Origin of the sequence: Bradyrhizobium sp. SZCCHNR1002, assembly GCF_032381435.1 — a bacterium.
In the GTDB taxonomy this organism is placed as follows: Bacteria; Pseudomonadota; Alphaproteobacteria; order Rhizobiales; family Xanthobacteraceae; genus Bradyrhizobium; species Bradyrhizobium aeschynomenes.
In genome coordinates this window covers 228,644-285,985 of sequence record NZ_JAUHIS010000007.1, presented here as the reverse complement: position 1 = coordinate 285,985, position 57,342 = coordinate 228,644, and the positions used below count along the sequence as shown (strand labels likewise).

At 64.4% G+C, this 57,342-nt stretch carries 54 protein-coding genes and 1 tRNA gene (2 of these 55 only partly in view); 21 read left to right on the top strand and 34 right to left on the bottom strand.

Annotation, left to right across the window (positions count from 1 at the left end; all coding sequences use genetic code 11):
• From QX108_RS28740 to QX108_RS28715, 6 genes are all read left to right on the top strand, one after another.
• Positions 1–1,285: the 3' portion of an AMP-binding protein gene (locus tag QX108_RS28740; RefSeq protein ID WP_315783934.1), read on the top strand. Its footprint begins 233 nt before the window's first position; the window shows 1,285 of its 1,518 coding nt (coding positions 234–1,518); its start codon lies off the left edge, out of view; it ends in the stop codon at positions 1,283–1,285.
• A 72-nt stretch (positions 1,286–1,357) separates the two neighbouring features.
• Positions 1,358–2,803 carry an FAD-binding oxidoreductase gene (locus QX108_RS28735; RefSeq protein ID WP_315783932.1) on the top strand — a complete coding sequence of 482 codons (1,446 nt, stop codon included), beginning with the start codon at positions 1,358–1,360 and terminating at the stop codon, positions 2,801–2,803.
• Positions 2,800–3,240, top strand: a complete 441-nt coding sequence (locus QX108_RS28730) for a DUF4383 domain-containing protein (RefSeq protein ID WP_315783930.1) — start codon at positions 2,800–2,802, stop codon at positions 3,238–3,240. The genes QX108_RS28735 and QX108_RS28730 overlap by 4 nt, the downstream gene beginning before the upstream one ends.
• Complete coding sequence (locus tag QX108_RS28725) at positions 3,237–4,340, top strand: hypothetical protein (protein ID WP_315783929.1); 1,104 nt, start codon at positions 3,237–3,239, stop codon at positions 4,338–4,340. The genes QX108_RS28730 and QX108_RS28725 overlap by 4 nt, the downstream gene beginning before the upstream one ends.
• Positions 4,324–4,629, top strand: a complete 306-nt coding sequence (locus tag QX108_RS28720) for a hypothetical protein (RefSeq protein ID WP_315722095.1) — start codon at positions 4,324–4,326, stop codon at positions 4,627–4,629. Before QX108_RS28725 ends, QX108_RS28720 begins: the two co-directional genes overlap by 17 nt.
• A gap of 169 nt (positions 4,630–4,798) precedes the next feature.
• Complete coding sequence (locus QX108_RS28715) at positions 4,799–5,770, top strand: S1C family serine protease (RefSeq protein WP_315783927.1); 972 nt, start codon at positions 4,799–4,801, stop codon at positions 5,768–5,770.
• A gap of 19 nt (positions 5,771–5,789) precedes the next feature.
• Here QX108_RS28715 and QX108_RS28710 read toward each other — a convergent pair whose 3' ends face one another.
• Positions 5,790–7,727: an Mbeg1-like protein gene (locus tag QX108_RS28710; protein ID WP_315783925.1), complete on the bottom strand. Its 1,938-nt coding sequence runs from the start codon at positions 7,725–7,727 to the stop codon at positions 5,790–5,792.
• A gap of 352 nt (positions 7,728–8,079) precedes the next feature.
• Between QX108_RS28710 and QX108_RS28705 the strand changes: the two genes are divergently transcribed.
• From QX108_RS28705 to QX108_RS28690, 4 genes are all read left to right on the top strand, one after another.
• Positions 8,080–9,144: a phospholipase gene (locus tag QX108_RS28705; protein ID WP_315783923.1), complete on the top strand. Its 1,065-nt coding sequence runs from the start codon at positions 8,080–8,082 to the stop codon at positions 9,142–9,144.
• Positions 9,145–9,285: 141 nt separating this feature from the next.
• Positions 9,286–10,638, top strand: a complete 1,353-nt coding sequence (locus tag QX108_RS28700) for a hypothetical protein (RefSeq protein ID WP_315783921.1) — start codon at positions 9,286–9,288, stop codon at positions 10,636–10,638.
• A gap of 3 nt (positions 10,639–10,641) precedes the next feature.
• Positions 10,642–11,460, top strand: a complete 819-nt coding sequence (locus QX108_RS28695; protein ID WP_315722100.1) for a hypothetical protein — start codon at positions 10,642–10,644, stop codon at positions 11,458–11,460.
• A 90-nt stretch (positions 11,461–11,550) separates the two neighbouring features.
• Positions 11,551–11,757, top strand: a complete 207-nt coding sequence (locus tag QX108_RS28690; protein WP_172111383.1) for a hypothetical protein — start codon at positions 11,551–11,553, stop codon at positions 11,755–11,757.
• Positions 11,758–11,831: 74 nt separating this feature from the next.
• On the opposite strand, the gene QX108_RS28685 is transcribed toward QX108_RS28690, so the two are convergent.
• From QX108_RS28685 to QX108_RS28675, 3 genes are all read right to left on the bottom strand, one after another.
• Positions 11,832–12,494, bottom strand: a complete 663-nt coding sequence (locus QX108_RS28685; protein WP_315783919.1) for a DsbA family protein — start codon at positions 12,492–12,494, stop codon at positions 11,832–11,834.
• A gap of 5 nt (positions 12,495–12,499) precedes the next feature.
• The gene (locus QX108_RS28680; RefSeq protein ID WP_315722101.1) at positions 12,500–13,285 is read right to left on the bottom strand and encodes a sulfite exporter TauE/SafE family protein; all 786 of its coding nucleotides are present in this window, start codon (positions 13,283–13,285) and stop codon (positions 12,500–12,502) included.
• 149 nt (positions 13,286–13,434) lie between these two features.
• Positions 13,435–13,938: a hypothetical protein gene (locus QX108_RS28675; protein ID WP_315722102.1), complete on the bottom strand. Its 504-nt coding sequence runs from the start codon at positions 13,936–13,938 to the stop codon at positions 13,435–13,437.
• Between the two features lie 190 nt (positions 13,939–14,128).
• Here QX108_RS28675 and QX108_RS28670 point away from each other — a divergent pair, with 190 nt between their 5' ends.
• Entirely contained in the window at positions 14,129–14,434 is a 306-nt protein-coding gene (locus QX108_RS28670) for a hypothetical protein (RefSeq protein WP_315783917.1), read from the top strand.
• Between the two features lie 83 nt (positions 14,435–14,517).
• A complete protein-coding gene (locus QX108_RS28665; RefSeq protein WP_315722104.1) occupies positions 14,518–15,603 on the top strand; it encodes an AbrB family transcriptional regulator in 1,086 nt (361 codons plus the stop codon).
• 97 nt (positions 15,604–15,700) lie between these two features.
• Here QX108_RS28665 and QX108_RS28660 read toward each other — a convergent pair whose 3' ends face one another.
• A complete protein-coding gene (locus QX108_RS28660) occupies positions 15,701–16,240 on the bottom strand; it encodes a disulfide bond formation protein B (protein ID WP_315783915.1) in 540 nt (179 codons plus the stop codon).
• Positions 16,241–16,413: 173 nt separating this feature from the next.
• Between QX108_RS28660 and QX108_RS28655 the strand changes: the two genes are divergently transcribed.
• A tRNA-Leu gene (locus tag QX108_RS28655) sits at positions 16,414–16,498 on the top strand.
• Positions 16,499–16,716: 218 nt separating this feature from the next.
• On the opposite strand, the gene QX108_RS28650 is transcribed toward QX108_RS28655, so the two are convergent.
• From QX108_RS28650 to gspD, 16 genes are all read right to left on the bottom strand, one after another.
• On the bottom strand, positions 16,717–17,148 hold the full coding sequence (locus QX108_RS28650; RefSeq protein ID WP_315722106.1) for a hypothetical protein: 432 nt from the start codon (positions 17,146–17,148) through the stop codon (positions 16,717–16,719).
• A 14-nt stretch (positions 17,149–17,162) separates the two neighbouring features.
• Complete coding sequence (locus QX108_RS28645; protein WP_315783913.1) at positions 17,163–18,416, bottom strand: hypothetical protein; 1,254 nt, start codon at positions 18,414–18,416, stop codon at positions 17,163–17,165.
• Between the two features lie 1,444 nt (positions 18,417–19,860).
• Entirely contained in the window at positions 19,861–20,208 is a 348-nt protein-coding gene (locus tag QX108_RS28640; protein ID WP_315783911.1) for a hypothetical protein, read from the bottom strand.
• Positions 20,209–20,315: 107 nt separating this feature from the next.
• Positions 20,316–25,151, bottom strand: coding sequence for an RHS repeat-associated core domain-containing protein (locus tag QX108_RS28635; protein ID WP_315783909.1), 4,836 nt, complete (start codon positions 25,149–25,151; stop codon positions 20,316–20,318).
• 495 nt (positions 25,152–25,646) lie between these two features.
• Positions 25,647–26,426 (bottom strand): type II secretion system protein GspK, encoded by a 780-nt coding sequence (locus tag QX108_RS28630; protein ID WP_315783904.1) that lies wholly within the window; start codon positions 26,424–26,426, stop codon positions 25,647–25,649.
• A gap of 279 nt (positions 26,427–26,705) precedes the next feature.
• Positions 26,706–27,200, bottom strand: coding sequence for a hypothetical protein (locus QX108_RS28625; protein WP_315799623.1), 495 nt, complete (start codon positions 27,198–27,200; stop codon positions 26,706–26,708).
• A gap of 20 nt (positions 27,201–27,220) precedes the next feature.
• Positions 27,221–27,790, bottom strand: coding sequence for a type II secretion system protein GspM (gene gspM, locus QX108_RS28620; RefSeq protein ID WP_315783900.1), 570 nt, complete (start codon positions 27,788–27,790; stop codon positions 27,221–27,223).
• Entirely contained in the window at positions 27,787–28,902 is a 1,116-nt protein-coding gene (locus tag QX108_RS28615; protein WP_315783898.1) for a PilN domain-containing protein, read from the bottom strand. The genes gspM and QX108_RS28615 overlap by 4 nt, the downstream gene beginning before the upstream one ends.
• Positions 28,903–28,945: 43 nt before the next feature.
• Complete coding sequence (locus QX108_RS28610; protein ID WP_409998562.1) at positions 28,946–30,736, bottom strand: GspE/PulE family protein; 1,791 nt, start codon at positions 30,734–30,736, stop codon at positions 28,946–28,948.
• Positions 30,733–31,560, bottom strand: coding sequence for a type II secretion system protein GspK (locus QX108_RS28605; protein WP_315799622.1), 828 nt, complete (start codon positions 31,558–31,560; stop codon positions 30,733–30,735). Before QX108_RS28605 ends, QX108_RS28610 begins: the two co-directional genes overlap by 4 nt.
• 8 nt (positions 31,561–31,568) lie before the next feature.
• Positions 31,569–32,243, bottom strand: coding sequence for a prepilin-type N-terminal cleavage/methylation domain-containing protein (locus QX108_RS28600; RefSeq protein ID WP_315783894.1), 675 nt, complete (start codon positions 32,241–32,243; stop codon positions 31,569–31,571).
• A gap of 9 nt (positions 32,244–32,252) precedes the next feature.
• On the bottom strand, positions 32,253–32,681 hold the full coding sequence (locus QX108_RS28595) for a type II secretion system protein (RefSeq protein ID WP_315783892.1): 429 nt from the start codon (positions 32,679–32,681) through the stop codon (positions 32,253–32,255).
• The gene (gspG, locus tag QX108_RS28590) at positions 32,678–33,181 is read right to left on the bottom strand and encodes a type II secretion system major pseudopilin GspG (protein WP_315783890.1); all 504 of its coding nucleotides are present in this window, start codon (positions 33,179–33,181) and stop codon (positions 32,678–32,680) included. Before gspG ends, QX108_RS28595 begins: the two co-directional genes overlap by 4 nt.
• A gap of 15 nt (positions 33,182–33,196) precedes the next feature.
• Positions 33,197–33,667: a GspH/FimT family pseudopilin gene (locus tag QX108_RS28585; protein WP_315783888.1), complete on the bottom strand. Its 471-nt coding sequence runs from the start codon at positions 33,665–33,667 to the stop codon at positions 33,197–33,199.
• Positions 33,664–34,884, bottom strand: a complete 1,221-nt coding sequence (locus tag QX108_RS28580) for a type II secretion system F family protein (protein ID WP_315799621.1) — start codon at positions 34,882–34,884, stop codon at positions 33,664–33,666. The genes QX108_RS28585 and QX108_RS28580 overlap by 4 nt, the downstream gene beginning before the upstream one ends.
• Positions 34,884–37,139: a type II secretion system secretin GspD gene (gspD, locus tag QX108_RS28575; RefSeq protein ID WP_315799620.1), complete on the bottom strand. Its 2,256-nt coding sequence runs from the start codon at positions 37,137–37,139 to the stop codon at positions 34,884–34,886. Before gspD ends, QX108_RS28580 begins: the two co-directional genes overlap by 1 nt.
• A gap of 329 nt (positions 37,140–37,468) precedes the next feature.
• Between gspD and QX108_RS28570 the strand changes: the two genes are divergently transcribed.
• From QX108_RS28570 to QX108_RS28550, 5 genes are all read left to right on the top strand, one after another.
• Complete coding sequence (locus tag QX108_RS28570; protein ID WP_315783882.1) at positions 37,469–38,035, top strand: hypothetical protein; 567 nt, start codon at positions 37,469–37,471, stop codon at positions 38,033–38,035.
• A gap of 122 nt (positions 38,036–38,157) precedes the next feature.
• Entirely contained in the window at positions 38,158–38,844 is a 687-nt protein-coding gene (locus tag QX108_RS28565; protein WP_315783880.1) for a TonB-dependent receptor domain-containing protein, read from the top strand.
• A gap of 131 nt (positions 38,845–38,975) precedes the next feature.
• Positions 38,976–39,293 carry a hypothetical protein gene (locus QX108_RS28560; protein WP_315799619.1) on the top strand — a complete coding sequence of 106 codons (318 nt, stop codon included), beginning with the start codon at positions 38,976–38,978 and terminating at the stop codon, positions 39,291–39,293.
• 89 nt (positions 39,294–39,382) lie between these two features.
• The gene (locus tag QX108_RS28555) at positions 39,383–39,541 is read left to right on the top strand and encodes a hypothetical protein (RefSeq protein ID WP_315783876.1); all 159 of its coding nucleotides are present in this window, start codon (positions 39,383–39,385) and stop codon (positions 39,539–39,541) included.
• A 65-nt stretch (positions 39,542–39,606) separates the two neighbouring features.
• Complete coding sequence (locus tag QX108_RS28550; protein ID WP_315783874.1) at positions 39,607–40,317, top strand: sulfite exporter TauE/SafE family protein; 711 nt, start codon at positions 39,607–39,609, stop codon at positions 40,315–40,317.
• A gap of 110 nt (positions 40,318–40,427) precedes the next feature.
• Here the strand turns inward: QX108_RS28550 and QX108_RS28545 are convergent, their stop codons facing one another.
• The gene (locus QX108_RS28545; RefSeq protein ID WP_409998564.1) at positions 40,428–43,598 is read right to left on the bottom strand and encodes a DEAD/DEAH box helicase; all 3,171 of its coding nucleotides are present in this window, start codon (positions 43,596–43,598) and stop codon (positions 40,428–40,430) included.
• Between the two features lie 946 nt (positions 43,599–44,544).
• Here QX108_RS28545 and QX108_RS28540 point away from each other — a divergent pair.
• Both QX108_RS28540 and QX108_RS28535 read left to right on the top strand, forming a co-directional pair.
• A complete protein-coding gene (locus QX108_RS28540; protein WP_315783870.1) occupies positions 44,545–44,772 on the top strand; it encodes a hypothetical protein in 228 nt (75 codons plus the stop codon).
• A 140-nt stretch (positions 44,773–44,912) separates the two neighbouring features.
• Complete coding sequence (locus QX108_RS28535; RefSeq protein WP_315783869.1) at positions 44,913–45,149, top strand: hypothetical protein; 237 nt, start codon at positions 44,913–44,915, stop codon at positions 45,147–45,149.
• A gap of 26 nt (positions 45,150–45,175) precedes the next feature.
• Here the strand turns inward: QX108_RS28535 and QX108_RS28530 are convergent, their stop codons facing one another.
• Positions 45,176–45,823: a hypothetical protein gene (locus tag QX108_RS28530; RefSeq protein WP_315783867.1), complete on the bottom strand. Its 648-nt coding sequence runs from the start codon at positions 45,821–45,823 to the stop codon at positions 45,176–45,178.
• A gap of 433 nt (positions 45,824–46,256) precedes the next feature.
• Between QX108_RS28530 and QX108_RS28525 the strand changes: the two genes are divergently transcribed.
• Positions 46,257–46,499, top strand: a complete 243-nt coding sequence (locus QX108_RS28525) for a hypothetical protein (protein ID WP_315722126.1) — start codon at positions 46,257–46,259, stop codon at positions 46,497–46,499.
• Positions 46,500–46,804: 305 nt separating this feature from the next.
• Here QX108_RS28525 and QX108_RS28520 read toward each other — a convergent pair whose 3' ends face one another.
• The 11 genes from QX108_RS28520 to pimC all read right to left on the bottom strand — a co-directional run.
• Positions 46,805–47,047, bottom strand: a complete 243-nt coding sequence (locus tag QX108_RS28520; RefSeq protein WP_315783865.1) for a hypothetical protein — start codon at positions 47,045–47,047, stop codon at positions 46,805–46,807.
• Between the two features lie 127 nt (positions 47,048–47,174).
• Complete coding sequence (locus QX108_RS28515; protein WP_315783863.1) at positions 47,175–48,407, bottom strand: MFS transporter; 1,233 nt, start codon at positions 48,405–48,407, stop codon at positions 47,175–47,177.
• Between the two features lie 111 nt (positions 48,408–48,518).
• Entirely contained in the window at positions 48,519–49,208 is a 690-nt protein-coding gene (locus tag QX108_RS28510; protein ID WP_315783861.1) for a substrate-binding domain-containing protein, read from the bottom strand.
• 121 nt (positions 49,209–49,329) lie between these two features.
• Entirely contained in the window at positions 49,330–49,962 is a 633-nt protein-coding gene (locus tag QX108_RS28505) for a glutathione S-transferase family protein (protein ID WP_315783859.1), read from the bottom strand.
• A gap of 60 nt (positions 49,963–50,022) precedes the next feature.
• Positions 50,023–50,616: a GNAT family N-acetyltransferase gene (locus QX108_RS28500; RefSeq protein WP_315783857.1), complete on the bottom strand. Its 594-nt coding sequence runs from the start codon at positions 50,614–50,616 to the stop codon at positions 50,023–50,025.
• 99 nt (positions 50,617–50,715) lie between these two features.
• Positions 50,716–51,198, bottom strand: a complete 483-nt coding sequence (locus QX108_RS28495) for a hypothetical protein (RefSeq protein ID WP_315783855.1) — start codon at positions 51,196–51,198, stop codon at positions 50,716–50,718.
• Between the two features lie 67 nt (positions 51,199–51,265).
• Positions 51,266–52,768 carry a glycerol kinase GlpK gene (glpK, locus tag QX108_RS28490; protein WP_315783853.1) on the bottom strand — a complete coding sequence of 501 codons (1,503 nt, stop codon included), beginning with the start codon at positions 52,766–52,768 and terminating at the stop codon, positions 51,266–51,268.
• Between the two features lie 107 nt (positions 52,769–52,875).
• Positions 52,876–54,180, bottom strand: a complete 1,305-nt coding sequence (locus QX108_RS28485) for an IS4 family transposase (RefSeq protein WP_315783851.1) — start codon at positions 54,178–54,180, stop codon at positions 52,876–52,878.
• Positions 54,181–54,543: 363 nt separating this feature from the next.
• Positions 54,544–55,317 carry an SDR family oxidoreductase gene (locus QX108_RS28480; RefSeq protein WP_315783849.1) on the bottom strand — a complete coding sequence of 258 codons (774 nt, stop codon included), beginning with the start codon at positions 55,315–55,317 and terminating at the stop codon, positions 54,544–54,546.
• Positions 55,318–55,522: 205 nt separating this feature from the next.
• Positions 55,523–56,665, bottom strand: coding sequence for a pimeloyl-CoA dehydrogenase small subunit (pimD, locus tag QX108_RS28475; protein WP_315783847.1), 1,143 nt, complete (start codon positions 56,663–56,665; stop codon positions 55,523–55,525).
• Between the two features lie 186 nt (positions 56,666–56,851).
• A protein-coding gene (pimC, locus tag QX108_RS28470) for a pimeloyl-CoA dehydrogenase large subunit (RefSeq protein WP_315783845.1) crosses the window boundary here: on the bottom strand, positions 56,852–57,342 show its end. The gene runs 700 nt beyond the window's last position; 491 of the gene's 1,191 nt are visible here — the last part of the coding sequence; its start codon lies beyond the right edge, outside the window; it ends in the stop codon at positions 56,852–56,854.

Here is a 57,342-nt window from a genome sequence, read left to right as displayed (position 1 = left end):
CGCGACGCCGACATCGCTGTCCTGGCGCCTGCCGCGGGGCGAGGCCGCCGCGGTGCTGGAGATCCTTCAGCCGTCACTCGTGGTCGGCGGCGAAGCCGATTGGAACGCGCCGAATGCGTTGCCGGCCGGCTTCACGCCGGAGGGATTTTCGGACGCACCGCTCACAGCTCCGGTTTCTCGCTATTGGAAGGCGATGACCTCGGGCGGCTCGACCGGCCGGCCCAAGGTGATCCTCGATCATCAGCCCGCGGTGACCGACACGGCGGCCGAGCCGCCGCTGGGAATTCCGAAGGGAGCCTCGCTGCTCAATCCCGGACCGCTGTATCACAACGCGCCGTTCATCGTGTCGCACTACGCCCTGTTCGCCGGCGGCACGCTGACGGGCATGGTGAAGTTCGACGCCGAGGAGACGCTGCGGCTGATCCAGGCGCAGCGCATCCAGTGGGTCAACTTCGTGCCGACCATGATGCACCGGATCTGGGCGCTGCCGGATGCGGTGCGCAACAGCTACGACGTGTCGAGCCTGAAGATGGTGTTCCACATGGCCGCGCCGATGCCGGCATGGCTCAAGGAGAAGTGGATCGAATGGCTCGGCCCCGAGCGCGTCTATGAGCTCTATGGCGGCACCGAGCGGCAGGGCCGGACCATCATCTCCGGCACCGAATGGCTGCAGCACCGGGGTTCGGTCGGCAGGATCGATGAATCCTGCAAGCTGCGCATCTTGGGCCCCGACGGCAACGATGTCGCGCCGGGGGAAAGCGGCGAGATCTACTTCCTGCCTGCCGATGGTCCGGGCAGCACCTATCATTATCTCGGCGCCGAGCCGAAGCGGCGCGCCGACGGCTGGGAGTCGCTCGGCGACATCGGCCGGCTCGATGCCGACGGCTATCTCTATCTCGGCGATCGCCTTGCCGACATGATCCTGCGCGGCGGCGCCAACATCTATCCGGCCGAGGTCGAGGCGGCGCTGATGGCGCATCCCGACATCCGCTCCTGCGTCGTGGTCGGCCTGCCCGATCCCGAGCTCGGCCAGCGCGTGCATGCGATCGTGGAGATCGACCGGGCCAAGGACGCCCAGGCGATCGTCGACGGCATGGGCGCGTTCCTGACCGAGCGGCTCAGCCGCTACAAGCATCCGGAGAGCTATGAGCTGGTCGACATGATGCTGCGCGACGATTCCGGCAAGGTCCGCCGGACCCTGCTGCGCGACGAGCGCGCCGCCTGGATCAAGGAGGGACGGGATTTTCGTCTGCTGCCGACCAGGGGGCGGCCGGCCGCGGAGTGAGGCCCGCGAGAATTTTTCGAACGTTTACGATGCTGGCATAGACTCCGCTTGGGGGTAAGGAGTGTCCGCGCCATGATCTCGAGACGACGGTTTCTACGCACCGCGGCCACGGCGGCGGCCCTGCCCGTGGTGCGGATTCCGGAGGCACGGGCCGAGCTGCGCACCATCCTCAACGACGCCAGCCGGCTCAATCCGACGCCCGTCGCCAAGCATGTTGTGATCAAGAAGCCGGCCACCGACGAGTTGATCGCGCGCCTCCGCGCCGAGCTGAAGGAGGCGGCGGCCGCGAGACGCCCGGTGACGGCGGCCGTCGCCCGGCATTCGATGGGCGGCCAGAGCCTGGCGCGCGACGGCACCGCCGTCACGCTCGACGGCGGCGCGATCGAGCTCGACACCGCGGCACGAACCTATCGCACTGCCGCCGGCAACCGCTGGTGGGACGTGATCGCCACGCTCGACGCCAAGGGCTTCTCACCAGCGGTGATGCAGTCGAACAGCGATTTCGGCGTCGGCAGCACGTTCTGCGTCAATGCCCATGGCTGGCCGGTGCCGTACGGCCCGTTCGGCTCGACAGTGAAGTCGATCCGCATGCTGCTCGCCGACGGCACGCTGGTGCAATGCTCGCGCACCGAGAATGCCGAGTTGTTCGGCCTGGCGATGGGCGGCTATGGCCTGTTCGGGATCATCGTCGATCTCGAAGTCGAGATGGTGCCCAACCTCCTGCTCGAACCGCGCTTCGAGCGCATGACGCCGGACAGGTTCGCCGAGCGTTTCATGCGCAGCGTCGACGGCGACGCCAATGTGAAGATGGCCTATGGCCGGATGTCGGTGTCGCGCAAGGCGTTCTTCGACGACGCGCTGCTCGTCACCTTCCGGCCGGCTCCCGATGCGCCGACGACGCTGCCTGCGGTGACGAACTCGGGCAAGCTCACGGGCGTCGCCAATACGATCTATCGCGCGCAGACCGGATGGGAGGTCGCCAAGGGCCTGCGCTGGTTCATGGAGACGCAGCTCGGCCCGGCCATCTCCGACGGTCGATACACCCGCAATTCGCTGATGGCCGAGCCGGTCGCCAACCTGGCGCAGAAGGACATGCACCGGACCGACATCCTGCATGAATATTTCGTGGCGCCCGAGCGCTTCGGCGAGTTCCTCACCGCATGCCGCGAGATCATTCCGAAGGCACGCGCCGAGTTCCTCAACGTCACCTTGCGCTACGTTGCCGAGGACAAGACGCCCGTGCTCAGCATCGCGCCGGTGCGACGGATCGCGGCGGTGATGTCGTTCTCGCAGTCGACCTCGCCCGAGGGCGAGATCGACATGATGCGCACGACGGAAGCCCTGATCGACCGCATCACCGCGATTGGCGGCGCGTTCTATCTGCCCTATCGTCTGCACGCCCGCCGCGACCAGGTCGAGAAGGCCTATCCCGCCGTGGCGCGTTTCGTCGCGGCGAAGCGCCAGTATGACCCGAACCTGTTGTTCCGCAACGCGATGTGGGACGCTTATTTCGCATGACCCCATCAGCCGACGGCTTCTCATTGGACCGCTATCGCATCGCCGCGCTCGCCCTCGCCGCGGCGCTGTTGTTCGCGGCCGCCACGGACTACATCCCCGCCTTCATCGATGCGCAGGGACGCGTGTTCGGTCTGTTCCAGCTCGACATCTACAAGGACGCCCTGCACGTCGCCTCCGGCCTCTGGGCGCTGGCCTCGACGCTGTCGCGCCGCAGCGCCGTGTTCTTCCTGCGCGTGTTCGGCACGCTGTATTTCCTCGACGGCGTCATGGGCGTGTTCACCGGCGCGGGCTATCTCGATCTCTCGATCGTCATCGACGGCATCCGCAACACCTCACTCCTGGTGAAGGTGCTCTCCAGCCTGCCGCATCTGGCGCTCGGCGCGCTCGGCATCGCGGTCGGCTGGTCACCCTGGGGGGCGAGACCCGTCACAGCATGAGCCTGCGCCGCAAAATCCTCTATCTGACCGGCGCGCTGGCGGCCGCTGCGGCGATCGGCATCGCCGCGACGGTGATCAGCGTCGAGACGGTCTGCACCGCCGACGTCCCGACACCGGTAGTGACGTCGCAGTTCGGCATCACCGATCCCGGCTATGTGAGGTCGCAAGGCGACAGCTTCCTCACCTTTCCCGAATGGTACATCGTGCACGCCTACAGCGATCTCGCCGGCGTGACGGGGCAGACCTCCGAGTCGGACTTCCGCTATCTGTCGAGCATCGCCGGGTTCTGGCGCAGCCTGTGCCGGGCCACGCGGCAGGCCGCAGGCTCGGGGCCGGCGACCTCGGACCAGAAGCTGACGAACTACATCATCGGCTTCAGCTTCACCGCCGAAATGGCGCTGCAGGGCGCCTATGAGAAGAGCATCGGCGCGCTCACCGAGGAGACGACCGACGGCGTCAAGACCGCCGAGGACGCCTTCAATCTCGCTCTGCTGAAGGACTACGCGGGATTTCTCTATCAGACCCCCTGGTATCGCTACCCCTTCGCCGCCAAGCTCGACCAGTTCTGGCGCGACACACCGTTCGTGCCGTCGGCGCGCTCGGTGGAACGGCGGTTCTCGCTCAGCCTGCAATATGCCGGCCGCGCGGCCTATGCGGCGGTCATCGGCTATGCGGCCGGCTATGATCCCGCGGTCCTGACGATCCGGAGCGTGGTGACGGGCCTGCCCGCCGCCGAGCTCGCGGCGATGCCGGGCGTGAAGGTGATCCGGGAGGTGAGCGACGTGAAGGGCACCAAGGGCGTGCTGGTCGAGACCGCGCGCTACGCCAAGTTCGATGCGTTCGCGAGAGAGCTCGGGCGCCACCGCGGCGCCGCGCTCGCCGAAGTGGCCGGCAACCACCAGATCCTGGTCACGATCGTGGTCCCGCCGGGCGACGGACGGCTGGCAGCCTTCGACGGATTGCCTATATTCAGCATCCCGATCCAGTCCCGTCCCGGAGCCCGCCGCATTGGCGTCGATGTGCCGGTGCGGTCGCTGGTTCAGGACATCGCCCGTTTCGAAGCTGCCGGATACGATTTCGAGCATGCCTACGACTACTGACCGGCTCCCATTGTCGACCGCCCTGCCCCTGCGGGGCCTGCTGGCGGTCGCCTTCGCATGGTTCGCAGGCATGGCGGCCATGGCGCTGGTCATCAGGCCCGACGCGGTGGTCGTGTTCGGACCCGCGGACCGCATGATCCCGGCGGTCGTTGCATCCGATGGAGCCTTGCTCGACGCCGGGCGTTTCCACGTCGCGGCGAGAACGGGAACAGCGACGGTGGGCAGCCTCTACGCGGCCGGCGCGTGGCTGGTCTGGCCGATCATGGGCAGGGGTTGCGGCCGCAGCTAGCGCCGAATGCGCCGGTCCTCTCCGCGCGATTGCCGAGGCCTCGGAACTGGCGCCGACGCTCAAAGATGTTAAGCTCGCGTTGACGCTGTGGCGAAGACGCGAAAATCACGCGACACGAAGCAAGAGCCTGGTCGATGCCCCCCGGTTTTCGACAGGGCAGGAGAAAGCAATGCCTTCTTTGACCGAATGGAAAGTGCCGTTCGCCTTCCAGCCTCGCGCCGAAGACTATCAATACGATCTCGATCAAGCGTTGGCCTCGATCGTGGGCCTGCACGCGATCATTCCGCCGGATGCCTTCAGCGCGGAAACGCTGGGCACCGAGCGGGCCGGCAATGCAGTGGTCATCGACGACGGGCTGGTGCTGACCATCGGCTATCTGATCACCGAGGCGGAGTCGGTCTGGCTGCACCTCAATGACGGGCGCGTGGTCGAGGGCCATGTGCTCGGCTTCGATTTTGCCACCGGCTTCGGTCTCGTGCAGGCGCTCGGCCCGCTCGACCTGCCGGCACTCCCGCTCGGGTCTTCGGCGGCCACCAAGATCGGCGACCAGGTCGTGCTCGGCGGCGCCGGCGGCCGGACGCGATCGGTTGCGAGCCAGATCGTCGCGAAGCAGGAGTTCGCCGGCTATTGGGAATACCTGCTCGACGAGGCCATCTTCACCCATCCCGCACACCCCAATTGGGGCGGCACCGGACTGCTGTCCGCCAAGGGCGAGCTGATCGGCATCGGCTCGCTGCAGCTCGAGCGTGAGCGCGACAACAAGGCCGAGCACGTCAACATGATCGTGCCGATCGATCTGTTGAAGCCGATCATCGACGATCTCAGGCGCTTCGGCCGCGTCAACAAGCCGGCCCGGCCCTGGCTCGGCATGTACGCGACCGAGGTCGACGACCGCGTCGTGGTGATCGGCGTCTCCAACAACGGGCCCGCCGCGCGCGCCGAGCTGAAGGCGGGCGATATCATCCTCGGCATCGACGGCGACAAGGTCACGACCCAGAGCGGGTTCTATCGCAAGCTCTGGGCGCTCGGCGAAGCCGGCGTCGACGTGCCGCTGACGGTCCACCACGAGGGCGTCACCTTCGACGTCACGGTGGCGTCGACCGATCGCGCCAAGCTCTTGAAGGCGCCGCGGCTGCATTGAGCAGGACGCTGAGCTCGGCTCAGGCGATGACGTGCCAGGCTGCCGCGACCTGGTCGTGCAGCTGCGCATCGCTCGGCAGCTGCGAAGCCGCCGTCGGATCGAACCCAGGATGCGTCTGGGAGTAGGTCGCCATCGCCTGCACCAGCTGCGAGACGTGCGTATCCAGCTCCAGGCCCCCCGCCTTGATCTCCTGCAGCTGATAGGAGCCGCCGAGGAACCAATCGGCCACGGTGACCTGTTGATGGCTGCCGAGAATGTCGATCTCCAGGTCGTTGCCCGATTTGACGAACCAGAAACTGTCGGCGGTGTAGGCGGTCCCGAAATCGAGCGTGCCGGTCGGCTTGGACAGCGAGGCGATGCCGTTGATGATGACGTCGTTGCCGTCGCCCGGCGCGTACAGATAGGTCGCGCCGACACCGCCGACCAGGATGTTGTCGCCGGCCCCGCCCTTCAGCACGTCGCTGCCCAGGCCCCCGATCAAGAGGTCGTCATTGGCGGTACCGAGCAGCATGTCGTTGCCGCCGCCTGCGATCAGGAGTGCGCCGTCGGTGGCTGCGATCATCGCGCCCGACACGGGATCGATCGTCACGATCGTCGAGGCATCGCTCAGCGCGGCGCTGAGCCAATCAAGATTGTCGGTCTTGCCGCCCCAGAGCACGCTGATCGCCATGTCGATCAGGCCGGCATCCTCGCCGTCGAAGCCGGCGACGGCGTCGATCAAGGCCGTCTTGCCGAGGATGTCGACCGTCGACCCCGTGTCGGTGCGCGACCACAGATCGGACGACAGGTCCGCGACCAGCAGGTTGTTCGCAATATCCTGATACAGGATGCCGTGCTCGTGGCCGATCACGCCCGGCGTTGGCGAGGTCACCTCGTCGTGGTTCTGCGCCAGGAGCGCCGAATACTCCACCACGATCTCGGCCAGCGCCTTCTCGACGCCGCCGTTCTTCAGATAGGACGCCGCCGTCGCCGCGCTGAAGCTGTTGCCGAGCACGTCGCCGCCGTTGAACAGCGCCTGCACGGCGCTGTTGCCATAGCCGCTCGCGTCGGTGACGGTCGAATAGGCGATCATGTCCTTCATCTTGTCGGATGGCGCGCCTTCACCGCCTACGCCCGCCGCCGGGATGCCGAGGGCCGAGGCGATCGCGTCATCCTCGAGCGGCGCCAGCAGCACGGCGGCCGCCTTCTTCCAGTCCTGCGCATCGTTGTCGCTGGCCCATTGCATCATGGTCAGCAGCGCGATCGAATGCAGGCTGACCGGATCGAGCCCGAGATCGGTCCCCGCGCCGAGCACCGTCTTCTGCTCGGACGAGATGCCGATCGCCGCATGCGCGATCGCCAGCGCTCCGGCGATCGGCCCGAGTTGCAGCAGCGCGAGCGGTGCTTCCAGCACGGGGGCCGCGGCGCGCACATATTGCAGCACCTCGCCGGACACGGAGACCATGTGGATGTCGTTGAAGCGATCGACGGGATGAGAGGTCAGTGCACCCCAGAAGCCGTGCAGCTGGTCGTAGCGGACTTCGGCCGCGAACTCGAACGGCATCGCGTCATACGCATAGGCCACCTTGTCGTTCAGCGCCGCAATGTAGCCGGCAAGTCCGCCACCCAGCGAATGGCCGGTGAGCGACACGTTCGACGTCGTCGCCCACGTCTTGTAGTAGGCCTCGGCATCGGGAAACTGAGTCGGCCAGCCGACAAGCCCCGCGCCGCCGAGCCAGCCGGGAACGTCCGCGATCGTGTCGGTGCCGCGATAGGAGATGATTCGCGTCGACGGATCGCCGGCGAGCTGATAGGTCGCGGCCTCGAAATTGTCCGCTGCCGCAGCCACGCTGCCTGCCACCAGCTCATAGCTGCCGATGCGATTGAAGTTGACCGCGAGCGTCGGATTGACACCCCTGTTGTAGACGTCCATGGCGAGCACGGCGTTGATCAACGCGGCCGACGGCGACTTGCTCATGATGCGGATCCCCCCTTGCAGCCGGTCGGCAATTTCGTCCGCGCACCGTGCTCCATTCGGAACCCAGGCTCGACTGCCGGCTTTCATGAAGTGCGACATCACGCCCGTTCTTTGTCAATCGCGATTCGTCCACACGTGCATTCGCCCATGTTGCGCCTCTCGCGCGATCCGTCCCGTCAATCGGCGCTGTCTTGCCGTGTTGTGTGCAATATGGTGCAGCAGAACGCTGCTCTGCGCAGATTGAACACACGTTCGGAAAATGATCATTGCCCGCAGAGCCGATTTTGCGTTGCATGAGAGCGCTGGCAGGCCAGCGGGTGACATATCAGGCCCGCCCGACCAAGGAGACCGCATGACCGAAGCCGTGGTGGACGACATCCTCATCATGTTGCCGCCGCTGCTGCAGACGCTCGAAGCTCTGTCCTACGTCGCGCGCTATCTGAACCCGACGGATTTCGATCGCGTGATGGCCGACATCGGCGATCCCGAGCAGGCGCTGCAGACGGCGCGGGCCCATCTCACGTCGTGGCCGGCCGACTTCTCCCATATCCGTATCGCCTTCGACACCGCGGCCGACGCGGCGCTGATGTCATTTGCGGGACTGCGGGCGGTCCAGCGCGGCGAAGGCGATCTGGTCGACGTATTCAGGGCGTTGCGGCAGCTGCCCCGCGCGCTGGAAGCGCTGTTTCCACTCGCCGCGACCCTGCCGCCGCTCAGCGAATTCTTTCTCGATCCCGCGGTCGGGAACGACCAGGCGCTGCGTCAACTGCTCGCGGCGACCGCCGGCAAGGACGCCGTGTTTCACGACCACAACGAGATCGGTAACCGCGGCGGCTTCTCGCTCTACGTTCCCGAGTACTACACGGCCGACCGGGCCTGGCCGCTGGTCATGGCGCTGCATGGCGGCAGCGGCAACGGACGCGACTTCCTGTGGAGCTGGCTGCGCGCGGCACGCAGCATGGGCGCCATCCTGGTTGCGCCGACCGCAGTGGGACCGACCTGGGCCTTGATGGGGGAGGACGCCGATACGCCGAACCTCGTTCGCATCCTCGATCTCGTGCGCAGCCGTGTCGCCGTCGATCCCGCGCGCATGCTGCTGACGGGCATGAGCGACGGCGGCACCTTCTGCTACGTCAGCGGGCTGGAGCGCCATTCGCCGTTCACCCATCTCGCGCCGGTAGCTGCGACGTTCCATCCGCTGATGGCGCAGATTGCCGACCGGGATCGTTTGCGCGGATTGCCGATTCAGATCGTCCACGGCCGGCTGGACTGGATGTTCCCGGTCGAGATCGCGCGGCACACGCAGGATGCGCTGGCCAAGTCTGGCGCCCACATCGCCTATCGCGAGATCGACGATCTCAGCCATTGCTATCCGCGCGAGGTGAATGTCGATCTGTTGCGCTGGCTGATGAGCTGAAGCGGACCTGCTCAGCCTGCACATGACGGATGGGTAAGGTCGGCGACATAATCTCGACCGATTTTCTCCGCATTGATTGCAGTCTGGCCAAACAGCGGGGGCGCTGCTCAGGGCGGATGTGACGCCGCCGAAGGATCGCTCATGCCCTCGCCCGCCGCGCCTCCCTCCTCGGCCCGCCCCAGCGCCGTCCTGCTCGCGGATGGCGTCAGCCGCCTCGAGGTCACGCTCAAGCTGACCACGGCGATCCTGGCGCTCGCCGCCGGCGTCTACACCTATCTCGGCGTCCGCGAGCTGCTCAACGGCAGTGCCACCACGGTGTTCTTCGCAGCGGTGATCTATTCCGTCGCGGTCTCGGTCGGCATCTATGCCTTCTGGGTCTTCATGATGCAGTTCATGCCCCACGTGACCAGCGTGATGGGACGGCTGCTGATGGGCGGCTGCATGCTGCTGGGCTCGCTGATGATCGTCGCGATGTCGTCCTGGCTGAATGCCTCGGCGCTCGCCGGTGCCGCCGCGATCCAACAGCACCTGGCGATCACCGTACAGAACTACACCCGCGACCTCGACCGGGCCAACAGCCAGGCAATCGCGGCGCAGAGCCTGCTGCCCGACATCCAGCTCGCCTCCTCGCGCTTCGCCAAGCTGGCGGAGGCCGAACGCGCCGGCTCTCTTACCGGGACTTCCGGCTCGGGAACCGTCGTCCAACTGCTCAGTCAGATGTCGACGCAGCTCGATGGTCTCGGACAGCAGGTGCAGGAGTCCGGCAAGCGTGTCTCCGGGCTCTATGAGCAGGGCAGCAAGAGCCTCGCCAAGATGCGCGAGCTGATCTCCGACCGCGGTCCGATCACCACGCGGAGCGATGCCTTCGCCACCGAGTCGCTCAATTTGATGGGCATCATTGCCAATCTGCAGCAGACCTCGGTGGCTCCTGCTGTAAAGCGTGCCGCGACCTCGCTGTCCGCCGGCTTCATCGCGCCCGCCGCCGGCGGACGCAGCGGCGACCTGGCCGAGCGCCAGACCGCCGTGGTCGGCAAGGTCGAAGGCGCGATCGCGACGCAGGCGGGCTCGCTTGCCGACGCCGCCGACAAGATCCTGGCGCTGCCGCGCATCGAGCCGACGCGATTCCAGACGCTGTCGCCGGCAGAAGCGGTGCTGCGCTATGCCGGCGATTTCATCCCGAGCTGGGCGGGCGCGATCTCGATCGACCTAATGCCGGCCGTGCTGGTGCTGATTCTCTGCGTCGTGCATGCCGCGATCCGCCGCGAGGGCCTGCCCGCCGCGAGCGCGTCCAGCCTCACCGCCAGTGATCTCGTCACGGCCCTGCAGATCGCCCGCGAGGTCGAAGATGCGCGGCGCTCAGCCGAAGCGCGGCCTGCTGCTACGCCGCGCGAAGTCCCTGCCGAGCCACCCATTGAGCCGCAACCGGCGCACGCATCAGGAGCTGTTGCAGACGAGAACGTCACCTCGCTGTCGTCGGCTCGAATCGGGAAGTAGCTCGTGGCTTCGGCTGTCAATCGACGTCTCCAAGCCTGGCTCGCCGACAATCCCGACGAGAGCCTGCTGCGCTGGACGTTCCGCGTCGTCCTTGCCGTGACCGTCGCGGTCCTTGCGGCCGACCTCGTCGAACTGAATGAGCCGCGTGTCACGTCCGACACCGCCTCGCCCCCGTTCGACGTGCATCGGGAGCATGCCGACGGGCCGGCCGAGGCTCCTGCCGTGCTGGCACCGCTGCTGAAGCGGCTGATGCCGCTGCCCAAGAGCGATCCCGCGCTCGAGCGGCCGCTCAGCCTCGAACTGCGCGGCGGCGGCCGGCTCTATGCGACAGGCACGATCACGCCGGGCAGCGCGCGGACTTTCGCGGAAGAGGTCGATCGGCACGGCGAATACATCAAGACCGTCGTACTGAACTCCCCCGGCGGCTCGGTCGCCGACGCGCTCGCGATGGGCCGGCTGATCCGGGCGCGGAAATTCGCCACCGAGGTCGAGGCCGGCAAGCATTGCGCCTCGTCGTGCCCGCTGGTGTTCGCCGGCGGCACCGAGCGACGCGCCGGCGAGCGCGCGATGATCGGCGTGCATCAGATCGCCGCGGTAAGGTCCGCCAATGCTGCCCGCTCGGACGACGACATGAGTCTCGCACAGAACGTCTCCGCGCGCTGCCAGCGGCACCTTGCGGACATGGGTGTCGATCTCAAGGTCTGGATGCATGCAATGGAGACGCCGCATGACCAGCTGTTCACCTTCAAGCCCGACGAGCTCAAAGCGCTCAATCTGGTCACGTCGGCGCCGGAATCGCGTCCTGAAAAACCACGCACTTAGTTTGTCTGGTCCCGCTTGAACCTTCCGCTGCGACGGCGGAACCAAGCTACGGCGGCGGCGTTGTCGGCCGTCACACTGGAGAACATGATCATGCGGACATTCGTGGGAATGATCCTTGGTGCGCTCATTCTGGGATTTGGCGTCTACATCCACGATTCGATGCAGACCTCCGAGGTCGCCAATGGCCCGACAGCGCAGACGCGCCGGACCATCGTCAACTGGGACGTCGCCGCGGACAGCTGGAATTCGCTCAAGACCCGCGCGCACGACGATTGGGTTCGCATCTCGTCCAAGTAAGTCGTCCACGTAGGCGCAGCATTGCTGAAGTGAAGGCGCCTCGGCCGATGCCGGGGCGCCTTTTCCATGTGCGCCTATTTGGTGGCCATCGCCTTGCGCGCGTCGGCGATCACCTGCTCGAACTGCGGCATCGTGAGCACGCCGGGGACCCTGAACTTGCCGACGATGAAGGACGGGGTGCCGCGGAAGCGCAGCCCGCGCGCCTGGCTGTCGTTGCGCGCCAGCATCGCGCCGATCGCCTTGGCATTGGTCGCGAGATCCCGCCTGGCACGATCGACGTCGATGCCGGCTTCCGACAGCAGCTCCTCGATGCGCGGCTCGGTGAGCTTCGAGCTGACACCGATCAACGCATCATGCGCCCGCGCGTATTTGTCCTGGTACTTGCAGGCCAGCGCCATGCGCGCGGCCACCACCGACACGGGGCCGAGGATCGGCCACTCCTTCAGCACCCAGCGCACCTTGCCGTCGTCGTGGACGATCTGCTGCAGCTCGGGATCGAGCTTGCGGCAATACGGACAATTGTAGTCGAACCATTCGACGATCGCGATGTCGCCCTGCGGGTTGCCGAGCACCGGCGCATCCGGATCACGCAGCACCGCGGCCTCGTCGGGCTCATCGGCCTCTTCGGCATGGCCGGCGCGCGGCCACAGGGAAACGGCGGCGCCGGCGGCAAGAAGGCCAAGAAGCCCGCGCCGGCCGGCATCGACCGTGGTCGTGTCCGATGTGCTGCGTGTCATGACGATCAGCTCCAGATGTGCAGCAGGCTGCGCGCCAGCATGTACAGCGCGACCGCCGCAATCACCGCCGAAAACACCATGTTCAATGCGCCGCGCCGCTCTGAGAGATGGCGCGCCAGGCGCGTGCCGGCAAGTCCCCCGGCGATCCCGCCTGCGATGAACAATCCCGCAAGATCCCACGCCACGAGCCCGGACCAGGCGTAGCTCGCAGCCGTGGTCAGTCCGAACGTGGTCACGGCGACGAGCGACGAGCTCACCGCATTCATGATCGGCATGCCCGTCGCGGCCATCAGCGCCGGCACGATCAGAAAGCCGCCGCCGATGCCAAAGAAGCCGGACAGCGTGCCGGTCGCGAGACCGAAGCCGACGATCGCCGGCAGGTTGGCCATGCTCATCTTGACGTCGGGAATGCCGACGCGCGCCCTCGTCTTCAGCATCAGCATCGCGATGACCATCATGACCAGCGCGAACAGCGCCAGCAGCTTCTGGCCGTCGACCATCTTGCCGAGCAGCGAGCCCACGAAGGCGCCGACGATGCCGGCGGCCGCGAACAGCGCCGCGACGGGCCAGATCACGGTGCCGCCGCGCGCGTGATTGACGAGATTGAGGGCGGCATTGGTGGCCACCGCAATCGCGCTCGATCCGATCGCAATGTGCGGCTCCGGCACGCCGACGACATAGACCATCAGCGGCACCGCCAGCACCGATCCGCCGCCGCCGACGAGGCCGAGCGAGAAGCCGACCATCGCGCCGCTGAGCACGCCGAGGATGCTTTGAGTGGCAGACATCATGGCGGGGACAAGGTCATTTCCCGAACATGAACGCAAGCCCCAAGATCACCGGAGCCGCAATGTCGCCGCGGCCGGCGCCAGTTGCGAGGAGAGCGGCAGCCGGACGCATCGCGCGCCCGGCCGCCGACGGACATCATCGCCAGCCCCGCTCAGGCCGCGCCCTTCAGCTTCTTGGTGCATTCGCTGAAGTAGCCGCCGCCCTTCTGGATCCACTTCATGCCGCCATTGGCGTTGGTCGCCTTGTTGGCATTGTACTGATCGACACAGGTGTGCATGCGGGCCTTGCCGGCGGTCTCCTTGGCGTATTTCGGATCCACGGCATTGGGGAACACGGCGGGACCGCTGGGCGCGGGAGCCGCCTCCTTCGCTGCGGACTTCGTCTCCTTCGCCGGCTTGGCCTCGGCGGCAGGCGCGGCTGGAGCCGCCGCGGCCGGGGCGGCGTCGCTGCCACACTGCGCCTTGCGGAAGTCGTTCCACTTCTGGCCGCCCAGCGTGCCGGCCTCCTTCGCCTGCTTGTATTTGGCGCTGCATTCCTGCGCGGTCAGCGCGTGGGCCGGCGCGGCGGCGAAGGCCGTGAGGCCGACCACGGCCAGCGCGGCCAGTGACGAACCAACCAGTGACGAACCAACCAATGATTTTGCCTGAAAACTCATCCCAGATCTCCCCGTGGAGCATGTTGAATGGGACGGTAATTCTAGCGAGGCGCCTGCGGCCGACAAAGCAGGCCGGAGCGTGGCTGCGCGAAAATATAATTTGCCTCGCGCGACGATCCGGCTCATTCCATTCACTCCGGGTTCAGCATGGCCGGACGTCGCGCCATGCCTTTCGTTCGAGGATTTCTGCATGACTTTCACTGCCCGGGCGGCTGCCGCGGCCGTCGCGACTGCCATCCTGCTGGCCGCGGGCCCGGCCTCGTCGCAACCCGGATTGACACTGCCGTCCCGCCCCGATGCCGCCACCGACAAGTTCGCCACCATGGACAAGACGGCGCGGCGGGCGATTTCCGTCGCCTGCTCCAAGGAGGCCGACGACCAGGGACTGAAGGGCAAGGCGCGCGGCAAATATCGCTCCGCCTGCAAGCGCGACAAGGCGGCGGCAGCTGCGGCCGCCGCGCCCGCGCCGACGCCGGCGCCGGAGAAGCCGAAATGATCGGCAGCGGCGGGCACCCGCACGCATGGCGCCTGCGCAATGCCGGGAATTGTTCGGAACGGCGGCTTTTGGCATAAGGCGCCGTGCGCCAGATCATCTCCTCCCTCCCCTTTGCTGCTCCGAACCGCGCCAAGACCCTGAGCGCGATCGAGACGCTCGCCCTCGGCACCGCCGGCGGTCTGATCTTCCTCGTCGCCCACCTGCCCGGCGGGCTGATCTCCGGGGCGATGATCGCCACCGCGATCGCCGCCATCGCCGGCCGGCCGCTGTCGATGCCGCCGATCCTCACCCAGACCGTGCTGCTGCTGCTCGGCATCTCGATCGGCGCGATCGTCTCGCGCGAGCTGATCACCCATGTCAGCGCCTATCCGGTGACGATCGCACTGCTGGCGCTGGCGACCTTCTGCTCGACCTTCGGCTCCAGCTTCTATCTGCAGCGCGTCCATGGCTGGGACCGCACCTCGGCGCTGCTCGCCGGCAGCCCCGGCGCGCTGTCGCAGATCACGATGCTCGCGGTCGAGCGCGGCGCCGACCTGCCGGCGATCGCGGTGGTGCAGACGCTGCGCGTGATCATCCTGACCGCGGCCCTGCCGCTGGTGCTGGCGCTGGCCGGGGTGGCGCCGGCCGAGCAGATCTCGCTCGGCCAGGCCGAGGCCTCGCCGCTCGGCCTGCTCGCCCTGCTGGTGGCCTCGCTGGTCGCGGCCATGCTGATGCAGCTGATCAAGTTTCCGGCGAGCTGGCTGTTCGGCGCGATGGTTGCCAGCGGCATTCTGCACGGCACCGACCTGGTCGAAGGCGGCCTGCCGGAATGGATGCGCGGCGTGGCGCTGATCGGCATCGGCGCCCTGATCGGCAGCCGCTTCGCGCGGATGCGGGTGAAGACCCTGGTCGGCCATCTCAGGGCTGCGCTCGGCTCGTTCGCGATCGCCGTCGCGATCTCCGCCGCCTTCGTCGCCGTCATCGTGCTGACGACGCATGTGCGCTTCTCCGACACCATCGTCGCCTTCGCGCCCGGCGCGATGGACGCGATGATGGCGCTGGCCCTGACGCTGCACATCGACCCGATCTTCGTCGGCGCCCATCACCTCTCGCGCTTCGTCTTCGTCACCATCGCCACCCCCGGCATCGTCCACCTGTTCGGCCGGCCGCAGGAGGATGTCGACGACTAAAGCGCGATGAGATCAGGATGAATCGTCATCGCGCTTTAGGTTGTTGTTTGCGCATGATCTTTTCGGAAAACCGCTGCGCACTTTTCCGGATCATGCTTTAGGTGGCGCTCGTCTTGCGCGTGACGCCCCAGGCCGCGACCGCGGCAATCAAGAGCGAGATCAGCACGCTGTAGCCGGCGAGCGACAGGCCGAGGAAGCGAAACTGCACCTCGTCGCAGCGCACGACGTGAACGCTGTCCAGCCGCTCCAGCAGGTTGCCGGCGCTGCCGAGATTGCCGATCGGCCCGGTGCATTCGGTCGGCCCCGGCCAGAAGCCCCATTCGACGCCGGAGTGGTAGACGCCGAGCCCGGCATTGCCGAGCGCCGCCAACGCGACCAGACCGAGGCCGGCGAGCACCAGCGCGCGCGGCGCGCCGGCCCTCACCGCGAGCGCCAGCATCAGCCCGAGCGGCACGATCGCGTAATAGGCCCAGCGCTGCTTCAGGCAGAGCTCGCAGGGCTGCAAGCCCCAGACCAGCTGCATGTACCAGGCACCCGCCAGCGCCGCCGCCGCGATGCCGGCCGCGAGCAGCGCCGCCGTCACCGTCGGGCTCATGGCCCCCGCCGCAGGGCGCGCCATCACAGAGGTATTGCTCATCGGTCCTCCCGAACGGGCTGCATCCGGTCCAACGCCGGGCCGCTCCGGCTCCTACTCCCGCCAGCGAAAGCTGTCGAGATGAGCCGCCATCACGTCCGTGCGGGTTGACCCTGCCCCGCCGCCCGCTATAGTCCGGCCGCTTCGCTTGGTTCCTGCACAGGGCCGCGGCGAATGCCCCTGTGGCGGAACTGGTAGACGCGCTCGACTCAAAATCGAGTTCCGCAAGGAGTGCTGGTTCGATTCCGGCCAGGGGCACCAAGGAATATCTTCCTAGAGACCGCTTTCGGTCATCGCAATCACCCCGCATGCCGGGCCACGATGGTGGCCGGCATACTGCCTATCGCGACGCAGCTTGTGCCCGTGCGGATCGGCGGACTGCTGCTGGGCGGTGGCGGCCGTCGATGGGCGGGGCAAAAGGGCCTCGTCGCCATGGCATGCGCTCGCCGAGAAGATGAGGCTGCGACCTTTCGGCTTAATCACGCGCTCGCACTTTTCGCTTCGAACATGGAATAGATGAATTGGCCGACATAGATGCCGAATGCGCTTTCCGTGACGCCAATCAATGTCTTGAAGGTGTCGAAGTCGGCGATTCCGACATTGTAGGCCCTCAGCGCGATCAGGCACAAAACAGCCGCCACAAACAATGCGGGGATGGCGCATGACACCAAGGCATAGACTGGATTGATTTTATTCTGGCCGTAACTCCTGTCGTCCTTGTGCTTGATTATGAAGGCGATGATCGCGCTAGTGTAGCCGGCAAACAGCGGGCCTATGATGCCGGCCGTCGTAGTCAATTCCTCAAACGAAAATCCGCCCGCAAATGTGAAGGCGACGAGCGCGATAAACACGGCGATATGGCTCGCGATCATGAACAGACCTACAGTGATTCTGTTTCGGTTCTCCGTCATGCCATTGCTCCGAGCTAGGGTGCTTGCCTGATCAGTGTTGCGAGCTGGCGGGCGAAGTCCTCCAAGGGGCGCGAATACTTCGGCTCCATGTCGCGGTCGTATCCTTGATCGGTCGAAGGCGGGTTGATGCCGGAACCGAGACTTCCATCGACTTGGATGCGGAGCCGGCGTCCCGCGGCAGCATTGGAAAGCGTGATCGTTATCTGAAGGCGCTCCCATTCACTGCTGCCGAGGATCACGACGCCGCGCATGCCGCGCGAGACCATTTCCAAATAGTCGCTGTCCTGTTCCACGAGCGTCACGCTGCCGCCGCGGCCGCTCAGATATGACCCGAGGGTGCGTTGAATGCTGCCGATGATGGCGCGATCCAACTCTATCTCGGTCGGCTTGACGAGTGCAGGGACGTTGCCAATTCTTTCTTCGTCTTCTTTCGACAGGGTGATCGGCGTGCTGCGCGACTTGCAAATGGACGTTTCCGGGCGGACGGAGCCTTCGGAATAGACGTGCCACCAGCAATCGCCGGAAAAACCGAGAACAATGTGGCGTCTTGGAACGCCGGAAAACATGCTGATCTTTCCGACAAGGGCTGTCCGGTAATCCATGCCCAATTGATCGTTGAGGGCCTCAGATATGGGTTCCCACTCGTCGTTTGTCTCATGAATCAAGAAGCCTACCTTGAGCTGAGGTTTGTTATTCACATCTTTTGACGCCATGTGGTCGAGGAGAGTGTTTAGTATGCCTTTGAAATCCCGATCGTAGGAATCAACTTGGAAATAACTGGCCAATTGATTTTCCTGAAGCCAGCCGAGAAGCGGGCCGGCCTCGGCCGGCAATATCAACGGGTTGAAGTCGTAGCGAAGGACGATGGTCGCGGCCGGCCGAGTTGAACTCCAGCAACGGAGATCGATTCGATAGGAGCCCTCGTGCGCGAAGTAGGTGTTGTTGAAATGCCCGCCGCCGGAACTGGAGCCCCTCTGTGATATTGCTTTGTTTCGGACGTCCTCGGTCTGAAAGTTGATGTTAGGTGCACAGTCGGAATCATCGATCTGGTGGCCTTCGAGAGTGATCCGACCCTTCTGTGGCAGTGTGACGGTAACCTGGATATTTGCACCCGCCGGAATAGCGACGTTCGTCGACGTCGATGGAGAAAGAGAAATCATCTGGGCGCCGGCATTCGACGGCGCTGAAAATGCCAGACCCCAGAAAATGGCAATCCAGAGAGGGACGAAGTGCGTCCGGCCGACAGGTAGCGATCCGATTTTTGGCATCTGCGCCCCCGGGAATTCCGACCACACGGTTAGGTTTTTTTGTTCTACTCTTCTCGCAAAGAGTGCGATATTTAGAGCTTCTCCGCAAGATGCCCTGGTGTTCAACGCGCTCTTTTTGACGGATCCGCCGAACGCGGTCGGCTAATCGCCAGCGCCCATGCGCCGTCAACGGTGCTCGCCGACCCGGCAGGTCGTGCTGAAAACCGCGATTGCCGCCGGCAGTGCCCGTTCACACTCCGAACGCCGACATCGTAAAGCAACGGCGAGGTAAACTTTTCGAGCGTCGTCAGCCTAGTCTAGCGTCTTCCGGATCGCCCCGGGGAATGCAGCTCAGGTCATCCGGCTTGGGCGATCTACTACATTGAGCTATGAGCCCCCTGTGGTTCGATACACGCGATTGATCGAGAGTATTCTTGAGATAACCCGTCGAGGATCACCTATAGAAAAAGAACTGAACCAGCCCTGACTTGGGACCAAAGATCGTGTGAGTAAGCCTGTGAGTACGCGTTCAATGGGCTGCTAAAGGGCCATATTTTGTAGCGTTATTGGTAGTTGCTCGATTCCGGCCAGGGCACCAACTCGGCTGTTCAGGCCCGTTCCAAATCGTCCGCAACCGTCCGCCCCCTGCTCGGGACCCCTTGAAAAATGGGCCTTTCCGCGCACATTCGTGTTCATCACGGTTTGTTCTCGTTCGATCCCAGCCACCCGACTTGTTGGTATTTTGTTGGTATCGTGTTGGTATCGGGAGAACAAACGTTCACGGCGACCCTCGCTATTCCGAACGAAGGATTGGAGCAGATGACCCGCAAGAATGGTAGCGCGTGCACAAAACCCACCCGGACTCTAAACGCTGCTGGATGAAACTTCGGTGGCAGGTCAAAGGCAGCAGGGTCTGGAATTAGGCGACGTGAAGCTGCTGACAGCGTCAACTTTTTGGGTTGGTGTGGTCGGAATCCCTCTCCAGCTGTTGTCCGCCTCACTATCGGCGCTTGCGATAGTCGCCACCCTACATGCGGCTGGCTACTCCGTCACACGGAGGAGCGCACTCCCGTTCGGACCATGTCTGGCTTTTGGGCTGCTCGTCAGCCTTGCTGCGCAGGAAAGTGGATGGCTTGTTTGAGTCGTATACATCCGGGCACCCGCAGGAGGATTCTGCCAGCCCTGGGCGCTTGAACCATCAAGCTTAGAACGCCGTCAGTTTCAGGGACAGAGCTGAAGGTCGATCGTGCCCGCCCTGCACAATCTGCACACCCGACGGATCAATCATCTTCACCTGCCAGCCCTGATAACGTCTCGTTTTCGGTGACCCATATGCCACCGCCGGTGCCGATGGAAGGCAGCAGGCTAATATACGGCGTCCGGCCTTCGTATCAGAACATCGACCTGAACTCGCTCACACGGCGATCGAGGGATGTCGCCAGCATGCCGGCATCCCGGCCTGCTCTCAATCGCGTGCCTCGGCGACGGCTTGGGCCATGCTGTGGACTGATTTGGCCTTGCGAACCCGTTCCTCCAAGCGAGCTGCGTCCTCCTGATCCATCGACGACTCCTTGATCAACTTGATTACAAGGGCCTTGGCTTCCTCAAGGGTTAGGACCCGCGAATTGGACAATTGTAGCTGCACAACCAAAGGAATCGATAGGGTCAGCCACCCCAGCACCAGAAGCAGGACATAAGAGAATATCGGAGCGCCGAGAGTACGTGGGCCGGCGAATCCGACAGGCACCACCTCTTCGATCTCCGACAACTCCAATGATGAACTCAGAAGCCGAGCGCCCCGCAGCCTGCGCACCACCAACTCCCCCAGCGAGATGACACATTGTCTCGGCCTGGTCTCAATGATCCGCTCAAGCCTTGGGCCTCGCAGCCCTTCCCGTAAAATGAGCAACCCCGCCGGAGTCATTGGCACCCACATTGTCCTCCACCTAGACCCGAGATTCCGCCACCGACGCCTACGCCCTGAGCCCAGCCAGGGGCCCCGACGATCGTGCGCAACACTGGATTACGCGCATGCAGGAAGTTGTGCCACTCCTTGCTAGGCATCGGATTCAGGTTCCAGGGCTGATTCTTGATCCAATTCGGCACCATTCTGCCAACTGTACTTCTCTGCTCGATGAGCCAATGGTGCACTTCTTGACCTCTCTCGAGATCCCAGACATGCTTCCCGAGCCAACTCCTTGTCACCTTCCAGGCGTTAGATCCTGTTTTCCACATAAACGCTCCATCAGCCACACCACCAGTCAAGGCTCCTGCAATCGTCGCAATCCCTACGTCCGTCCAGTTGACGCACTCAATCCGGCCACCGTTCTCAACAAGTTGGAAAATCAAATCGAGCCCGCCAAAGAACGCCGCGCCAGCGAGGCCAAACTCGCCGGAGGGATCAACGTTGTGGACAGGATTTCCACCCGCGTAGAGGTAAAGGCTGGGGCCATCCACGAGCGCGAGCGGATCGGCCTGGGTGTATCTGCCGATCGACGCATCGTAGTGACGGTGCCAGTTGTAGTGCAATCCTGACTCAACGAGGAAATATTGGCCAGGAAAGCGCAGGTTGATGCTCGCGGTTCCCGTGATTGATCGTACTTCACCATAGGGCCAGTACCACGCATCCCAAGCCACATTCTGGTTCACGTCTGTCATCTTGCTCGGGCGGTCAAGGTGGTCGGGGTGGACGTAGAACTGCCTGGGCTCCGCGGTGTCGAGATCTGAAAACAGCGCCAGCGGCATGTCGTCCAGCCAAACATATTCCCGCTGTGTCGTTCCCACCACGTTTGCTTCCGCCAGCAGGCGACCGGACCTGTCGTAGATGTAGTGTGTCGTCGCGGATGGCATCATGTTTTGCGTGTCGCGCACCGCCATCCGGTCCAGTCCATCATATGCATAACTGGCAGTCGGCGTCGAGCCGATCGATAGCCAGTCGAGCCGGTTGCGATTATTGTAGTGGTAGTTGTATGTCGTTGTGCCCCTGATATCGGTCACGATGTTGCCGGCGCCGTCGTTCGTGACGCTGCGCAGCGTGCTCGGCCCCTCCGTGGTGCCGACATAAAGATTGCTGTTATAGGGATATCCCAGAACTCTGGTCGTCGTTGTGCTGTCAACCGTGAAAACGTCGCCAGTTCGATTGCCGACTGCATCCTGCCAATAGGTTTGCGTTCCCCAGTCGCCGTAGACGTTTTGCAGGCGATGACTCGGCGTGAAGACATAATTGTCCGTCCGAGGGGTGATATTGTTGTCCCACACGTTCGTAATATCGAAATCGTTGTACCAGTACGTGTATGCGCGATTGATGATCGAGTTCGCGCCCTGTTCGACGACCAGCGTACTAAGATTATAGTCCTGCGTGAATGTCTTCCAAAGGACCAGCCCGTTACCATACGAAAGCGATTGAAGCGGCCCAAACGATTGATAGGTAACCCACTTTGCCAAAAGAGATTCGACGCTCGTCGCGTCCGCCTGCTGCGTAACAGTCGTGATACGCCCGGCCGCGCCACGATAGTAGTTGACGATGCGGCCCGAAGGATAGGTAACCTTGGTGACATGACCGTCGAGATCGTAGTCGTAGCCGACGACATAGACGAGCCCTGCGGTCGTCTTCTTCTCTTGGATGACCTGGCCAAGCGCGTTGTAGTTCCATTCGATGGAACCGGAGGCGTCGTCTATCCGTGTCAACCGGCCGATGCCCCGATTGCCGCCCCCAGTGGAGTCCCAGGTGTATGTGATGTTCTCACCCGGCGAGGCCGGAAATTGCTTCGTCAAAAGCCGCCCAGCGAGGTCATAGGTCATATTGGTAACAATCCCGCGCCCATCCGTCATCTGGGTCGGCTTGCCTAATTCGTTGTAGACGTAGATCGTCGTGCCCGTATCAGGGCTGGTGCGCTGGACCACATCGCCAAAGCCATTTCTAACAAGGCCTGTGTTAAGCGAACGCGGGTCGCTATAGTTGGTGATATCGTCCCGCCCGTTGAATTGCACCGTTTCGGCGTTGGATTCCTCATCAGTCGTCTTGATCACTCGGTTCAACGCGTCGAAGCTCCAGCCGAAGATATTCGACCGAGGATCGGTGACTGAAATCCGATTGTCGGTTCTATCGTACGCATGCGTCCATGTCTGGTTCGATGCTCCGACGAACTTGAGCAGCCGGCCAAACTGATCGAATACAGCTGTCTGCGAAAATTGCACGGTACCGCTCGGATCCCTGATCTGACGACCGGTGACGTTGCCCATGCTGTCCCGAGAGTAGACGATCGTCGCCCCTGTGTCGTCCTGCACTTGCGTAAGACGGCGGGCGCCATCATAGGAAAGCTTGAAGTACGCGCCGCTCGGACGCGTAATTTGGGTAATCTGCCCCACGCTATCATAGACAATGCTGGTGGTCGCTGAAAAGCCCGACGGATCGATCGTTATGCTCGTAGGCCTGCCGTAGCCATCATAGCGCAACGCATAGATCACACCGTTTGGGTCCGCAATGGTGGTGGGTTGGCCTCGATCATTCCAAGCCGAGACTGTGGTTACGAGTCCTAACTCGTCGGTAATCGATTGGATGAAGCCGATCGCGTTATAGGTGAAGCTCACCGTCTGATTCGCCAACGGGCCCGACACGCCTGAAAGCAGCCCATTGGCGCCGTAGGTATATGTGAGCGTTCGTGTCTGCCCCGTTGTTGAATATGGAACGGACGTTGTTGTCGTGTCGGTCTGCGTTAAGGACGTGAGTTGTCCGGAGTCGCTCCAGATGAACGAGCTGGTAAGTCCGGGCTCGACGATTTGGGTTGGTACGCGCCATTTGGCATTCCAGGCATAGGTCGTCGTGCTCGCACTTGACGAGCCCGAACCGCGAGTTACCGAAATCGGAAGGCCCGTCGATGGATCATTGACATAGGCAGTCACGCGTCCCTCGGCATCCGCCACTCCCGACAGGAATTGGTTCGAGTCATAGGAATAGCTTGTTGTTGCAGTCGGGAGAAAACTTGCCGCCTGTCTCTGGCGTTGAATCAGCAGCAGATTGGTTCCAGCTCCAAACGATGCGCCTGGGACATTGGCAGAGGAAGCGATCGCGTACGTCGCCACTTCGGTCGCGCCGAGTGGATTTGTTATCGTTGTTGCAATCGTCTGGGCGCTATAACCAGCGGCGGAACTAAAGTGGAGGCTCGCGGGAGAGTAGCTGAGAGCGGTCTGCCCCACGTTTCCCGCCAGGTTATTGGACACAACGCGAGACGATGAATCCATGCTCCAAGTCGAGTAGATCACACCACGGGAATCGGTGTAACTCGAAAGAATCATCCTGTTTGGATCGTTTGGGGAATTGACATACGAATAGGACGTTGTCTCATTCGTCGCAGCGAGGGTCACGCTGCCGAGAGATCCCGTTGCCTGTGCCGCAGCGGCCGGATCGCCGATCGGGCGAATCTGTGAATAGATCTGCGAGTAGATCGCAGCCTGGGCCGGGTTTGCAGCATAAGTGTAGCTTGCCACAATCGATCCGCCGGCGATCAGCGCCGTCATGTGCCCATAACCGTCATACTGAAAAGCGATGCTTCGGCCCAGGCTGTCGCTCACCGACGCCAAGTGCGTCGTCGCGGCGTCATAGTTTAGGGTCTGCGAATAACCTCCTGGATACTGAACGGCGACAAGGGAGCCGCGCCTTGCCGGACCTGTAAGACTGTTAGTGAAAACGTAGTGAATGCCATCCAGATCCGTCAGGGTAACCTGCGATCCGTCCGAGTTGATCGACACGGATTGACCGATGCCGCGCCCACCCGCCACAGACACCGCCTGGTCTGCTGCGTTCACATAGTAGAGTCCCGGAGCGTAATTACCCGAACCGGTCGAGTCGACAAAGAACAAGGTGTTGCCGCTGGGCAGCACGAAGTAGAGCGCGTGCGGATAGCGAGCTCCGGGGTAAGGATTGTACATCCGAGCATCGAAGTTGGAGCGCCACGCCCCAGTAACAGACTCCAAAATCGACTTCTGAAGCCAGATCGACGAAAGCCTTGGCTGATCGCTATTGGCGTAGTAGCGCTCAAATTTGAGCGGATACGGCCCGGCAGTCTGATAGTCGACATAGTGCTGAACTGGAAGTCCAGTTGCTGGATCTATTGGGTCTCCCACGCAAAAGCCGCACTTCGGATCGTCGCGATGCGGATGATCCGGTCTTATAGTCCCGCACCCCTCGCCCTGGATGTACAAGTATCCGGGATCGCAACCATCCCAGAATGCCGTTGCGTAACTCACGGAGAGGCTCGGCGCAATGGGACAATTCGGATGGGTATCATCGATAGCGTGGCAACTATAGTGCGCCTCGATCGTGGCGCCCGGACCGGACGCGCCCTGCAAGCAACCCGTGAAGTATTTGTAGTAAGTTGGATCCTGATTTGTCGGCCTGACGTACGTTTCGAACGATTGCTGCGCAAGCAAGCAACCATCCGTCCCCCTGATTACTTTGCCTACCCCATCCGACGCGTACCACACGTCGGCAGCCGCTGGCGCGCAACTTAGAGATATCGCAACCACCATGCGAACCAAGACAGTTGCGAGGGCAGTAGAGTAAATTGCTAGCCAACAGCAAATGGCGCCGACAAGCCGCTCCAAGGGCTCCATGAGCTTGGAGCGATAAGGCTCACGTCCGGCGACCGAACCCAAAGAGGTGCCTGCGAGGCGCAATTTCTCAAGGCGAACTGTTGCGCACGGATCTATAAACCACTTTAAGTTGCATAACGCATTTGCAGGCGAAATGATCGTCATCTTTGTCCCGAATTCTGCGAACAACTGCACAAACTAAGGTTGTTTAATTCCCCTGATACCGCAAGCGGGGCCCTGGAGATTTTTATAGCGTTATCCACACGGATTCATTGTTGAGCCGCATTGCTAGAAAAACTCGATGCTCGCCGATGGAATGCATCGCGAAAAAAGAGCTGCTGACGGAGAAGACTGGCCTGTTTACACCGCGTCGGCTTTTTCCGCATCGGTGCTTAGCATCCGTTTGCGAAACAACCTCTGCGAGAACTTAGGAGCATTGATGAATTCCATGCTGATCAAATCGCTTCGCCATCTCTGCAGCTTCTACGACGGATTCCACTGCATGGTCTAGTTGTGACAGCCCTACGACACACTGACCGTCAGAGCCGGCAGACAACAGCCGCCGCGCGCCGAACGAATGGACCACGACCAAGAATCGGTTCCGCGGATATGAACCGTCTGCGCCACAGCCATAACGTCCCTATCAGGGCGGTGCCGAGCTTACGTCATCTTCCAGCTGAGAAGGAAATAGGGATGTACCGGATTGTCCGTCATTCGAATAACAGCTCGATATCGAGAAACCTGGCCTGACTTTGCGACTTCGATACAGATCATGAAGGCACGACCGCGCAAGGATGACGTTGGCTCTTCGTTTGCGCCGAGCGGAAATGGAGGCGGGCGATCTGAGGCCGCCCCTTGCTTACTGATCATCTCGGGCATCGCCGCCAGAGCTTCAGGCGTGGCACGTCGTGGGTCAACGAACTGGCTTCCGGAATACACGGTCACGGCAGGTTCGATCCGCTGGAGGAGAGCAGGCGTCATGTCCATTACGAGAAGAAGCTCGTCGACGCTCTGAAACGGACCGTTGCGCGGCCGGTGGGGACTATTCGCCGCGCGATAGTCGAACTCCTTGGCGCCATTAAGATGCTTCAGTTCGCTCGCGGTTCGCCAGTCCACGATCTTGTCTGCAAGCCCATTTGCCGCATCGGCGTTTAGCCCCGCCGACCGCAGCAAACTGGCAAGCAAGGCAGGGTCGGCCTGGTTGATGTCGATCTTGCCGAGCTCGTCCTGGATCACGATCCGGATCTCGGCTTCGCCAAAGTGGAGCAGGTGAACCTCGCCTACACCTGGACGCAAGAGGCGATCAGATTTTTGATCAAACAATCCCGACACGGCGTAGTCCAGCGCCCCGTCTGCAGTCCCACTCAGAATCGCAAGTTCACAATCGTTGCGGGCGAGGCGGTATGACACCTCGCTGCCCCAGAGCAGCGACAGTGACATCGTTGTCAATAATCCTAGCATCCACAGGACCGCTATGACTGGCATTTCGGATCTCTGCGACTGCTATGGTCCGAAGATCGCTTGGCGGACGACGGTTTCGAGAAGACATGTAAGAGACCTAGCTCATATGAGAGCATCGAGAGGCCGAACCAAGCAGGAACGACCAATTCGCGCTCCTCCTCTACGAGCGGCTGTCTGCGGATTGGCCCTTGATCTTTCGTCTGTGCAAACAAGGCTATTCTACTCCGGCTCGAGGGGCCGCAGCGCGGCCTGTATTCTTCAATTCTTGGGGTAGAGCTGCAATTCGATCGCGCGCCCCGCCTGCTCGATCCGAACACCTGACGCGTCGATCGATGTCACCCGCCAGCCCTGAAACGTCTCGTTTTCGTTGATCCAGGAGCCTGCGCCCCCGCCAACCTTGCTGAGCAGATAGGCCTTGCTCGTGCCGCCGTTGATCATGACACCCCCGACCAGGAGGCCCGGGTCAGTGGCCACCGGGGGTGGAGCGGCCACTGGCATCGGTGGTGGCGGCGCGGGTGGGGGCGGAACGAACGGCTCGCGCGACTTCTGGAACACCGGCTGGGCCAGGATCTCGGCATATGTCTGCAGCGGCTGCCGTCCAGCCACGCCCGCCATGGTCCGGGGCACCGGCGCTTCCCACGCCGCGCGGCGGGCGCCGGGCGCTTCTCCGCCTCCGACCAACGTCGCGAGCCAGGCGCCGAGCACTAGATCGAGACCCGCCAGGAGCGCCAGAATGCCGGCCAGCGGCGTCACCCGCCATCGCACGAGGCTCCTCATTGCACGGCACCGTAGATGTCGAGCTGCGCCTGAAGCACTGGCTCCTCGGCCGTTCCCGGGCGCATCGCAGGCGCGCTCTTCAGCACCGCATTGGCAATGAACAAATATGGCCTCGCACTTTCGACCGCGTGGACCGCACGCATGACGGCGGGCAACGGCCCGGACAGATCGATCCGCGCGCCGCTGTACTTGATCTGATCGATGGTCCGGCCCGGCAGCGATTGAATCGCGCGGGACTGGGCGCCGGCATTGCCCATGATCGTCTTCAGCTTCGTCTGCAGGTCGGCGGCGATCACGTTCTCGTTCGCACCCGTCAGAAACTCCCCGTTCTGGAGCTGCGACTCGGTTTCGGAGGCAAGGCCCGCGATGGCCGATGCCTGGGCTGCGATCGCGCTCAACCGTGCCAGCAGCGCCTGCTGTTGCTGGATCCGCGCCTCCCGCTCGGCGAACATCGCCGCAATCGGCGCCACGAAGCCCCAGAACAACACCGCAAGCAGCGCGAGGTTGACGACGATGAACAGGCCGCGGCGTCCGAGCGCGTCCCTGCGCTTGGTCCATTCGCTCATGGCGCCACCTCCTTGATGGCATCGGGCACACGAATCCTGGCCTGCAATGAAAAGCGCTCCCGGTTCTCGATCGGATCCATCGCGACCGGCGACGTCAGGGCAGCGTCCACGAACAGTCTCGATCCACCCAGCGTGTTGATCAGGCTTGGCGCCGCGGCCGAGAATCCGGTCATCGCGACCCTTGCGCTCCGCGGGTTCGCTCCCTCCACGAGCCGCAATTCGGTCAGCCAGGAATGCTTCGGCAGAATGCGCGAGGCTTCATCCCAGACGTCGATCAATCCCGGCACTTCGCTGCGCTGCAGACGAAGGCGCGACAACGCCGTCCGCCGCTCCCGCAATTGATCCACCAGGACGCGAACGCGCTCGGCGCCCTTGCGGGCCACAACGATCTCGGCATCGAGCCGGTCCAGCGTGGCCTGTTGCCGGGCAAAGGTCAGGACCGCGATGCCGGACCCTAGAAGCACGGCGAGCGCGCCGAGCCCTGCGATCGCAACGGTGGAGGTCTTGCGGGCAGCCGCAGGACGCGCCAGTCGGATCGACGGCGAGTTTTGATCGTCGCCGAACACGACAAAGTCGATGTGTGCGACGGCAAGCCCGAGCTGATCTGCGGCCTGCTGCACGTGATGGCGCCGCGTCACCCATTGCCGAACCGCGATCCGACCGTCAGGCGATGTGGCGGTCAAGTGGTCGCAATAGATGTCCTCCGCCTTGAACGGCGTCCGGCGCAACAGGTCCTGCGGCACGATCGAATCGATCGCGCCCTTCGCCTCGGGTGGAAGCATGAGCTCGCGGCGGAAAACACTCTCTTCCGGCAGACGCAAGCCCAGATCCACGTCGCGCCGATCCAGACCATGACGCTGCAGGATAGATGCGATCGCCGCCATCACCTCACCTGCATGGGTCGTTTCACCAGCCTGCACTCCTGATCGGGGATCGTTCAACTGAAGCCGGATCCCCGTGTCGTCGCGATCGACCAGAAGTCTCGGCCGGCCGGCCGGGGCCAGCGCGGCCACGAACCGGTGCGGCAGCAGATCGACCGCTTCCCTGCACCACCAGGCGACCGCCGATTGCGCCCAGTCGCGTGTACCAGCCGCACGAACCGTGGCCAGCAACGCGCCTCTATCCCTGCTCTCATGCATCGCCCGTCCCGCCGCCCTATCCCATGCGCGTCGCGCGCAGAACTTCGTCGATCGTGGTCTCGCCGCGCCAGACCTTCCGGACTCCGCTCTCGTACATGCTCTGCATGCCCTGCTCGCGGGCGGCGCACTCGATCGCCGTGTCCGACGCCTTGGCCAGGATCAGACTCTGACATGCCTCGTCGACGACCAGCATCTCCGCGATGGTCGAACGTCCGGAGAAGCCGGCATTGCCGCAATCGGAGCAGCCTCGCGGCTGGCGAATGTCTGGCTGCCCCAACGCACGGAGTCCAGTCACGGACCGCTCGAAGCTCTCCGCCCAATAGCTCGCCTGCGGATGACCATGGGAACAACGGGAACAGAGCCTGCGTACCAGACGTTGCGCAATCACGCCCTTCAGTGTCGAGGCCAGCAGATAGTTCTCGACGCCGATGTCGATCAGGCGGGTGATCGCGGACGCCGCATCGTTGGTGTGCAGCGTCGACAGCACGAGGTGACCGGTCAGCGAGGCCTGGATGGCGATGCGCGCCGTCTCGAGATCGCGGATTTCGCCGATCATGATGATATCCGGATCCTGCCGGAGCATCGAGCGCAGCGCGTGGGGAAACGTCAACCCGATCTCCGACTGGACCTGGACCTGATTGATCCCCGGCATCTGATATTCGATCGGATCCTCCACCGAGAAGATCTTGCGCTCGGTGCTGTTGAGCGCCTTCAGCGCCGTATACAGCGTCGTGGTCTTGCCGCTGCCGGTCGGTCCGGTGACCAGGATGATGCCGTTGGGCTGCTGCAGCAGCGCCTGTAGCGTCGCGATATGCTCAGCGGAGAATCCTAGCTCGGCAAAATCCAGGCTGACGCGATTGCGGTCGAGCACGCGCAGCACGACGCTTTCGCCGAAGGCCGTGGGGATCGTGGAGACGCGGAAGTCGATGTCGATGCCACGGACTGCGATCTTGATGCGCCCGTCCTGCGGCAGGCGCCGCTCCGCAATGTCGAGCTTCGACATGATCTTCACGCGGGACGTGATCGCGGCACGCAGGTCCGCCGCGAGCACCTGGACCGAGCGCAAGGCGCCGTCGACGCGATAGCGGACGAGCACCTGGTCGACATTGGGCTCGATATGGATGTCCGACGCCCTCGCCTCGACGGCGTTGGTGATGATCTGGTTGACGAGGCGGATGATCGGCGCCTCGCTCGCAAGATCGCGCAGCCGCTGCACGTCGGCTTCGTTGGCCTCGGCGCCGCCGGTGGCGCGGGTCTCGTCGCTGCGCGACATGGCGGGATAGAGCCCCGCGCAGGCCTTGTCGAAATCGGCCGCCGTAAACAGCCGCATGTCGACCGAAAGGCCCGTGAGGAATGCAAGGGCCCGGATCGGATCGTGGTTGAACGGATCGGTCACGCCGACGGCAAGCCGGCCATCGCTGCAGCCGAGCGGCAGCACATGATTGTGACGCACGAACTCCGCTTCGACCAGTTCGGGCAACACGGGGTCGATCGGAATCTGATCCGGACGCACCAGATCGAGTGCCAGGAATTTGGACAACGCCGCGACCAGACCGGCCTCCGACACCAGACCGAGCTTGGTCAGCACGGTGTCGAGCCTGTCTCCGGTGGTTTGCGCCGCGCGTCCGGCACGGTCGAGGCTCATACGATCGACGATGCCTTCGGCCCGCAGGAAGTCGCCAAAACTCTGCAACAATGCGGTCCGGTCCATGTCGGGCATGGACCGGTGCAGCTGCGCGCGCGGCTGCTCGAGGTTTGCGGCGAAGGCGTCGGCCTGCTGCATCGCTGGCCCTGGGCGTCCCGTCATCGCGTCCCCCAGCTCAGCACCCAATAGGGCTGCTGCGGATTTTCCGTCAGGCGCACCGCGACCTCGCCTTCGACCACGCGCGACGCCTGGGAAAACTCGGTCCGGATCGTGAAGGCGCGCCCACGCAGCACCGTCATCGGGTTGCCTTCGGCAAGGCCGGACCTGGCACCGTCGCGCGCGGCCAGCGTCGCTTCGGCACTCTGCGCGGTCATGCCGGGCAGCGCGCGCAGCACCTCGCGCGGCGCCAATTGCGGGTCGACGAACTGCCGTCCCGAATGGACCGTGAGCGCCGGCGCGATCCGGGCGAAGATCGCCGGAGTCATGTCCATCACCAGGAGCAGCTCATCGACGCTCTGGAACGGACCGTTGCGGGGATGATAGGCGGCGTTGCGCGACGCGTAGTCCCGGTCCTTGGCGCCGTTCAGATGCTTCAGGGACGTTGCGGTTCGCCAGTCCACGATCTTTTCGGTCAGGTCAGCGGCGGCCCGCGCGTCCAGCCCTGCTGATAGCAGCAGGCTGTTCAGCATGGCCTCATCGGTCTGGTTGAGGTCGACCCGTCCGAGCTCGTCCTGAATTCGGATGCCGATCTGCGTGCCGTTGAAATCGAGCGTGTAGAGACGGCCGTCGGCGCGCCAGCGGTGGTCCGCCCGGGCATCGAGCAAACCGTCGATGGCAGCGTTCACGCCGGCCTCGACGAGCGCACCGAGAGCGGCCTGATCGATGCCATTGCGGGCAAGGCCATAGGACACGCTGCTCGACCATGACAGCGAGAGCGCAATCGCCGTCAGTAGCGCAAGCCCCCAGAGAACCGACAGCACCGGCATGTCGCCCCCTATCGCCCGCGACAGCGCATCGTGAGCGCGTCGTAGACGCAGGCCACATCGGCCTGCACCCGCGGCGCGATCACGAGCTCCGGCCAGTGACGGGCATCGCCGGGACGCATCAGGACCCGCAGCCGGATCAGACCGGGAGCCTCGCTCTGATCCTTCCAGCTCGTGCTCCAGGCGGCATTGGCGTCTCCCGTTGCTCTTGCCGCATAACTGAGCTCGATCCGATCGATGTCGGACACCAGCAGCGTCCGCTCGGTGTCCGGCTTCACCGCCAGTTCGGGTCGGGACTGCAGAACGAGATCGACCCCGTCACGCCTGCGGTCGGCGAACAGCTTGAAGCGGAAGCGGCCGGCCCCACCGGACACGGCCGGCGCATCGCTGAGGAACTCGAGGCTCTCGGCCTGCCCGTCGACGTCGATGCGCCGCTGCGCCGCGCCTTCGCCCAGCATCATCGGATAGAGATTGCCGATCAGCCGCCGCAGCACGTCCTGCGCTGCGAGCTCGCGCTGGAACGACTCCGCACGGGCGCTGCCGCTGCGCCAGGCCTGCACGCCGAACTTGACGCTGTCGAACAGCAGGACGGCGAGCAGACTGAACAGCGCCAGCGCAACGAGAACCTCGACCAGGGTGAAGCCGGCGTCGCGATCATCCATCCCGCTTGCTTTCGGCGACGTCATCGGTCTGGCTCACTGCGACCTGGAGACTCTAGGCCCGAGGCGAAGCGTCGAGAGCGCATAGGAGCGCGGGTCTTGCCCTTCCAGCCAGCCGATCTCGACCGAGACCTGGTACAGCTCGACCGGGCGTGCATCGCTGTTTGGCGTCGGCCGATAGGGCTGCATCGCGAGGCGCCACCGATAGCCGTTCGCCTCGGCGCCATCGCGCGTCTCGGTGCGCAGCGGAATCGAATTGCCGACCTGGGCCATGAGCGACTGCGCCAGCGCAACGGCACCAGCCACGCGTTCGGCCATGCCCGTTCGTGACAGTCCGGTTGAGAACAGGCTCATCACCAAAGCGAGGCCGACCGACAGCATGGCCAGTGCGACGATGACCTCGACCAGCGTGAAGCCGGCCTCGTCGTCGACAGGTGAGGCCATCACTGCTGCGACGCGCGTCATGGCTGCCAGCTCGTCACATTGGCATTGGCAGAGGTGTCATCCTCGCGCCCCTCGGGCCCGAGCGAGACGATGTCGTAGGCGCCGTGCTGCCCGGGAAATTTGTAGACATAGGGCCGGCCCCACGGATCGTTCGGCACCAGCGTGCCGCTGAGATAGGGGCCATTCCAGGTCGTCGCCGTGGCCGGCTTCTGCACCAGCGCGCCGAGCCCTTCGGCTGCGGTCGGGTAGCGGCCATTGTCGAGGTGATAGAGGTCGAGCGCCGAGGACAGGCTGCGGATCTGGATCCGCGCCGTCTTGAGCTTGGAATCGGAGAGATAGCTCAGCACGCGCGGGCCGACGAGACCCATGATCAGGCCGATGATGGTGATGACGACCAGCATCTCGACCAAGGTGAAGCCGGCCTCGCCATCGCGACCTCTGCGTAAACGAAGCCGGAATTGCCCGCGCCACGCGGCCACCCGCAGCTTCACGACATCACGACATTGCATCCATCCCAGCATGCTCGTCCCCTCCCCTCAGCACGTCGCGGCGGTCCGCACCGTCCCTGTCAGCCATTCGACACAGAGCCTGATGTGATGCCCGTTCAACTCCAGGCTCAGATCGCCGCCGGTCGACGAGCCGTCCGGAAAGAACCGGAAGCCGCCCACGGCGGCGCCCACGCGCGTCGCGGCGGCATAGGTCAGCTTCGCCTGGATGTCCGGCGCGAAGGTGCGCGGCCGGACGACGTCCGAGCTGAAGGTCCGGCGGTCGACGTCGATGGTCAAGGTCATCACGCGGTTCTGTACGATCGCAGCCGAGCGCGTGGCGCGCAGCGCCGACGCAATCTCGCCTGTCGCCGCATCGAGGCTCACCGTGCCGGCGCCGCGTGATAGCAAAGGGACGGCGGCGGATGCCGTCAGCGCCAGGATGACGAGCACGGCAAGCATCTCGACCAGCGTGAAGCCGGCGCTCGCCTCGTCCCGTCCCACTGCCGCCCGCGCGCTCATCGCCCCGCCAGATCATTGATGCTGAGCACGGCATTCATCACCGGCATGATCAGCGCGCCGATGATCAATGCGATCCCGACCGTCATCGCCGGCGTCAGCGCGGCCATGAAGCGATCGACGCTGGTCTGCAGCTGCTTTTCCAGCATCTGCGCCACACGCAGCAGCATGCGGTCGAGCTTGCCCGCCTCCTCGCCGACCGCGATCATCTGCAGCGCCACGGCCGGCAGCGCGACCTCGTTGCGCAGCGCGCGGTGCAACGCCGTGCCCTGCTGGATCCGCTCGATCGCCTGTTGCATGCCGGCGCGGAGATGGCGGTTGTCGACGACGTCGCTCGCCGATTTCGTCGCCGCGATCAACGGCACGCCGGCCATCAGCATCGTGCCGAGCGTGCGGGCGAACCGCGCCGTGTCCTGCTGCAGCAGGAAGCCGCCGAGCAGCGGCAGCCGCAGCGCGAGCCGGTCGAGACGCCGGCGGCGGCTGGGATCGGCCATGGTGAATGCCACGATGGCGCCGAGCAGCGCGACGGCGGCAAGGCCAGCGATCACGATCTCGAGCCAATGCGCCTTCAGCGCGAGCATCAGCTGGATGGTCAGCGGCACCGGCTTGCCGCTCTGGGTGAAGATCGGCGCCATCGACGGGATCACGCCGCCGACGATGATCGCGAGCGTTGCGAGGCTCAGCACGATCAGCATCGCGGGATAGATCAGGGCCGACTGGACGCGCGCACGGATCTCCGCCCGCCGCTCCAGGAGCTCGGCGAGTTCGGTCAGCACCTGCGCCAGCCGCCCGCCGCTCTCGCCGGCTCTGATGACAGCGACATAGTCGGCGGGGAAGATGCGCGGCTGGCCCTGCATCGCCTCCGACAACGGGCGGCCATTGAGGACATCGGCGAGCAGTGCCTCGACCAGGGCGCGCAGCCGTGCTGCCGAGGCCTGCGTGTGCACGATGCGCAAGGCATCGTCCATCGGGATGTCGGCCGCGCAGAGCGTGGCGAACTCGCGGGTGAAGGCCAAGAGGTCCGCGCGCGCCGCGCCGTTGCCGAGCGTGATCTCGCGGTTCCACCATGCCGTGCCGGCGCTATCGGCGGCCTGCATCTGGAACGGCGACAATCCCTGCGCCCACAGCGTCGCGCTCGCCGCATCCGCGGACGCGGCCTCGACCGTCCCCTCCGCGAAGGAGCCGTCGGTGCCGTAGGCGCGGTAGCGGAAGCGCGGCATCAGTCGAGAATCCTGCGTCCGGTGTCCTCGACCCGCCGCCGCGCCGGCTGCCGGCGATGCGGACCCTCGATCGCCATGAAGTGGCGGTACTCCTCGGTCACGCTGCGCGCCTCGTCGAGGCTGCGCATCACGTGCGGCCTGATGAGAATGATCAGCTCGGTCTTGCCGATGACGTTGTCGCGGCTGCCGGCGAAATTGCCGATGAACGGGATGTCGCCAATGATCGGCAGCTGGCTGCGGCCGGTGGTGCGGCCCTCCTGGATCAGCCCGCCCAGCACCAGCGCGTCATTGTCGTTCACGACCACCGATGTCCTGATCTTGCGCTGCCGGATGGTCGGCGAATCGATGTTCGATGACGTGGTCGGCGCCACGCTCGACACCTCCTGCTCGATGTCGAGCAGCACGCGCCCGCTCTCATTGATGCGCGGGATGATCGACAGGATCACGCCCGTATCCTTGTAGCTCACCGAATTGACGATCGGCGCGCCGGGCGTCAGGGTGCCGGTCGCCGATTGCGTCGTGATCGGCACCTGGTCGCCGATCTGCAGCACCGCCGGCTTGTTGTCCATGACCGCCAGCGACGGCGAGGATACGATGTTGACGTTGGTGATCTGGTTCAGGGTGTCGATCGTGGCAGCGATGTTGGCCGCTGTCAGCGCGTAGGAGAAGCCGGGAAACACCGAATTGACGGCGCCGGACGCCGCTTCCGTCAGGGTGAATTTCGAGCTGTTCTTGCGCATGTACCATTGCACGCCGAAGCGCAGCTCGTCGTTCAATGTGACCTCGGCGATGGTCGCCTCGATCAGCACCTGGTTCGGCATCTGGTCGAGCCGCTCGATCACCTGCAGCACGCGCTTGTAGTCGGTCTGCGCCGCCTCGATCAGGATCGCGTTCTTGGCCTCGTCCGCGACGATCCGCAGCCGCGGCCCGTCGGCGTCGCCGTCGCGGCCGGTGGGCGCAGCCGAAGCCACCGCCGGCATGACGCTCGGCGCGGCAGCCGCCGGCGCCGCATTGCGCATGCCGCCGAAGCCGCCGCTGGACGCGCCAAGCCCGCCGGTGAAGGACGGCGACGACGCTCCCGACAGCCCACCGCCGGAGGACGACGGCGTCGACTGCACGCTCGCCTCCTGATAGTTCGGCGCCACGGTGCGCCGCCCGGCCGTCGCAGCCTGCGTGTCCGTGGGGAACATCGACTGCAGCACGTCGACCAGCTCCTGCGCGCGGCGGTTTTGCACGGCGTAGGTGAAGAGCTGCTTCTCGGACCCTTGCGCCTGCGCGTCGAGCTTGCGGATCCAGCTCTCGGCGCGGCGCAGATAGGCGAGCTGCGGCGAGATCACCAGGATCGAGCGCAGCCGCTTGTTGGGCACGAACTGCACCATGCCGGCCATCGGCCCGTCGCGGTCGGAGGCGAACACACTCTTGAGTTCGGTCGCGATGGCGTCGGGCGCCGAGGTCTTGACCGGGATCAGCGCGAACGACATGCCCTTCATGGTGTCGACGTCGAACAGCGCGATCGCCTCCATCATCGCCGCGATCTCCTGGCGATTGCCGGACAGCGTGATCAGGTTGCGCGCATCGTCGACCCGCACCACCCCGCCGCGCGGCGCGATCGGCTCGACCACGCGCCGGATCTCTGAGGCCGAGACATATTTCAGCTGCACCACCTGCAGCCCGTTGCCGACCATCTCGCCGCCATCGGCTACATCATCGGTGCGATACGCGGATGACACCGCCGTCTGGTCCGCCGCCACGATGCGATAGATGCCGCGATTGTTGACCACGGCAGCATTGTTGGCCCGCAGCGCCGCCTGGAACAGATCGATGACCGCCGCCCGCGCCACCGGCCGCGGCGTCTGGATCGTGACCCGCCCCTCGATCCCCGGATCGACCGTGTATTTGACCCCGAGAATATCCCCGAGCACCGTCTTCGCCGCCTGCGGCACCGGCACCCCAGCGAGATTGATGGTGACGCCGTCAGCGACATCCTCCGCCCCACGCGGCACCGCCCCAGTCGCCGGCTCCCCGACGAAACGCCCGGTGCCCTCCATCACGGTGGCAGGGCCGCCCTTGTTGTCATCGAGCAGCGGCGAGCCCGAGATCCTGCCGGCCCGGGCATTCCCAGCGGGCGCCCGCATCGCCGCCTGCGCCTGCGCTGCGGATCCCGCCTCCGCAGCACCCGTGCTCCAGGCGAACGACGACGTCCCCTCCTCCACGGTTTGGCACGCCGACAGCGCCAGCACCATCGGAAGCGCCATCCACCCGCGCCTGCGAGCCTCGCCACGCACCGCTATTTACCCCACCCCGAAGCAGCCAAGACTGCTTAACAACTAACAGGCAGAGTCTAGAGGTTTTTGGGAGAGAGAGATATTGCTCAAAGGACCCGCAAGTGAGTCATACACATGCTTTGATGCACGAATTTGCGTCGGATACCGCACGACACAATCAAAAGCTGCATAACCTCAAAACGAGATCTCTACCAGACTTAACGGACCGGCGGGAGGCTCGATCGGGCAAAGGGCGAACCTTGCACGCGGTTTAGGATTGGGGCAAGCGAAACCCGGCACTCGGCATAATGGGGCGTCTTATGTCAGATTACTTCGCTATTGAAAGCAGATATCCTTGGTGCGACTACGGCGACATTCTCGTGAACGGCTTAATTGAGGAGGCCAAGGGCATCGGCCTGCCGGTCATCTCACGTACCGGTCCGTATGTGCCGCCGATGACCCAGCCGTTCGGTTTCATCATCGTTACCGACGAATTTAGAGGTGAACTTGAATCTAGCCGATTGACCGGCTTTGACTTCATGCCGACTCAGTATGGCAAAGTCGTCCGGCTTGATTGGCAGACCTGGAGCACCCTCACCGACGAACCGATGTCATATCCCGAGACAGGCGAGCCAGAGGATTATGTTTTGGAAGGCCCCCACGATCCCGCGCTCTTGGCACAGATGCCTCGATTGTGGGCTCTCGCTGTCCAGCCCACGTCAGGACTGCAGATCCAGGGCACACGCTCATTCCGCATAGATCGACATCCGGGTACGGACATCGCTCGTGAGTTCAAAGTCCATTGGGTGACCGAGCGCATGAAGGTTTGGCTCGAAAGATCATCGGCGGGTCAATGGATCGCCTTCCGCCCGGTAACGCCGAAATGAACAATTCCCGTAAGGGATCAAAAGCGGATATCCGCCGGTATGGTCGCAAACATTGGCCGCTGGCCAACCGCGGACCTCCATTGCTGTCGCCGGTTCACGTTGAATGAGCTCACCAACTAATTATGTGCACCGACACAATAACCTTGCTAACACCAAGCCCGCATACGCAATTCCGCTACATTTTTTGCTACGAAGTGCCGCATGTTGCCGAAGAACCTCTGTCGCAACAGCGCGAAGCCGGCATCAAATTCAATTGGGGAGACATGCTGACGGGAACCGTGGCGGTGTTCGACATCGACCGCGACAATGTTGCCTACACCACCGCCGCCTTTATGGGGGCGTTATCGTCGCAAAAGTCGCGTGGCTTTGAAGCCGATGTGATCTTCCAGCCGACCAGCAACTGGAGCATGCTGGCGAGCTTCGGACATACCGACGCATTCCTCGTCACGGATACGCCCGCTGCCCCGGCGGGCAACAAGCTGCCTTTCGTGCCGCAAAACTCCGGACGCGCCTGGATCAACTGCAAGTTCGACGGTCCTTGGACGGAATGGAGCGTCGGCGCCGGCATCTATGCCGCGTCGAGCCAGTATGTCGGCTCGCTCAATCGTTGGTCCACAGCCGGCTATTACACCCTCGACGCCAAGATCGCCTACGAGACGAAGAATTTTCGAGCGGTTTTCATCGTCAAGAATCTCACCGGCCAGGAATATTACACGCCCTACACCTGGTTTGGCGGCCAGGTCGCGCCGGGAGCGCCACGCACGTTCTATCTGCAAACCTCCTACAACTTCGATAGAGGTTCGACATGATCACACGCCGACAGATCGCGGCCGCAAGCGCGATGTTCGCAGCCATGCAACCGCGTCTCCAAGCCTTTGGTCAGCCGCGTCCGATGGACGTGGCAGACGCAGGGCAGCGGTCCGCCCACGACATCTCGACAATGCCGGCGCATTGGACGGGGAAGGAGCAGATCGCGCTACTGATCTATCCGGCCTTCACCGCGCTCGACATGGTCGGCCCACACTACATGTTCACCAACCTGATGGACGCCACCACACACATCGTCGCCAAGACGATGGCGCTCGTCACCAGCGACACCGGGCTCGTACAACTACTGGCCGAGTACGCGCCAGAGCCTCCGTTTCAGTCCGGCACGCCGGCGACCGCCTCAGCCAGGACGCTCAAGCTGATGGACGACATGTTCGCCGGCTTCTTGGAGGACGCCAGAGTGGCGTGCGAGAGCGCTCGACGGAAATAGAACGAGGACGGCGCGTCACACGACCCGAGGGGCTCGAGTCGCTTTCGGCGAACGTTCTCATTCCGTTCATCATGGGCGCAAGTCTCGGCTTGCTGTTCATGTTGGCGCTCTATCTGCTCGACGTCGGCGGAATGCGCTCGCTGCTCATCGGGACCGGCGCAAGCCTGCTCGATGTCGGCCTGATCCCGGTCGCGCTCGCCTTCTGTGCGCTCGCCATCGGGGCCGAGGAGCTCGTGATCGATGGCTGAGGCGAAGCGATCATTTTGACGCAGCGCAATGACTTCGAGGCGGCACCGCGTCAAATGCGCTTACAATGTTCGACTTCGATCAGCCGCTGTTCATCGCCGGGCTGCTGCTTGGCTTCTCATCCAGCCTGCACTGCTTCGGCATGTGCTCGGGCATCGCATCCAGCCTGCATTTCGCGGCCGACCTGGGCCCGTCGCGATCGCGGCCGAGTCCCGCGACAACGACCGTTCTGATCAATACGGGCCGCATTCTCGCTTACATGCTGGCCGGTGCCGTGGTCGGCGCCATGGGTTCTTCGGTCTTTGGCGCATTCGACCATGCGTTTGCTCATGCCATCCTGCGCTGGGCGGCCGCGGCGGCGCTCTCCTGGATCGGGCTTTCGATGCTCGATCTGGCGCCGCTGCCGACGGGCCTCTATCGCCTGGCATCCGGCGTCAGCTCAGCCATGACTCGCGTCGCGAATGCTGCGCCTCTTCCTCCGCGGCTGGGGCTGTTGGCGAGCGGCGCCGTCTGGGGCTTTCTTCCGTGCGCCATGGTCTATGCGGCGCTGTTCTATGCCATGCTGTCAGGCTCGTGGCTCGGCGGCGCTGTGGCCATGGGAGGCTTCGGCGTTGGCACCCTCCCCGCTCTGCTGGCCGCCGGTCTCGGCCTTCCGGTCCTGCGCCGCAGGGCCACATCGACGTGGCTGCGAAACATGGTCGGATTGACCATCGTCACCGTCGGCGTCATGAGCGCCGTCATCCCGCCATCGACCCTGGCCGCGTGGTGCCGCTCCTGATCTGGCGATCGGCCACGCATCGCAACCGGGCTGATGCCGCCCGGGCATGGCTGTCTTCCAAAGCTCGCGTCGACGCGTCGATCATCAGCAATCGACCGAAGTGCCGCCCGCTATTCGTCCAAGAGGTCCAGAAACTGTTCAATTCTTTCCAAGGCAGGCTCGCTGCTCCTCCCGGCATAGATGACCCGATTGCCATTGCGTTGCAGGAGATGTGAGCACGACCTCCGGATCCGTCCCGGCAGCAGCATGGCCGCAATCGCGTCCGGCCCCACGTCGAGACGCATGATGCCGCGCTCTCTGCAACTGATCCTGAGCTTGGCAATTGCGAAAAAGTTGCTGGCCGCCAGCGGTAGCGTGCCGAAGCGGCGCTGCGTTTCGTCCTCCAGCTCCTCCAGCTGATCGTCACTGCGGCACCGAGCGACGCGAGCGTAGATCTCAAGCCTGACGGCCTCAGACTGAATATAGTCCGAGGGAAGAAGCTCCGCGAGCGGCAGGTTCAGCTCAGGAATCCAAAGAGCGGACATCCCGTCTCGGTCGCCCTCGAGAGCCAGGGTCAGAAGATGGCCGTAGAGAGTCGGGCCAAACACCTGCACATGACCGGACTGACGATCCGAGAGCATGTCTCCACCACCGCGGAGATCGAGATCGCGGGCGCTGATCGCAAAGCCGGCGCCGGGGCGGTTCAGCTCCTCCAGAACAGACAGGCGCTGTTCCGACCGGCCGGAGCTGCCCTCGGTCAAGAAATGCGCAAATGCACGGATGCCGCCGCGCCCGACCCGGCCGCGCAGCTGATGCAATTGTGCAAGGCCAAATCTTTCCGGCCAGCACACCACGATGGTGTTGGCGCGCGGGATGTCGAGTCCGCTTTCCACGATGTTGGTCGCGAGCAAGACGTCCGCCTGGCCTTCGACGAAAGCCATCAGCCTTTCGTCGATCTCGTCGGCAGACAGCTTGCCGTGAAGCGACATGATCCGCAGTTCGGGCGCCAGCGTGTGGATGCGCGTGAGCATGGGATCCAGATCCTGAATCCTCGGGCAGACCACGAAGCTCTGACCGTTGCGTCGATGCTCGCGGACCAGGGCAGCCGCGATCGCAATATCCGACAGGGGCGCAACTTTGGTCACGACCGGCACACGATGAACCGGAGGCGTTGCAATGACGCTGAGATCCCGCAAGCCGGTCAAGCCGGCCGCCAGCGTGCGCGGAATGGGGGTCGCACTCATCCAGAGCCGGTGACCGTTCTTGTTGAGGCTCGACAGCATGGCTTTATCTGCCGCCCCGAAATGCTGCTCTTCGTCGATGATCACGAGCCCCAGATCAGCAAACTTGACCTCCTTCGATGCCAGCGAAAGCGTTCCGACGACGACCTTGAGCTCCCCGCTCTTCAAGTCTTCTCGCACCTTGCGCGCCTCGGCGGTCGAGGCGATCCGCGAGAGATTGCCGACCTCGATGCCGAGCGCAGCAAACCGCTTGCGGAACGTCTCGACATGCTGCCGCGCCAACACGGTCGTTGGGACGACAATGGCGACCTGCCTTCCAGCGAGGACCGTGGCGACGGCGGCGCGCAACGCGACCTCGGTCTTGCCGAAGCCGACGTCACCGCAGACAATCCGGTCCATCGGGTGCCCCGAGGCAAGATCGTCCAGAACGTCGCGGATGGCATTGGCCTGATCGGGCGTGGTGAAATACGGAAAGCGCGCGACGAATTTCTCGTAGCTCGCCGGCCGCGGCACCAGCTTCGGTGCCGGCCGCCGCCGGCGCTGACTGCGCTGCTTCGCGAGCTCCTTGGCGACGACATGAATCTCGGTCTCGGCAGCCGCCCTCCGCGGCCGCCATGTCGTTCCATCAGCCTTGTCCAGAGAAGTGTCCCCGAGCTCAGCCGCGTACGGCCAGATCAAGGCCAGCTCCGCCAGAGGCACGAGAACGGCATCGTTCCCGGCGAAAACCAGCCGAACCATCTCGCGGGCAGAGACTCCGGCGCTGCCCATAGATCGCAATCCGCCGAGCCGGGCCAATCCACGTTGCAGATGAACGACCACCGATCCAAGCTCCGGCAGGTCCACGGCTTCGAAGCCAGGTGTCCAGGCCCAATTCGCGGGCTGCAGCTGATGGGCCCTGCTGCCGAGAACGTCGAACGCGGTGATGACGACGATCGGCTTGCGCCCTGGAACGACGAAGCCGGCGTCAAAGCCAGCCAGCAATGCGGCTTCTCGCCTGCCCCTCGCGGTGGCCTGTGCCCAATCAGCGGCGCGTTCGGCTTTGACCCCGCTCATCCGCGCCATCAGGTGCAGATCCGCTTCGACGGCAGCAGCAAACACCACGCGCGCGCCGCCACGCTGGACTTCGTCGATGAATGCTCGAAGGGTCTTTCGGGGAGCGGCTTCCTTGAAAAACTCCGGCGTTGCCCGGTATGGCGCGGCCGGCGGCAACACAGCGATCTTCTTCGCCGCCTGGACCCATTCGCGGCGGCTCACATACGCACGATCACGCTCCGCGCGAGGAGCCGCGTCCTCGATCGTGCTCAGCCAAGTATCCGCGTGCTTGAGCACCTCGGCATCGGCGATCCACCTGGCTCGCCTGCAATACTCGAACAGGCTGGCCTTGTTCCGAGCTCGTGCCTTGAACGCCAGCCGCTCGGACATCGGATCGATCTGAAGCTCCTTGAGCTCGGAGATCACCTCCTGATTCAACGGATTGAAGACGGCAATCCGCCGTATCCTGCCTCCGGAATGCTCGACCCTGACCGGGCCGCGGGCACCGGCAGGAAAAATCTCGAACGTTCTTCCGTGGAACAGCACACCGCCGGGATAGTCTGGGCTGTCGTCCAGGTCATATCCGAGCGCACCAAAGCGCGCCTCAAGCTGCTGTTCGGAGTAGGCGTCGCCGACCCGCATCAGCAAGCCAATTCGCGGCCAGTCGGCCGGCAGTGGAAGGCGCTCCATTAACGCCTCCACGGTCGTGATCAGCAGGATCGGCGTCTTTGCACACGCAAGCCTCCTCAATACGGACGTTCGCCTGCCCGCGATGTCACGCGACGGCTCGAGCAGATCGAATGGCAAGGTGTTCAGTCGTGGATAGACCAGCGCGTCACACGCCGGCTCGATATCCTGAATCACGGACGCCAGCCGCTCGGCTCTGCGCTCGTTCTTGGCCAGAAACACGAGGCCGCTTCGACCTGCCCCTTGCCACTCTGCCACGAGGTGCAGCGCCAAGAGTCCCAGAGGCGATGCGGAGGACACTGGAGGCCTCGCGGCCTCCGTCTTCTTGAGCGCGCCCGACATCTTCTTGCGCGGGGCCGGCTTCTTTGGAGCGGCGGATTGCTTTGGTGAAGTCGTTGTGCGCTGCGCCGAGCTGCAGGACGTACGAAGAACGGAGGGCAAAGATATCGGCTCGCGTGTGATTGAGGTCACCGGGAGGAAGGTCCGGCGCATCTGCCGACGATTAGCGGATTCGGACGCGCAAGGGCACCCCAGGATTTCAATTTGCATCGTCATTTCCAACTCGACTTTGGACATGTCACCTGCCGGCATCATCGCATATCACGTGGTGTCCACTCCCCGGCCGAGCGTCTAGAACCATCCTGACGATCTGGATCACGTCAGACGAGCACTTTCGAGCTGACTGGACGCGCGCGGCTCCAGTCATGCGCGCGCATTCTCGCGGCTTCGTCAGCCCGAGGAATGCATCCGTCGCGCGCCTCGAAAGATGAGAGGCGCAGGGAGAGCCGGACCTCGACTGAGGCCCGTGGCCCGCCTGCGTAAAAAAATGCAGGCGGCAGGTACCACAGGTCCAGCCGGACGACCCGGCCCTCCCTGCGCGCTGGTTTTAACGGTGTCCTTCGTGCTCTCCTTGGGGACCGGGCTTTCTTGCCCCCATCGCCCGCGCGACGCTTGCGCATCGACCGCAGGCTTGACCTCAGCATCGGGAGGCCGGGACCACACGACTTCGCCGTCCGCGACGCATGCGCTCGTCTGGCGCAGCATCCACGTCCACCGCAGCCCACCTCACGTATCGTGACGACGCGTACGCCCTCTGCACGAGGCGGGATGGGGGGAGTAGATCATCGATTTCTGAAAAATGGAAGGTGAATATTTTCGCGGTGAGGTCTTGAAACGTAGCAAGCAATTGGGACGGCAGTGAAAATCGCCTTTCGGAGAATGTCTCCGCTGGCGCCGTTGGCCCCAAAGCTCGCTCCGCTTCGACGAACACCTCGCATTTCATGGCTCCATGACCAAGCTCTTGGACAAAGCTGTCGAAGCCACCCGCCGCCTGCCGCCGAGCGACCAGGACAAGATCGCCCGCGCGATGCTCAGCCTCGCAGGTCATGAGGACGAACCAGAGGCAATCGACCCGGCCCATGTGTCGTCAGTCCTCGAAGGACTGACTCAAGCCCAACGCGGCCAGTTCGCAACTGATGACGAGGTCCAGGCCGTCTTCCGCCGTTTCGATCGATGACGCTGCGCTTGACGTCTCAGGTCGTCGGCGCGCCTCATTGACGGAATCTACGAACGATTCGCTCGACGCCAGGTCGCACCAAGCAGCCGAGGAGGACACCGAAGGTTCCACAACCGGCGAGTTTATGATCCCAGCCCCGCATGTCCCAAGGCGCTGACCAAGGTCTAGTAAGTAAGCAGAAACAGCACGGTGCTGAATACGAGCCGTCGGAACAGCTCTCTTACCAGAGAGAACAGAACTCCGAACATGAATCCGACGACAACCAAGGCCTTCAGCCATTCGAGCGCAAGCGGTTGCATTGGCACACGGATTTTTTTGAACACGGCATTCGAAGCGAGGCCGACTTCCAGCTCAAATCCTTTGGCGCGGGCCGCTGAATGCAACGCTCTAACCAGCATCACCGCTAGGGCGCGCTCATCAGCCGTTGTGAAATGATGACCTTGTCGTTCATGGCATATAGGAAACAGCCACCGTCGCGGCCGCGTCGGTCGGTGTCGCCGTTACACATCGATAGCGCCTTGTCGGCTGCTTCATGCAGGTTTGCGGTCGCGTTCGCGATGAACACCTTGCCCCAAGGGTGGATCGCAATCGCCTTGGGCTCCATCATGTGATCGTAGTTCTGCACGTCGATGCGGCGACGGGTCACGGCGCGAATGACCGGGATCTTTGTCGGGTCGAATTTGCCGTCCTCGTACAGACGAGGCATATCAACGGCAGCGAGCGAGCCGTCGGCGGCGATGTCCTCGTTCACCGCAATCAATGCACACGGCTTGGCATAGCGTAGCTGACATCCTTCAAGCGTTCGGTCTCCGGCAAGAGAAGCATCCTCATGCGAGCTCGCCATCCATGTGTTGCCGCTGACCAACTCAATGGCGATAGCCTTGTTGGCGGCCATGTCTGCATAGCCCGTGACGACATAGTTAAGCGCATCCTCGGACTTTTGCGGCGCAACGCTGGCTAAGATGACCTTGAGCCCCTTGTCGAAGGACGATTTCCGCACAGCCTGCGTCGGCCCTGCTAGCGCCGTCGTTGCAACCAGCGGAACGGCCAAGCTGAGTATGATCCACCTCATCTCTGCAATCGCCTATCGAAAATGGTCGTTAAAATCTGGCCACACTCGTCGCACTGAGTCCAGGGACCACAGGCTACGGCATCGCTGTCTCAATCTCAAGTGAACGCGCGTTCGGCTGGCTGCGCCGGCACCGCCGCCTGCCATCCTCGATACCTCGACGTGAGCTGTTGCTACACGGCGTCGGCCCCTCCAACCGCACGAGGACTGCGGTGACAGTGCATGACACTCCCCTGAAGCTCGCCTTTTTGCCCATGAGCTATTCGCGCGCTGTCACCACTAGTCTGTGTCTCACTTGAGGGGGGCGGTACAGCAGTGTCACGCGCTCGTGTCGCCGGCGCTGCAGCGTTGCCAAACGGACGAATTCAGCGCAGGCTCCTCCCCAAGCGCGCAAGTCGCTTCAGGGGAGGGACGCATGAAGGAACCGGGACTCGACGGCCGCCACCGGGACAAGGATGGCGAGATCAGCAGGAAGCACGGCAATACGCTGGTTGGCACGTTGCGCAAGATCTACGGGAAATCGTTCGCGGCCGGCTATCCGGATGCGACCAAGCTCAGCGACGTGCTGCATCAGCTGAACGAAACCTCGCTCAGCCAGTTGCGCCGGGATCACGGCACCGGGCATCTGGAGCATAAGCTCAAGGAGGCTTCGAAGTAGTAGCCATTCTGACGGTGGAGGGATGCAGGTCGGAGCGCTGGCGGGACGCGCCGGCTTTGCGCCACCATCGGCTGACAAGTGCTGCACCAGCGTCGCGCGCAGGGCAGACTTGAGGTCACGCGCAGATTTGAGATTGCGGGAATTGGCAAGACAACGTGGAGATTCCGGGCTCAAGGCCTGCGGCCTTGCCCCGGAATGACGTGGGTGTGATGCAGACGGTGCGCGGGACGCTGCGGATGGGTGACGAACGTCGGAAGCCCCGTGCACGGAGCTTTCCGACGCTTCGTGAGACCAGCTGACGAGTCTTACTTCCCCATGCTCCCCGCCTGGTTGGTGCCGGGGCCGACATTGCCCTGGCTCGACGAGGTGGAGTCGCGGCCGGACTTCATGCTGCTGCCGGTGGTCTGCATGTTGCTGCCGGTGGTCTGCGACGAGGTCGTGGGCGTCGCGGCGTTGTGCTTCTTGGAATTCTTGGCTTGCGCGGCGAGCGGCACGGCGGCGAGGCTGACGGCAACGAAGGCGGCAATGGCGAGTTGCGTTGTCTTCATGGAAAGGGTCTCCATCGGGTTGAACTGCACGCTTGGCCAACCCGGCCGGGACATCACCGTTCCAGCGGGCGGATCAAGCGTTGTTGTCCGATGTCGACCGCGTGCGTGAAGGTGCGATGCAGCGGCGTCAGGCCGGCGCTTGCACCGGCGCGGCGGCCTGCTGCGGCGCGGGCCTGGGGAACGGCCTGAACGTCATCATCATCAGGACGGCGCCGAGGCCCATCACCCAGGAGCCGACGTAGAGCCAAGTGTAGCTGGCGAAGCTGTCGTAGATCAGGCCGCCGGCCAGGGGCCCTGTCGCCATGCCCAGGCTGCCGGCCATCGCCGTGCCGCCGATCACGGTGCCCATGATGCCCAACGGGAAGTTGTCGCGCGCGATGGCGGCGTAGAGCGGCATGGTGCCGGCATAGAGGAAGCCGAACGTCGCCGCGACGGCATAGAACGCGGCGAGGTCGCGCACCACCACATAGGCCAGCGCGCCGAACGCCTGGGCAAGCAGGCCGAGCACCAGCACGCGCTTAGGCCCGAACCGGTCGCCGAGCAGGCCGAAGGCGATGCGGCCGCCGAGCCCGGCGAGCCCCTCGATGCTGTAGATCGTCACCGCCGCCATCAGCGGGATGCCGCAGGTGACGGCATAGCTCACGGTGTGGATAATCGGGCCGGAATGGGTGGCGCAGCAGAAGAAATTGGTGGCGAGCAGGATCAGGAACTGCGGCGAGCGCAGCGCGGCTGATCGCGTCATCTCGGGCGGCGCGTCGGCGGAACCCGGCGCGAGGGCGCCGCCGGGCGCCGACACGGGCGGACGGCCCACCAGCAGCGACGTGGGGATCATGATCACGGCCACGACGGCGGCGATGCACTGCATCGCGGTGCGCCAGTCATAGCTGGAGACGAGCCAGGCCGCGAGCGGCGACATCGTCATCGGCGCCACGCCCATGCCGGCCGACACCAGCGAGACCGCAAGGCTGCGATGGGTGTCGAACCAGCCGGTGACGGTCGCCATGATCGGCGGGAAGATCGCCGCCGTCGCGACGCCTGCGATCAGGCCGAACAGCAGCTGAAACGCCAGCAGCGACGATGTCAGGCTTGCCAGCAGCAGACTGACGGCGAGCAGGGTCGAGCCGATCAGCAGCACGGGACGCGGGCCGATGCGGTCGGACAGCGTGCCCCAGGCCATGCTGGTGCAGGCCATCGCCAGGAAGCCGATCGTCAGCGCACTGGAAATGCCGGCGACGGACCAGCCGGTCGCGGCGGCCATCGGCTTGAGGAACACCGGCAGCGAGAACAGGCCGCCGACGGCGACGCAGCCGAGCACGCCCCCGGCCGCCACGATCACCCAGCGATAGTACGACGTGCTCATCTTGCGTCTCCTGCAGATTTCATCTGGAAGACGCGCCGCCGGTCGCCGGGACGACAGATGCCGGAATGTTTTTCAGCAGGGCTTGCGGAACTCCGCCGCAGCGGCGCCGGCTCACACCGGAATCATGCCGTGCTGGCGCTTCGTCTCGGCGGTCTCCTCGGAGACGAGATATTCGATGAAGGCGCGCGCGGCCTCGGCGTGGGCGCCGGCCTTGCACAGCGCCGCGGCGAACACGGTGCCCGGCTGCAGCGCCTCGGGCAGCAGGCCGACGATCTCGATGCCGGGCGCGCCAAGCATTTCGCTGAGCTGCTGGAAGCCGACATCGACCTCGCCGTCGGCGAGCAGCTTTGCGACGGGAATGCCGGGCTTGGCCTGAACCAGGCGCGAGGCCCCCTCGCCTTCCAGGCCCCAGTCGCGGGCGAGCTTCTGCACATGGGTGCCGCTCGGCCCGGTGGAGATGCCGATCGCCTTGGCGTTCTCCATGGCCTTGCGCACGGCCGCCTCATCGAGCGGATCGGGTTTTGCCGCGCCCGCGCGCACCGCCATCGCCATCGGCGATTCCGCGATCTCGATGATGCTGCCGGAGACGAGATGCCCGTCGGCTTCGAGCTTCTGCAGCGCGTCCGACGCCAGCACCACGAAGTCGAAGGCCTCACCGGCGCGGATGCGCTTGGCGGCGTCGACGCCGCCGACGGATTCGATCGTGATCACCTCGCCCGTCGCCTCCTCATAGGCGGCCGCGAGCTCGGCGAGGATCTGCCGGGTGGCCATCGAGGAAATGCCGGCGGCGGTCACGCTCATGGTGGGCTCCGTTGGACAGGTCACGCGAGGATGCGGGGCATGCCCCGGCTCTCTAGCCGATAGGGTAAGCCGCCCGGCGAGGCAAGCCCGAGCGACCGGCCGACTGCTGCCATCGGACGCCTCAATCGCCGCTCGGCGGGACCAGCGGCTGGACGATCTCCTGGAACGGCGGCAGCGCCTCGCAGCGGGCAGCGTGGGCGGCGAGCGCCGGATGGCGTGCCGCGTCGAACAGCTGCGGATGGGCTTCGCGCGTGAAGCGCAGCACGCAGGCGACGGCGATGTCGGCGTGGCCGATCTGATCGCCATGCCAATAATCCGTCGCAACGGCAGCGCGCTCGGCCTCGAGCATCGCCAGCACGCCGGAGATCTGGGCCTCGCAGCGCGCGACCCACAGCGCCAGGCGGTCCTTGCGCAGCACGCGCTCGTAGATCAGGCTGACGGCCTTGTCGCCCAGTCCGGTGGCGAGCGCGATCGTATGCAGCTGCTTGCGGCGCAGCGCGCCGCCGCGCGCGAGCATGGCGCGGTCGGGGCCCACGGTCTCGTCGAGATGATCGAGAATCGCCGCTGAATCGATCAGCGCCTCGCCGTCGTCGCGCACCAGCACCGGGACGCGCAGCAGCGGATTATACGGCGCGATCTTGTCGGCGTCGCCGAAGGTCGACCACGGCCTGTGCTCGAACGGAATGCCGTAGAGCTTCAGCGCGATCGCCGTGCGGCGGACGAAGGGCGAGTCGTATTGGCCGATCAGGAACATGGGGAATCCTCCGATGCGCTGCATTGAAGCGTCAATCGGATGCGTTGTCAGCCGGCAAGTTCAGTCGATCAGCGGCACATGCGCGGCGACATCGCGCGGCAGGATGCCGTCGAGCCGCGGGTCGGGAGCGATCTCGACCTGGCGCCGATAGGGGCGAAAGCCGGAGCGCTGGTAGAACGCCAGCGCGCGCGGATGGTCGAAGCTGCAGGTGTGAACCCACAACCGGCCGAGCGGCCGCGCCCAGGCGCGGCGCAGCGCGTGGTTCATCAGCAGCCGGCCGGCGCCGGTGCCGATCAGCTTCGCGGTGACGCCGAACAGCACCAGCTCGCACTCGTTCTTCCTGCGGAAGTCGAGCTCCAGCAGGGCCTCGTCGCCGCCGTCATGGGCGAGCGTGGCGATCTCGACGCCATCGGGGCGAATGCTTGCCGCAAGCTCGGCGTCCTTCATCCGCAGGCGCTGCGACCACAGCCATTCACCGCCGACGCGGGTGTAGAGGTCGCGGTACCAATCCAGATCGGGCTGCGCGACCCGGCGAATGGTCCAGTCGCCGACCGGGTCGGGCGGCAACACCGGCGCCGCCAGCATCTCGAGCGAGGTGACGACGGCGGCGATCTTGCCGGGCGGGACGTCGAAAGTGCCGGCCGGAATGGTCATGAGGAGTCCCATCTGTTTGTGGCTTCCGCACGTGCGCTTGCCGGAAGTGCGGTGGAGGAGCGTGAGGTGTGCCGATTCTGAGAATGTCAGAACTTTCCGTCAAAGACAGGGGTTCATGACCGGCTCGCGCGGGTTCGCGAGGAGCTTCTTCACCGAGGCCCGGAGCTGCTCGGGAGCAATGCTGCGGAAGCGCTCAAGATCAGAACTTCGGCAGTGAATTTGGAGTCCTCGTCGCTGCCCCTGCGCGATATCCGCCGAAGCAGCGCGGCGCTTGAACTCGTCCAGCATCGCTCGTGTCGGCTTCAAGGAGGAGTTCGCCAGGATGAATTCGTCTATGGCGACGACCGCCTCGTCGATTGCATCGTCGGTCGATCGCCGAGGCAGTTCACACATCGCCGTTTGGGCCTGGACAGAAAGATAAATTGACCAGACGCATAAGACTGCGCCGTCGCCACTCTTGTCGACTTCGAACTGCCTTGGCCCAAGCAGCATTTTCTCCTCACCGCGCGACGGCGCGGTGGGGAGAAGAAATCCGGCCAGGACAACGAGCATGTGAAAGGATGAGAGAACGGGACGCGGCATCGAGACCTCCATCCAGCCGGTGACGCCGATACAAGCCCGCGCATCACAGCATGGTTTCTTGACGCCCCTACTCGCCTTCGTCGCTCGCCAGCACGCCCTTCACGGCGCGGGCCCAGCCGGCGAGCTTGCGCTGGCGGGTCGCGGCGCTCATCGCCGGCTTGAAGCGGTGCTCGAGCCGCCAGTTGTCGGCGAATTTTTCCGGCTCGGGATACACGCCGGCGTGGAGGCCGGCGAGATAGGCGGCCCCTAACGCCGTCGTTTCCTGGATCATCGGACGGTCGACCGGCGCGTCGAGCAGGTCGGCGAGGCGCTGCATGGTCCAGTCCGACGCCGTCATGCCGCCGTCGACGCGCAGCACGATCGTCGCCGCCGACGCATCCGGCCAGTCGGCGCGCATCGCCGCCCACAGATCGTAGGTCTGGTAGCAGACGCTCTCGAGCGTGGCATGCGCGAGCTCGGCGGGCCCGGTGTTGCGGGTCAGGCCGAACAGCGCGCCGCGCACGCGTGGATTCCAATAGGGCGCGCCGAGGCCGACGAAGGCCGGCACGAGATAGACCGACTGCATCGAGTCGGACTTGTCGGCGAGCGGGCCGGTCTCCGCGGCGTGCCTGATGATGCCGAGGCCGTCGCGCAGCCACTGCACCGCCGAGCCGGCCACGAAGATCGAGCCTTCGAGCGCGTAGGTGCGCTCACCGTTCAACTGATAGGCGATGGTGGTCAGCAGCTTGTTGTTCGACTTCACCGGGGTGGCGCCGGTGTTGAGCAGCGCGAAGCAGCCGGTGCCGTAGGTCGACTTCATCATCCCCGGCGTGAAGCAGGCCTGGCCGATGGTCGCGGCCTGCTGGTCGCCGGCGATGCCTGCGACCTTGATCGGGCCGCCGAACAGGTCGGGCATGGTGGTGCCGAAATCGGCCGAGGAGTCCTTGACCTCGGGCAGCATCGAGCGCGGCACGCGCAACAGCTCGAGCAGCGCATCGTCCCACACGCCGCCGTGGATGTTGAACAGCAGCGTGCGCGAGGCATTGGTGGCGTCGGTCGCATGCACCTTGCCGCCGGTGAGCCGCCACAGCAGGTAACAGTCGACGGTGCCGAACAGCAGCTCGCCGCGCTCGGCACGCTCGCGCGCGCCCGGCACGTGGTCGAGAATCCAGGCCACCTTGGTGCCGGAGAAATAGGGGTCGATGATCAGGCCGGTCCTGGCGCTGACGGCCGGCTCGTGGCCTTCTGCTTTAAGTCGCGCGCAGATGTCGGCGGTGCGGCGGTCCTGCCAGACGATGGCGCGGTGGACGGCCTGGCCGGTGGCGCGGTCCCACACCACGGTGGTCTCGCGCTGGTTGGTGATGCCGATCGCGGCGATGTCCCTGGCCGTCAGCCCCGCCTTCTCCAGCGCGTCGCGGCAGGTCATCACGGTCGAGGTCCAGATGTCCTCCGGCTCGTGCTCGACCCAGCCCGACGCCGGGAAATGCTGCGGGAATTCCTGCTGCGCCACGGCGGCGATCGAGATGTCTGAGCGGAACACCATCGCGCGCGAGGACGTGGTGCCCTGATCGATGGCCAGCACGAAGGACATGGGGTTTCTTCCCGGGCAGTTGACGACGTTGGGCCGACAAGCAAGCGGATCATGGGCACGAGGTCAAGGTGGAGCCGCACATGCGGTGCTCACCCTCCCCTGGAGGGCTAGTCTGAGCACACATCTCCGAGGAAGTAACCTTCGGTGATTGCGTTGAAGCGGGTCAGTCCGCGGGACATGGTGATTGGCCCGGTGGATCGCTCGCTTTCATAGCCGGTCCATCCGCCGAGGCGCGCAATCGACCAGGCCGCCCAGGCGAGGCTTTGGGGCGCAAAGGGGTTCTGCTGTTTGACGGTCTTGCCTTGAAGCTTGGCCTGTAGCGCGGTGAGGACCTCGATCTGTCTGTCGTCGAAGACGTGACTGGCTGGCTGGTCGTGATGGGGGGAAGCCCTCGCGAGCACCAATTGCATGCTGATCGTTGCGCCGATCAAGGCGATGACGACGAGCTTTTCCAGCACGTCGCCATCCTCGACGACGCTCTCTTCGATTCCCAGGCCCTGGGTCTTCACGGTCCGGAACAATTGCTCGATGTGCCAGCGTTGCCGATACCAGCCGATCACCGTCATGGCCTGGGCGACCGTGTCGACCGCATGGGTCGTCAGCAGGCGCCAATGAACCGGCGCCTCGCCGTCCGGCGGGTTCTGTTCGATCACCTCGATGGCGGACAGCTCGATCTCCGCCTGGGCGTCTGGGTCGGAACAGGATCCGGGACGGCGGATCCGGATCCGCCCGAACCGCATGATCAGGTTGGCCTGCCGCGCTTGGCGCTTGCCTTGCCGTGCCGGCAGATCGAGTTGGTAGCTGTGCATGTGGGGAAGCTGCTCCATGGCCGCGAGCAGCGTCCCACCGCCCACCACCGCGCGGTCACGCGACGCACGGGTCAGAAGGTGCGTCCGCCGGTCCGGCAGACGGTCCCACTTCTCATAGATGTCGCCTTCGCGGTCATCGATCACCGTGACCATGGCGGCTTGCCCTAGCGCTGCCTTGGCACGCTGGGGACCCTTGAGCCAGCGTATGGACTCCTTCTCCTCGATCGGTTGGCGACGATAGTTCTTGCTCTTGGCCTTCGTGCGTCGCCAGACCTGGACGTCGAGCAGGCCCAGGCAATATCCGCGTTCGGCATCAACGGCCAGCATCGGATGCACGAACAGCCCGACATCGCGGCCGTTGCCGACGGTGCCGAGGCCACGCTTGCGGCCTCGTTGGCTCTCGTAGTTGATCTCGCTGGTGTCCTGGATCACCAGCACGTGGCGGCCGGCGCATGCCTTGGCCACCCGTGTCCTCTGGTGCACCACCATCTTCGAGACCGTGACCCGATCGTTGCTCACAAAGCGTCGAAACGCGACCTGCTCCGCTCGCGTGTCGCCGAGCTGACGCAGACAGATCGTCTGCCGATCGGAGACGCGCTGCAACAGGCGCGCGCCGTTTTTTTAAGGCGCGCGTCGCCAAAATATCCGAGACTCATTTTCTGCCACCGCTTGCTTGCGCGAATCGCGACGGCAGAAAAAGAATCACAGTCGATTCCCTCGCTTCAAGTCTAAATACTTGAAAAAGCGCCAAAAGATCTGTGCTGAAATTAGCCCCTGGAGGGGGAGGGTCGGGTCGCATGAAGCGCAGCGGAATGCGAGACGGGGTGGGGTGAAGCCGCAAGCGCAGGTGCTTGTGGAGAGATCACCCCACCCCGCCTCACGTCTCGCTTCGCTCGGCGCGAGGCGACCCTCCCCCTCCAGGGGAGGGTGAACACCACATCAGCGCCGCCGCTTAGGCACGAGAGGCTACACCGCTGCCGTCGTCACGCCGCCATCCACCACGATGGTCTGGCCCGTCATGAAGGTTGACGCATCCGAGGCCAGGTAGGCCACGGCGCCGGCGATCTCGTGCGGCTCGCCGATCCGGCGGAGCGGTGTCGTCGCGCAGCGCTGCTTGAGGCGAGCTTCGTCCTCCCACAGCGCGCGGGCGAAATCGGTCTTGACCAGGCCCGGCGCAACGCAATTGACGCGCACGCCTTGCGGACCCCATTCGCCGGCGAGGCTGCGGCACAGCGAAAAGTCGGCCGCCTTGGAGATGCCGTAGGCGCCGATCACGGTCGAGCCGCGCAGGCCGCCGATCGAGGAGACGATGATGACCGAGCCCTTCCCTCGCGCAGCCATGGGCGGAATCGCCTTGGCGCAGAGCCAGAGGTTGCTCTTCACGTTGGAGGCCATGATCTTGTCGAAGGCCTCGTCGGTGATGTCGAGCAACGGGCCGTAATACGGGTTGACCGCGGCGTTGCAGACGAGGATGTCGACCTGGCCGTAATGCTTGACGGCGCCGTCGATCAGCGCGTCGACCTCAGGCCTGCGCGAGATGTTGCAGGGGATGACATGCGCGTCGCCGCCATGGGCGCGGATGCCGCTCGCGACCTCCTCGCAGGCGTCCGCCTTGCGGCTGGAGATCACGACCTTGGCGCCGAGCTGCGCCAGCAGCTCCGCCGACGCCCGGCCGATGCCGCGGCTGGAGCCGGTGACGACAGCGACCTGGCCGGCGAGGTTGAAGGGGTTGGGGGTCATGTTCTGTCTCCTCCGTCATGTCCTCACACTCCGCCGTCATCGCCCGGCTTGACCGGGCGATCCAGTACGCCGCGGCGGCTGCGATCAACGCGACGTCTCTGGAATACTGGATGCCCCGCTTTCGCGGGGCATGACAGTCGTCTTCATCACTTCGAGATTCCGGGTTCACGCGCTTGCGCGCGTGCCCCGGAATGACGTCGTGTGGTCAGATCAAGCCGCCGGCCTCGCTGACGCGGCGCATGTGGTAGTCGGTATCGCCGAAGGTGCTCTCGATCATGGTGAGGCGCTTGAAGTAGTGGCCGATCTTGGCCTCCATGGTCATGCCGATGCCGCCGTGGAGCTGGATCGCCTGCTGGCCGACGAACTTGGCCGACTTGCCGATCTGCACCTTGGCCGCCGCGATCGAGGTGGCGCGCTCCTTGGCATCGTCGAACTCGGCGGCCATCGTGGCGAACATCGACATCGAGCGGGCCTGCTCCAGCGCCACGAACATGTCGGACGCGCGGTGCTGCAGCGACTGGAACGAGCCGATCGCGACGCCGAACTGCTTGCGCGTCTTGATGTACTCGACCGTGGTCTTGAGCGACTCGTCCATCAGGCCGACGGCTTCGGCGCACAGCGCGATGCGGGCCTCGTCGACGACGCGCTCGATCAGCGGCAGGGCGTTGGCCGGATCGCCGATGACGGCGTCAGCACCGACCTCGACACCGGTGAAGGTGATGTCGGCGGCATGCAGGCCGTCCTGAGTCGGATAGCCCTTGCGGGTGACGCCCTTGGCGTCGGCCGGCACGATGAACACGCCGATGCCCGACTTGTCGCGCTGGCCGCCGGAGGTGCGCGCGGTCACGATCAAGGTGTCGGCGTTCTCGCCGTTGAGCACGACGAACTTCTCACCGTCGATGACCCAGCCGTCGCCCTTCTTCTTGGCGGAGGTGGCGACATCGAACAGGTCGTAGCGCGACTGCTTCTCGAGCTGGGCGAACGCGAACGTCTTGCTGCCGTCGATGATCCCCGGCAGATGCGCCGTCTTCTGCGCCGCCGAGCCGCCATGGCGAAGGAAGCCGCCCGACAGCACCACAGTCGCGAGATACGGCTCGAGCACCAGTGCGCGGCCCATCGCCTCCATCACGATCATGGTCTCGACGCCGCCGGCGCCGAAGCCGCCGTCCTCCTCCGAGAACGGCAGACCGAGCAGGCCCTGCTCGGCGAGCTTGGACCAGATCGCCTGGCTCCAGCCGCCCTTCTCCTTCATGTACAGCTTGCGCTTGTCGAAATCATAGGCATCCGCCAGCAGGCCGTCGATGCTGTCCTTGAGGAGACGCTGCTCCTCGGTGAGATCAAAATCCATGTGAGTTGCTCTCTCGAAACGCGTGCGGTGATACCGCCCCAAATGTCGCCAATCATTCCGCTGTCATCCCCGCGAAGGCGGGGATCCAGTAATCACCGGCATCTATGATCAATCACAGCTGCCGCGGCGTACTGGGTCCCCCGCCTCCGCGGGGGACGACAGTTGTGTGTGTCGAACCACCTCGGCTCAGAGCCCCAGCACCGCCTTGGCGATGATGTTGCGCTGGATCTCGTTGGAGCCGCCGTAGATCGAGACCTTGCGGTTGTTGAAGTAGCTCGGCGCGATCTGGGCGGTCCAATCCATGGTCTCGTTGCTGTCGTCGTCGCCATGGACGTCGTAGGGCGCGGCGAACGGGCCGATCACCTCCATCAGCAGCTCGGTGGTGGTCTGCTGGATCTCGGAGCCCTTGATCTTCAGCACCGAGGAGGCCGGGTTGGGCTTGCCCTTGCCGTGCTTGCCCTCGTCGGCGACGACGCGCAGCTGCGTCAGCTCCAGCGCCTTCAGCTCGACCTCGCAGGCGGTGAGCTTCTCGCGGAACGACGGGTCTTCCAGCACCGGGCGGCCGCCCGCCTCGATCTTGGCGGCGAGCTCCTTGATGCGGCGGATGCGCTCCTTGGAGACGCCGACGCGGGCGATGCCGGTGCGCTCATTGCCGAGCAGGAATTTCGCGTAGTCCC

Coding starts and splice junctions, on each gene's coding strand:
- QX108_RS28595 (WP_315783892.1), bottom strand. CDS start 32,681: ATGACGCGCGTCGCAGCAGTGATGGCCTCACCTGTCGACGACGAGGCC.
- glpK (WP_315783853.1), bottom strand. CDS start 52,768: ATGTCCTTCGTGCTGGCCATCGATCAGGGCACCACGTCCTCGCGCGCG.
- QX108_RS28495 (WP_315783855.1), bottom strand. CDS start 51,198: ATGCCGCGTCCCGTTCTCTCATCCTTTCACATGCTCGTTGTCCTGGCC.
- QX108_RS28565 (WP_315783880.1), top strand. CDS start 38,158: ATGTGCACCGACACAATAACCTTGCTAACACCAAGCCCGCATACGCAA.
- QX108_RS28725 (WP_315783929.1), top strand. CDS start 3,237: ATGAGCCTGCGCCGCAAAATCCTCTATCTGACCGGCGCGCTGGCGGCC.
- QX108_RS28630 (WP_315783904.1), bottom strand. CDS start 26,426: ATGTCACTGTCGCTGCTCTGGGGCAGCGAGGTGTCATACCGCCTCGCC.
- QX108_RS28635 (WP_315783909.1), bottom strand. CDS start 25,151: ATGACGATCATTTCGCCTGCAAATGCGTTATGCAACTTAAAGTGGTTT.
- QX108_RS28685 (WP_315783919.1), bottom strand. CDS start 12,494: ATGACACGCAGCACATCGGACACGACCACGGTCGATGCCGGCCGGCGC.
- QX108_RS28710 (WP_315783925.1), bottom strand. CDS start 7,727: ATGAGCAAGTCGCCGTCGGCCGCGTTGATCAACGCCGTGCTCGCCATG.
- QX108_RS28570 (WP_315783882.1), top strand. CDS start 37,469: ATGTCAGATTACTTCGCTATTGAAAGCAGATATCCTTGGTGCGACTAC.
- QX108_RS28505 (WP_315783859.1), bottom strand. CDS start 49,962: ATGTTCCTGATCGGCCAATACGACTCGCCCTTCGTCCGCCGCACGGCG.
- QX108_RS28645 (WP_315783913.1), bottom strand. CDS start 18,416: ATGCCAAAAATCGGATCGCTACCTGTCGGCCGGACGCACTTCGTCCCT.
- QX108_RS28715 (WP_315783927.1), top strand. CDS start 4,799: ATGCCTTCTTTGACCGAATGGAAAGTGCCGTTCGCCTTCCAGCCTCGC.
- QX108_RS28520 (WP_315783865.1), bottom strand. CDS start 47,047: ATGAAGACAACGCAACTCGCCATTGCCGCCTTCGTTGCCGTCAGCCTC.
- pimD (WP_315783847.1), bottom strand. CDS start 56,665: ATGGATTTTGATCTCACCGAGGAGCAGCGTCTCCTCAAGGACAGCATC.
- QX108_RS28540 (WP_315783870.1), top strand. CDS start 44,545: ATGACCAAGCTCTTGGACAAAGCTGTCGAAGCCACCCGCCGCCTGCCG.
- QX108_RS28730 (WP_315783930.1), top strand. CDS start 2,800: ATGACCCCATCAGCCGACGGCTTCTCATTGGACCGCTATCGCATCGCC.
- QX108_RS28510 (WP_315783861.1), bottom strand. CDS start 49,208: ATGAGCGTGACCGCCGCCGGCATTTCCTCGATGGCCACCCGGCAGATC.
- QX108_RS28515 (WP_315783863.1), bottom strand. CDS start 48,407: ATGAGCACGTCGTACTATCGCTGGGTGATCGTGGCGGCCGGGGGCGTG.
- QX108_RS28535 (WP_315783869.1), top strand. CDS start 44,913: ATGTCCCAAGGCGCTGACCAAGGTCTAGTAAGTAAGCAGAAACAGCAC.
- QX108_RS28550 (WP_315783874.1), top strand. CDS start 39,607: ATGTTCGACTTCGATCAGCCGCTGTTCATCGCCGGGCTGCTGCTTGGC.
- QX108_RS28680 (WP_315722101.1), bottom strand. CDS start 13,285: ATGATGTCTGCCACTCAAAGCATCCTCGGCGTGCTCAGCGGCGCGATG.
- QX108_RS28690 (WP_172111383.1), top strand. CDS start 11,551: ATGCGGACATTCGTGGGAATGATCCTTGGTGCGCTCATTCTGGGATTT.
- QX108_RS28600 (WP_315783894.1), bottom strand. CDS start 32,243: ATGACGTCGCCGAAAGCAAGCGGGATGGATGATCGCGACGCCGGCTTC.
- QX108_RS28580 (WP_315799621.1), bottom strand. CDS start 34,884: ATGCCGCGCTTCCGCTACCGCGCCTACGGCACCGACGGCTCCTTCGCG.
- QX108_RS28720 (WP_315722095.1), top strand. CDS start 4,324: ATGCCTACGACTACTGACCGGCTCCCATTGTCGACCGCCCTGCCCCTG.
- QX108_RS28605 (WP_315799622.1), bottom strand. CDS start 31,560: ATGCCGGTGCTGTCGGTTCTCTGGGGGCTTGCGCTACTGACGGCGATT.
- QX108_RS28650 (WP_315722106.1), bottom strand. CDS start 17,148: ATGACGGAGAACCGAAACAGAATCACTGTAGGTCTGTTCATGATCGCG.
- gspM (WP_315783900.1), bottom strand. CDS start 27,790: ATGAGCGAATGGACCAAGCGCAGGGACGCGCTCGGACGCCGCGGCCTG.
- QX108_RS28700 (WP_315783921.1), top strand. CDS start 9,286: ATGCCCTCGCCCGCCGCGCCTCCCTCCTCGGCCCGCCCCAGCGCCGTC.
- QX108_RS28705 (WP_315783923.1), top strand. CDS start 8,080: ATGACCGAAGCCGTGGTGGACGACATCCTCATCATGTTGCCGCCGCTG.
- QX108_RS28480 (WP_315783849.1), bottom strand. CDS start 55,317: ATGACCCCCAACCCCTTCAACCTCGCCGGCCAGGTCGCTGTCGTCACC.
- QX108_RS28525 (WP_315722126.1), top strand. CDS start 46,257: ATGAAGGAACCGGGACTCGACGGCCGCCACCGGGACAAGGATGGCGAG.
- QX108_RS28545 (WP_409998564.1), bottom strand. CDS start 43,598: ATGTCGGGCGCGCTCAAGAAGACGGAGGCCGCGAGGCCTCCAGTGTCC.
- QX108_RS28735 (WP_315783932.1), top strand. CDS start 1,358: ATGATCTCGAGACGACGGTTTCTACGCACCGCGGCCACGGCGGCGGCC.
- gspG (WP_315783890.1), bottom strand. CDS start 33,181: ATGCTGGGATGGATGCAATGTCGTGATGTCGTGAAGCTGCGGGTGGCC.
- gspD (WP_315799620.1), bottom strand. CDS start 37,139: ATGGCGCTTCCGATGGTGCTGGCGCTGTCGGCGTGCCAAACCGTGGAG.
- QX108_RS28500 (WP_315783857.1), bottom strand. CDS start 50,616: ATGACCATTCCGGCCGGCACTTTCGACGTCCCGCCCGGCAAGATCGCC.
- QX108_RS28670 (WP_315783917.1), top strand. CDS start 14,129: ATGACTTTCACTGCCCGGGCGGCTGCCGCGGCCGTCGCGACTGCCATC.
- QX108_RS28560 (WP_315799619.1), top strand. CDS start 38,976: ATGCCGGCGCATTGGACGGGGAAGGAGCAGATCGCGCTACTGATCTAT.
- QX108_RS28660 (WP_315783915.1), bottom strand. CDS start 16,240: ATGAGCAATACCTCTGTGATGGCGCGCCCTGCGGCGGGGGCCATGAGC.
- QX108_RS28610 (WP_409998562.1), bottom strand. CDS start 30,736: ATGACGGGACGCCCAGGGCCAGCGATGCAGCAGGCCGACGCCTTCGCC.
- QX108_RS28585 (WP_315783888.1), bottom strand. CDS start 33,667: ATGAGCGCGCGGGCGGCAGTGGGACGGGACGAGGCGAGCGCCGGCTTC.
- QX108_RS28675 (WP_315722102.1), bottom strand. CDS start 13,938: ATGAGTTTTCAGGCAAAATCATTGGTTGGTTCGTCACTGGTTGGTTCG.